The sequence below is a fragment of the Caulobacter sp. ALps2 genome, assembly GCF_058681635.1.
This window is the reverse complement of record NZ_CM178743.1, coordinates 3917608-3975278: the sequence shown is the minus strand read 5'-3', so window position 1 is coordinate 3975278 and position 57671 is coordinate 3917608. Positions and strand designations below refer to the sequence as shown.

47 protein-coding genes (2 of these 47 only partly in view) are annotated in these 57671 nt (G+C 66.3%); 18 read left to right on the top strand and 29 right to left on the bottom strand.

What is annotated here, in order from left to right:
- A protein-coding gene (locus tag ACW173_RS18815; protein ID WP_492081618.1) for a DUF305 domain-containing protein crosses the window boundary here: on the bottom strand, positions 1 to 435 show its 5' portion. It extends 6 nt beyond the left edge of the window; only the first 435 of its 441 coding nucleotides appear in the window; its start codon is at positions 433 to 435; its stop codon lies beyond the left edge, outside the window.
- Between the two features lie 188 nt (positions 436 to 623).
- On the opposite strand from ACW173_RS18815, the gene ACW173_RS18810 reads away from it, so the two are divergent.
- From ACW173_RS18810 to ACW173_RS18790, 5 genes are all read left to right on the top strand, one after another.
- Positions 624 to 1022 (top strand): COG4315 family predicted lipoprotein, encoded by a 399-nt coding sequence (locus tag ACW173_RS18810; RefSeq protein WP_492081617.1) that lies wholly within the window; start codon positions 624 to 626, stop codon positions 1020 to 1022.
- Positions 1023 to 1302: 280 nt separating this feature from the next.
- Positions 1303 to 2826: an autotransporter domain-containing protein gene (locus ACW173_RS18805; RefSeq protein WP_492081616.1), complete on the top strand. Its 1524-nt coding sequence runs from the start codon at positions 1303 to 1305 to the stop codon at positions 2824 to 2826.
- A gap of 249 nt (positions 2827 to 3075) precedes the next feature.
- Complete coding sequence (locus ACW173_RS18800) at positions 3076 to 3861, top strand: MlaA family lipoprotein (protein ID WP_492081615.1); 786 nt, start codon at positions 3076 to 3078, stop codon at positions 3859 to 3861.
- Positions 3861 to 4373: an ABC transporter substrate-binding protein gene (locus ACW173_RS18795; protein WP_492081614.1), complete on the top strand. Its 513-nt coding sequence runs from the start codon at positions 3861 to 3863 to the stop codon at positions 4371 to 4373. The genes ACW173_RS18800 and ACW173_RS18795 overlap by 1 nt, the downstream gene beginning before the upstream one ends.
- Positions 4374 to 4471: 98 nt before the next feature.
- Entirely contained in the window at positions 4472 to 5521 is a 1050-nt protein-coding gene (locus ACW173_RS18790) for a sensor histidine kinase (RefSeq protein ID WP_492081613.1), read from the top strand.
- Here ACW173_RS18790 and ACW173_RS18785 read toward each other — a convergent pair.
- The 4 genes from ACW173_RS18785 to ACW173_RS18770 all read right to left on the bottom strand — a co-directional run bounded on the left by ACW173_RS18785 (position 5473) and on the right by ACW173_RS18770 (position 8582).
- Positions 5473 to 6168 carry a response regulator transcription factor gene (locus tag ACW173_RS18785; protein ID WP_492081612.1) on the bottom strand — a complete coding sequence of 232 codons (696 nt, stop codon included), beginning with the start codon at positions 6166 to 6168 and terminating at the stop codon, positions 5473 to 5475. The two genes, ACW173_RS18790 and ACW173_RS18785, sit on opposite strands and share 49 nt — an antisense overlap.
- A gap of 5 nt (positions 6169 to 6173) precedes the next feature.
- The gene (locus ACW173_RS18780; RefSeq protein WP_492081611.1) at positions 6174 to 6980 is read right to left on the bottom strand and encodes a MipA/OmpV family protein; all 807 of its coding nucleotides are present in this window, start codon (positions 6978 to 6980) and stop codon (positions 6174 to 6176) included.
- Positions 6981 to 7358: 378 nt separating this feature from the next.
- Positions 7359 to 7829 (bottom strand): cytochrome b/b6 domain-containing protein, encoded by a 471-nt coding sequence (locus tag ACW173_RS18775; RefSeq protein WP_492081610.1) that lies wholly within the window; start codon positions 7827 to 7829, stop codon positions 7359 to 7361.
- A 285-nt stretch (positions 7830 to 8114) separates the two neighbouring features.
- Positions 8115 to 8582 (bottom strand): ferritin family protein, encoded by a 468-nt coding sequence (locus tag ACW173_RS18770; protein ID WP_492081609.1) that lies wholly within the window; start codon positions 8580 to 8582, stop codon positions 8115 to 8117.
- Positions 8583 to 8755: 173 nt separating this feature from the next.
- On the opposite strand from ACW173_RS18770, the gene ACW173_RS18765 reads away from it, so the two are divergent.
- The 5 genes from ACW173_RS18765 to ACW173_RS18745 are packed head-to-tail and all read left to right on the top strand — an operon-like array spanning position 8756 to position 12439.
- Positions 8756 to 9034, top strand: a complete 279-nt coding sequence (locus ACW173_RS18765; protein ID WP_492081608.1) for a PepSY domain-containing protein — start codon at positions 8756 to 8758, stop codon at positions 9032 to 9034.
- A gap of 6 nt (positions 9035 to 9040) precedes the next feature.
- Positions 9041 to 9655 carry a cytochrome b/b6 domain-containing protein gene (locus ACW173_RS18760; protein ID WP_492081607.1) on the top strand — a complete coding sequence of 205 codons (615 nt, stop codon included), beginning with the start codon at positions 9041 to 9043 and terminating at the stop codon, positions 9653 to 9655.
- Entirely contained in the window at positions 9636 to 10331 is a 696-nt protein-coding gene (locus ACW173_RS18755; RefSeq protein ID WP_492081606.1) for a response regulator, read from the top strand. The genes ACW173_RS18760 and ACW173_RS18755 overlap by 20 nt, the downstream gene beginning before the upstream one ends.
- On the top strand, positions 10324 to 11820 hold the full coding sequence (locus tag ACW173_RS18750; RefSeq protein ID WP_492081605.1) for a sensor histidine kinase: 1497 nt from the start codon (positions 10324 to 10326) through the stop codon (positions 11818 to 11820). The genes ACW173_RS18755 and ACW173_RS18750 overlap by 8 nt, the downstream gene beginning before the upstream one ends.
- Positions 11744 to 12439, top strand: a complete 696-nt coding sequence (locus tag ACW173_RS18745) for a VIT1/CCC1 transporter family protein (RefSeq protein ID WP_492081604.1) — start codon at positions 11744 to 11746, stop codon at positions 12437 to 12439. Before ACW173_RS18750 ends, ACW173_RS18745 begins: the two co-directional genes overlap by 77 nt.
- Positions 12440 to 12464: 25 nt before the next feature.
- Here the strand turns inward: ACW173_RS18745 and ACW173_RS18740 are convergent, their stop codons facing one another.
- The 7 genes from ACW173_RS18740 to ACW173_RS18710 form a co-directional block, all read right to left on the bottom strand.
- On the bottom strand, positions 12465 to 12599 hold the full coding sequence (locus tag ACW173_RS18740) for a hypothetical protein (protein WP_492081603.1): 135 nt from the start codon (positions 12597 to 12599) through the stop codon (positions 12465 to 12467).
- A gap of 263 nt (positions 12600 to 12862) precedes the next feature.
- Entirely contained in the window at positions 12863 to 13405 is a 543-nt protein-coding gene (locus tag ACW173_RS18735; protein ID WP_492081602.1) for a DUF302 domain-containing protein, read from the bottom strand.
- A 1532-nt stretch (positions 13406 to 14937) separates the two neighbouring features.
- Positions 14938 to 16221 carry an MFS transporter gene (locus ACW173_RS18730; RefSeq protein WP_492081601.1) on the bottom strand — a complete coding sequence of 428 codons (1284 nt, stop codon included), beginning with the start codon at positions 16219 to 16221 and terminating at the stop codon, positions 14938 to 14940.
- Positions 16218 to 17075, bottom strand: coding sequence for a class III extradiol dioxygenase family protein (locus tag ACW173_RS18725; protein ID WP_492081600.1), 858 nt, complete (start codon positions 17073 to 17075; stop codon positions 16218 to 16220). Before ACW173_RS18725 ends, ACW173_RS18730 begins: the two co-directional genes overlap by 4 nt.
- Positions 17075 to 17341, bottom strand: a complete 267-nt coding sequence (locus tag ACW173_RS18720; RefSeq protein ID WP_492081599.1) for a hypothetical protein — start codon at positions 17339 to 17341, stop codon at positions 17075 to 17077. Before ACW173_RS18720 ends, ACW173_RS18725 begins: the two co-directional genes overlap by 1 nt.
- 42 nt (positions 17342 to 17383) lie before the next feature.
- Positions 17384 to 18760, bottom strand: coding sequence for a hypothetical protein (locus tag ACW173_RS18715; RefSeq protein WP_492081598.1), 1377 nt, complete (start codon positions 18758 to 18760; stop codon positions 17384 to 17386).
- A gap of 39 nt (positions 18761 to 18799) precedes the next feature.
- Positions 18800 to 21652 carry a TonB-dependent receptor domain-containing protein gene (locus ACW173_RS18710; protein ID WP_492081597.1) on the bottom strand — a complete coding sequence of 951 codons (2853 nt, stop codon included), beginning with the start codon at positions 21650 to 21652 and terminating at the stop codon, positions 18800 to 18802.
- 257 nt (positions 21653 to 21909) lie between these two features.
- Between ACW173_RS18710 and ACW173_RS18705 the strand changes: the two genes are divergently transcribed.
- Positions 21910 to 23142: a LysR family transcriptional regulator gene (locus ACW173_RS18705; RefSeq protein WP_492081596.1), complete on the top strand. Its 1233-nt coding sequence runs from the start codon at positions 21910 to 21912 to the stop codon at positions 23140 to 23142.
- Between the two features lie 34 nt (positions 23143 to 23176).
- Here the strand turns inward: ACW173_RS18705 and ACW173_RS18700 are convergent, their stop codons facing one another.
- The 10 genes from ACW173_RS18700 to ACW173_RS18655 all read right to left on the bottom strand — a co-directional run bounded on the left by ACW173_RS18700 (position 23177) and on the right by ACW173_RS18655 (position 36276).
- The gene (locus ACW173_RS18700) at positions 23177 to 24211 is read right to left on the bottom strand and encodes an outer membrane protein assembly factor BamB family protein (protein WP_492081595.1); all 1035 of its coding nucleotides are present in this window, start codon (positions 24209 to 24211) and stop codon (positions 23177 to 23179) included.
- A gap of 87 nt (positions 24212 to 24298) precedes the next feature.
- Positions 24299 to 27133 carry a TonB-dependent receptor domain-containing protein gene (locus tag ACW173_RS18695; protein ID WP_492081594.1) on the bottom strand — a complete coding sequence of 945 codons (2835 nt, stop codon included), beginning with the start codon at positions 27131 to 27133 and terminating at the stop codon, positions 24299 to 24301.
- 188 nt (positions 27134 to 27321) lie between these two features.
- Entirely contained in the window at positions 27322 to 28218 is an 897-nt protein-coding gene (locus tag ACW173_RS18690; protein ID WP_492081593.1) for a substrate-binding domain-containing protein, read from the bottom strand.
- Between the two features lie 18 nt (positions 28219 to 28236).
- On the bottom strand, positions 28237 to 29781 hold the full coding sequence (locus ACW173_RS18685; RefSeq protein ID WP_492081592.1) for an acetolactate synthase large subunit: 1545 nt from the start codon (positions 29779 to 29781) through the stop codon (positions 28237 to 28239).
- 140 nt (positions 29782 to 29921) lie between these two features.
- Complete coding sequence (locus ACW173_RS18680; protein ID WP_492081591.1) at positions 29922 to 30779, bottom strand: HpcH/HpaI aldolase family protein; 858 nt, start codon at positions 30777 to 30779, stop codon at positions 29922 to 29924.
- Between the two features lie 17 nt (positions 30780 to 30796).
- A complete protein-coding gene (locus ACW173_RS18675) occupies positions 30797 to 31810 on the bottom strand; it encodes a DODA-type extradiol aromatic ring-opening family dioxygenase (protein ID WP_492081590.1) in 1014 nt (337 codons plus the stop codon).
- 96 nt (positions 31811 to 31906) lie between these two features.
- Entirely contained in the window at positions 31907 to 33220 is a 1314-nt protein-coding gene (locus ACW173_RS18670; protein WP_492081589.1) for an MFS transporter, read from the bottom strand.
- Between the two features lie 23 nt (positions 33221 to 33243).
- Positions 33244 to 34095, bottom strand: coding sequence for an amidohydrolase family protein (locus ACW173_RS18665; RefSeq protein ID WP_492081588.1), 852 nt, complete (start codon positions 34093 to 34095; stop codon positions 33244 to 33246).
- A 187-nt stretch (positions 34096 to 34282) separates the two neighbouring features.
- Positions 34283 to 35308, bottom strand: coding sequence for an amidohydrolase family protein (locus tag ACW173_RS18660; protein ID WP_492081587.1), 1026 nt, complete (start codon positions 35306 to 35308; stop codon positions 34283 to 34285).
- A gap of 17 nt (positions 35309 to 35325) precedes the next feature.
- Positions 35326 to 36276: an ABC transporter substrate-binding protein gene (locus ACW173_RS18655; RefSeq protein ID WP_492081586.1), complete on the bottom strand. Its 951-nt coding sequence runs from the start codon at positions 36274 to 36276 to the stop codon at positions 35326 to 35328.
- Between the two features lie 531 nt (positions 36277 to 36807).
- Here ACW173_RS18655 and ACW173_RS18650 point away from each other — a divergent pair.
- From ACW173_RS18650 to ACW173_RS18635, 4 genes are all read left to right on the top strand, one after another.
- Entirely contained in the window at positions 36808 to 38046 is a 1239-nt protein-coding gene (locus ACW173_RS18650; RefSeq protein ID WP_492081585.1) for a LysR substrate-binding domain-containing protein, read from the top strand.
- A 145-nt stretch (positions 38047 to 38191) separates the two neighbouring features.
- Positions 38192 to 39349, top strand: coding sequence for a lactonase family protein (locus ACW173_RS18645; protein ID WP_492081584.1), 1158 nt, complete (start codon positions 38192 to 38194; stop codon positions 39347 to 39349).
- Between the two features lie 12 nt (positions 39350 to 39361).
- A complete protein-coding gene (locus ACW173_RS18640; RefSeq protein WP_492081583.1) occupies positions 39362 to 39484 on the top strand; it encodes a hypothetical protein in 123 nt (40 codons plus the stop codon).
- 45 nt (positions 39485 to 39529) lie between these two features.
- On the top strand, positions 39530 to 39928 hold the full coding sequence (locus ACW173_RS18635) for an aldo/keto reductase (protein WP_492081582.1): 399 nt from the start codon (positions 39530 to 39532) through the stop codon (positions 39926 to 39928).
- Positions 39929 to 40026: 98 nt separating this feature from the next.
- On the opposite strand, the gene ACW173_RS18630 is transcribed toward ACW173_RS18635, so the two are convergent.
- The 3 genes from ACW173_RS18630 to ACW173_RS18620 form a co-directional block, all read right to left on the bottom strand.
- The gene (locus tag ACW173_RS18630) at positions 40027 to 42147 is read right to left on the bottom strand and encodes a TonB-dependent receptor (protein WP_492081581.1); all 2121 of its coding nucleotides are present in this window, start codon (positions 42145 to 42147) and stop codon (positions 40027 to 40029) included.
- A gap of 263 nt (positions 42148 to 42410) precedes the next feature.
- Positions 42411 to 44291, bottom strand: a complete 1881-nt coding sequence (locus tag ACW173_RS18625; protein ID WP_492081580.1) for a hypothetical protein — start codon at positions 44289 to 44291, stop codon at positions 42411 to 42413.
- Positions 44292 to 44389: 98 nt separating this feature from the next.
- Positions 44390 to 45634 (bottom strand): MFS transporter, encoded by a 1245-nt coding sequence (locus ACW173_RS18620; RefSeq protein WP_492081579.1) that lies wholly within the window; start codon positions 45632 to 45634, stop codon positions 44390 to 44392.
- A 179-nt stretch (positions 45635 to 45813) separates the two neighbouring features.
- Here ACW173_RS18620 and ACW173_RS18615 point away from each other — a divergent pair, with 179 nt between their 5' ends.
- Positions 45814 to 47496, top strand: coding sequence for a thiamine pyrophosphate-binding protein (locus ACW173_RS18615; protein WP_492081578.1), 1683 nt, complete (start codon positions 45814 to 45816; stop codon positions 47494 to 47496).
- 50 nt (positions 47497 to 47546) lie between these two features.
- Here ACW173_RS18615 and ACW173_RS18610 read toward each other — a convergent pair whose 3' ends face one another.
- From ACW173_RS18610 to ACW173_RS18595, 4 genes are all read right to left on the bottom strand, one after another.
- Complete coding sequence (locus tag ACW173_RS18610) at positions 47547 to 48926, bottom strand: alpha/beta hydrolase (protein ID WP_492081577.1); 1380 nt, start codon at positions 48924 to 48926, stop codon at positions 47547 to 47549.
- 17 nt (positions 48927 to 48943) lie between these two features.
- Positions 48944 to 50617, bottom strand: a complete 1674-nt coding sequence (locus ACW173_RS18605) for a carboxylesterase/lipase family protein (RefSeq protein WP_492081576.1) — start codon at positions 50615 to 50617, stop codon at positions 48944 to 48946.
- Between the two features lie 195 nt (positions 50618 to 50812).
- The gene (locus tag ACW173_RS18600) at positions 50813 to 51388 is read right to left on the bottom strand and encodes a cytochrome b (protein WP_492081575.1); all 576 of its coding nucleotides are present in this window, start codon (positions 51386 to 51388) and stop codon (positions 50813 to 50815) included.
- A gap of 15 nt (positions 51389 to 51403) precedes the next feature.
- Entirely contained in the window at positions 51404 to 52702 is a 1299-nt protein-coding gene (locus tag ACW173_RS18595) for an MFS transporter (RefSeq protein WP_492081574.1), read from the bottom strand.
- Positions 52703 to 53147: 445 nt separating this feature from the next.
- On the opposite strand from ACW173_RS18595, the gene ACW173_RS18590 reads away from it, so the two are divergent.
- Together ACW173_RS18590 and ACW173_RS18585 are read left to right on the top strand one after the other, a co-directional pair.
- Positions 53148 to 55979: a TonB-dependent receptor domain-containing protein gene (locus ACW173_RS18590; protein ID WP_492081573.1), complete on the top strand. Its 2832-nt coding sequence runs from the start codon at positions 53148 to 53150 to the stop codon at positions 55977 to 55979.
- 67 nt (positions 55980 to 56046) lie between these two features.
- Positions 56047 to 57671 carry the 5' portion of a carboxylesterase/lipase family protein gene (locus ACW173_RS18585; RefSeq protein ID WP_492081572.1) on the top strand. It continues 43 nt past the right edge of the window, so the window shows 1625 of its 1668 coding nt (coding positions 1-1625); the start codon lies at positions 56047 to 56049; its stop codon lies off the right edge, out of view.

The following is a 57671-nucleotide window of genomic DNA, read 5'->3' as shown; positions in this document are numbered from 1 at the left end:
ATCCTGGGCCGGAGCGGCGTGGTGATGGGGCGTGGACGGCGAAGAAGGTGGGGCGGTCGGCGCGGTCGGCGCGGCGTAGGCCGGCGGCAACGGATCGCCCAGCGCCAGGCGCATGGCGGCGATCTCCTGCTGCTGCTCGACGATGATCTCCTGGGCCACCCGGCGCAGCTGTTCGTTCTTGCCGTAGCGCAGCTCGGCGATCGCCATGTCGATGCCCCCCTGGTGGTGGGGGATCATCATCTCGACGAAGTCGCGGTCGACGTCGCCGGTCGGCTTGATGGCCATGGCGGCCATCATCTTGTCCATGGCCACGTCGTTCTCGGCCTTGAAGCCGTCGGCCGGCGTGCTCGCCGCGAGCGGCGCGGCGCAGCCCAGGCTGGCCGCGACGAGGATGGGGGTCCAGATTCGCTTCGTAGGGCTTGGGACGGGAGGCAAGGGCGTTCTCCAGTTCGGCGTGCGATGGCGCGACGGTTGAACATGAGACGCCGGCCCAGCGCGTTTATTCCATCCGGCCTGAAATCATTTTCGGGCCCTCCGCCCCGAGATCATGGCGCCGCCGGACGGGAATAAAGCGGTCGCGGCGGCGTCTGCTCAAGGGTCGTCGTGACCTTTGGAGACATCCCATGCAAAGATTCCAACCATCCATCGCTTTCGCCGCCCTGTCGCTGCTGGTCGCCAGCCCCGCCCTGGCCCACGATCTAGCCCCGATCCAGGTTGTCGAGACCGCCAAGGGCGCCGCCCTGGCCGACCCGGCCGGCATGAGCCTCTATGTGTTCGACAAGGACGCTGCTGGCCGCTCCAACTGCGCCGGGGCCTGCGCCCAGAACTGGCCGCCGCTGCTGGCCAAGGCCGACGCCATGGCCGACGGCGACTACGGTTTGGTGACGCGCGAGGACGGGTCCCTGCAATGGGCGTTCAAGGGACGCCCCCTCTATCGCTGGATCAAGGACCAGAAGCCCGGCGACATCAGCGGCGACGGCTTCCTGGCCAACAGCTGGCATCTCGCCGTCGCCAGGCCCTAAAAAATTCGCGGCGGTCCGGGAATAAAGCCCGCGCATCGGCGTCCATCCAGGAGGTCCACGGGGCAAGGCGCATGACATCCATGATTTCGACACCCCGGCCGCCGCCGTCCAGGACGGCGGCGCGTCTCTGGACCTCAGGCCGCGGAGCGATCGCCGCTCCGTCCTGAGCGCCTGAGGCTCGCCTCGGTGAGCCGCTCCCTTCCCTCCGACCGACGGACGCCCGCGACGCCTCGCGGGCGGACGCCGGTCCATGTCCACAGTTCAGAAAAGGGTCTTCCCCATGCCTCACCTCTCGAAGCCGGCCCAGGCTCGCCGCCTGGCCCTGATCGCCGGCCTGTTCGGCGCCGGTCTGGCGCTCGCCTCCGCCGCCCAAGCCCAGGCGGTGGCCGACGCGGTCGGCGACTTCATTCCCAGCTATACCGGCCCCAAGGGGGCCGATCTCGACGTCGTCGCCATGCAGGCGACCTATAACGGAACGACTTTCCGTCTCGACGCCACGACCAACGGCGCGATCGGCCAGACGGCTGGCGGCGTCTATGTCTGGGGCTTCAATCGCGGCAAGGGCACGGCGCGCTTCGGGGCCATCGCCTCGAACGTCCTCTTCGACTCGGTGATCATCGTCGACCCCAAGGGCGTGACCACCGTTCGCGATCTCGTCACCGGCGCGGCCACGGTGCTGCCGGCCGGCGCGGTGACCGTCTCGGGCAACAAGCTTAGCGTCGTGATGCCGGCCTCGCTGCTCACGCCCCAGGGCCTGAAGACCGCCCAGTTCCTGGCCAACCTCTGGCCGCGCAGCGGTCTGGTCGGCAACGAAACCATCTCCGATTTCGCGCCCGACAACGCCGACGCGCGCCTAGTGCTCGATTTCCCGACCCCGGAGGAAGCCTCGGTTCAGACCGAGGTGGTCATCGACGGCGCTTCGGTTCGTTTCGACCAGATCCAGTCGCGGCTGGCGGGGCGGCGTGAGGACGAGGCGCGGTTCAGTGGCTTCCTGACGGCCGGGGCCCGGTTCGGCGATCACGGCCTGGGCGACTCTTTGGCGGGCGATCAGACGACGACGATCGCCAGCGGCGGCGTCGACTACGCCCTGACCCCCGACCTGGTCGTCGGGGCGGCCTTCTCGGCCGACAGGACCAACACCGACCTGTCGCTGGGCGGCAAGTTGAAGACCAAGAGCTATTCGCCCGCGCTCTATGCCGGCTGGCGTTCGGGCCCGTTCCATCTGGACGGCTACGCCGCCTACACCAGCATCGACTACGACTCGCGCCGCATCCTGCCGATCGGCGACAGCGCCTTGGCGGCCACCGCCACTCCCGACGGCAAGGCCTATACCTTCGCCGCCGCGGCCGGCTATCGCCTGGGCTCTGGAGCCTTCACCTTCGGGCCTATCGCCGATCTGGTGGCCACCCGCGTCAAGGTCGACGGTTACACCGAGACCAATCCCGAGGAGTTCGGCTCGACCCTGCAAGGCCGCACGCGCAACAGCACCCGCCTGGGCCTGGGCGTCGAGGCGCGCTACGGGGTCGATCGTCCTTGGGGCGCGCTGGTCCTGGATGGCAAGGCCCGCGCGGTGCGGGAGCTTGGCGACAAGCGCGACATCTTCAACGCGGCGTTCACCGCCCAGCCCGACGTGGTGTTCGCCGTTCGCGGCCCCAAGACCGGCGTCACCTACGGCGCCTTCGATCTTGGCCTCACGGCGGTGACCAAGACCGGGTTCCAGTTTGGCGCGACCTATGCGCCGCGCTTCGATGGTGATGGCCTGGTCGATCAGGCCGCCCTGCTGTCGATCAGCAAGACCTTCTGATGTTAGGGCGGGGCGCTTGGTCCGAGCGCCCCCGACGGCGGCCGGCTACAATCGAACCGTTAGATCATCGCCGCGAGCAATTGTCGGCCTCGGGCGACACTCGCCCTTGTGGCGCCCCCCTGGTCCAACTGACACGTGAAGCGCCAGCGGACCGCCCGGCAGTTGCACGATGCTTTGCGGCATCCGCCGAAAGCTTCGTGCAAGCCGCACCGCGCATAGGGCTGAGCATTCCTCCCGGAGCCCGATCTCATGCCCCTCCTACCATCACCGCGCCTGAACCGACCTATCGGCTGGATCTGCCTGGCCCTTCTCTGCGCCATGCCGCGCTCCGCTATGGCTCAGTCTGTTCCTGAGTCGGCATCCGAGACTGACCCGGCCGGGAATGATCCCTGGGAGAAATTCAACCGGGGAGCGTTCAGATTCAATCGCGGCTTCGACCGCTTTCTGATCGGGCCGATGGGGCGCGGCTACATGAAGGTCACGCCTCGGGCGGCGCGCGCTCGCGTGTCCTCGTTCGTGGCCAATCTCGGTGAGCCGCGCACAGCCATCAACGACTTGGCCCAGGGACGCCCGCGTGCGGCCGGCGTGACGGCGTCGCGCTTTTTGATCAACACGACAGCCGGTGGGCTCGGTCTTTTCGACGTCGGAGCGAAGCTGGGCCTGCAAGGCCATGAGGGAGATTTCGGCCAGACTCTGGGACGCTATGGCGCGAACTCGGGCCGCTACCTCGTCTTGCCGCTGATGGGGCCAACCACCCTCCGTGACGGGGCCGGTCGATTGGTCGACATGATGACCGACCCCGTCGCCATGGCAACGGCCGGCGGGCCTAAGATGTTCGGGCCGATCCGGTCCACCACCACGATGCTGGACGGACGCGCCAATGCTGACGGTTTTCTCCGCGCGCTCGACGACGCAGCCGATCCCTACGCCATGATGAGGTCGGCCTATCTGCAGAACCGCGCCGAAATGGTCCGTCAGGCCAAGGGGGGCGTCCAGGTCCTGCCCGATTTCGACGCGGCTAGGATCGAGCCCTGATGGCATACCTCCACAGTCCGTGGCGCGTCCTGATGGAGTGCGCGACCCCCACGCCCTGGGTGGTCGTGACCGGCCAACCCGACGCCGAGGCGTTCGTGATCACCGCGGCGCGGGACCTGCTCGGCATCCTCGGCGATGCCCGTCTGACGCCATCCGGGCGCGTCACGGTCTTCGCCTCGGCCGTCGCTCGCCTGACGGATAGCGGCTTTGGCTCGGGCCCGATCCGGGAGGCGTGCGACGCGACGCCCCGACGCGGGCGACAGCGGCTGGCGGCGGCGCTCAGTTCGTGGATCGATCGCGCTTATGATGGCCGGCTGCAGCCCAGGGCCGCCGACGACGTGATGCTGCTGACATCGAGCAGCCCAAGGCCGGACGAAGTGGTCGTCGCCTTCACCATAGCCGACGAAGGGGCGTTCAGGCCGATCCAGATGTCGTGGCGGGTCTTGCGGTCGACGGGCGGATGGCGGCTGATCGACGTGGAGTATCGCGGCGTCGGGTTGACCGGCGCGTAGTACTCGACACTGGCGAGCCGACGCCGCGGACAAAGGACAGGCCGATGATGGGCGCGCTCAGGAGGCCGTTGAGATGGGGGCGGGGCAGGCCGTCGCTCATGCGGATGCTGTTCCCGCTGGTGCTGTTCGCCGTGAGCACGACGATCGTGTTCGCGGCCGTGCACGGGCGTGATCCTGAGGATCAAAACGTTCCGGTTCTTGAGCGCCTGCGCCCCGCCTGGATCGTGTCGCAGTTCAGCGATGCGGTTCCCGAGATCGTGCTGCTCTTGGTCCTGATGATGGGCGGGGTCTATGCGACCTTGCACATTGGCCTTCGACCGCTACGCCATCTTTCTCTCCTGGCGGGAGACATCGCCCCGGCCACCATCGAGGCCCGGCTTCCCGTCGAGGCCGCGCCGCGCGAGGTGGCGCCGCTGGTCGGAGCCTTCAATGCGGCGCTCGACCGCCTCGAAGTCGGACTGCGCGCGCAGCGGGACTTCTCCGCCAACGCCGCCCATGAACTGCGCACGCCGCTGGCGACATTGCGGGCGCAGGTCGAGAGTCTGCTGGAGCCCGACGAGCGCCGGGCGGCCAGCGAGGAGTTCGAGCGTCTGGGCCGGCTGATCGCTCAGCTTCTGGCGCTGGCGGAGGCGGAGGGCAGGGCCTCAGGCGCCAACGCGCGCTTCGATCTTGTCGCCCTGTCGCGTGACGTGGCCAGCGACATGGCTGGCTTTATCCTTTCGAGCGGTCGCATTATCGGCTTCGATAGCGCGATCGCGGCGATGACGGTCGACGGTCATTCGGGACTCGTGGAGACGGCGCTGCGCAACCTCATCGAGAACGCCGTGCGCCATACGCCGGCGGGCGCGGAGATCCTGGTGGCGATCGATACGGCGGGCGTGGTCCGCATCAGCGACGACGGCCCCGGGGTATCGGCGGCGATCAGAGACCGCGTGTTCGAACGATTCAGTCGCGGCGACCCGCGCGGTCCAGGCGCGGGCCTGGGCCTCTCGATCGTACGCCAGATCATGGAACGGCACGATGGTCAGGTGAGACTGGCCGCCTCAGCGCGCGGCGCGTGTTTCGAACTGGATTTTCGGCCACAGGGCCGACGCGACGATCAATCGCTCGCGCCGGCTCGCCCCCCGTCCAGCCGGATCGCCATATAGCCCAGTCCGCGGAGCGCGCGGATCGTCACGTCGGCGCCGAGTTCGGCCATCTTCCGGCGCACCCGGTGGACATGCACCTGGATCGAGTTGTCGGTATAGTCCTGGTCCAGGCTGTGCAGGCTGTCGCCCAACTGCGCCTTGGTCACGACCCGGTCGGGATGGCGCAGGAAACGCTCCAGGACGATGCTCTCACCACGCGATAATGGCAGGCGCGCCTCGCCGACGCTGATCTCGTGAGCGCCCTGGTCGTATTCCAGGTCACCATAGCGCAGGACGTCGGCGGTGAGAGCCGGCCGACGTCCCAGCGCCCGCAGGCGCGCCACCAGTTCCTCGACGGCGAACGGCTTGACGAGATAGTCGTCCGCGCCGCGCTCGAGACCCACCACGCGCTGGTCGACGCTGCCAAGAGCGGTCAGCATCAGAACTGGCGTGCGCAGGCCAGTCGCCCGCGCCCTGGCCAGCAGGTCCAGCCCGCTCTCGTCGCCCAGCATGATGTCGAGAACAGCCACCTCATAAGTCACGCTGCGCCAGGCGTGCCAGCCATCGTCGACGGTTTCGAAAAGATCGACCGTGAATCCGGCCTTGACCAGTGACCTGGCGGTCGCCTCGCCCAGCCGAACATTGTCCTCGATCAGCAGGGCGCGCATGGCCGTCAGAAGCTATAAAGCAGGGCGAAGACGAGCTGACCCTGGTCGGCTGAGCCTTCGCGGCTGACTATGGAACTGTCGGCCGCGCTGTCAACGAGCCGGCTGTAGCTGGCATGCGTCAGGGCGCTCCAGCGATCGCTGAGCCGGTAGCGCAGGCTGGCGCCGACCTCGACGTTCTCGATCCCCGCCTTGGCGGTGTAAGGCGATAGGCCGCTGGCCACCGCCCCCGCCGCCGAAACGCCATAATAGGCCTGCGAATACTTCTCGTTGGCCCAGGTGGTCGACAGGTTGGCGCCCACGCTCCAGCGGTCGGTGAGATCGCGATCGTAGTCGAGGCCGACCGTGGCGAACACCCCCTTGTGGACCTTGCCGGTATCGGTCAAGACCTCGGCGCTGATTCCCAGGGCGCCGCCCGCGACGTCGAAGCGCTTACGCGCGAAGACGCCAGCGTTGACGGCCGCGTCGATCTCGCCCAGGCGCCGCACGACGCGGTTTTCGATATCGTCGTTCCGGCCGCGCTCATAGGAGGCCATTGGGCCGAACTCCATGAAGCCTCCAGGCAGCACATTGGCCCGGAGCGCGCCGCCCTCCAGGGCGACGTAATAGTCGCCCTGGCCATAGCGCAGGCCGACATAGGGCAGAGGGCTGAGCTCGAAGTCCTTGGAGCCCTTGAACTCGGGTCGGTAGACCGCCGCCGCGCCGAGCGACAGACGCAGGCCGTCGCGGTCGCCGTCTTCAACTTGGGCCTGGGCGACGCCGCCGCCAGCCACGACCGAGGCGAGTAGACAGAGAAGGGGGAGGTACGCTTGCATTTTCGTCAGGTCCGGGAAAACCGCGTTGGCGCGGTGGGCGGCCTATGCAAGCCCAAGCTTGCGCGGACCTTTCGGATGCGGCGTGTAGGGGCGGACCGCCGCGTCCTAACGCAACAGTCAGGACGACTTCAAAGGTCCGCTTCCTGGACACCAACCAAGGTCAGGTCATGGCGCCAGTCGGCCCCACGTCGTGAACGGAAAAGCGCATCCACCGTTCTCTACTTGGAGTAACGCTTTTGCGACCGGGGGCGCGGCTGGCGATCTGCCGAGCCTTCTAGATTCATTTGGGCGGAGACTTGGACACGCCCAGGATCATGAAGCGGGCCAGGGGACGCTTGAAGAGCAGCAGGTAGGTGACGTGACCGGCGACCAGAAGCATCAGGCCGTTGCCGAACAGTTCGTGGATTTCACCGAGCGGACTTTCCTCGCTCCCCTCATCCTCTTCGCCACCCTCGTGCTCGCCGCGCGTTTCCACTTGCGCCGCGACCGGTCCGGATGCGGGACTTGAGGCGGACTTGAGGCGGACTTGAGGGCTCGCCCCCGATCCATCGCGATGCCCGTCCCGGTCACCCCGATCAGGCAGACCGCGATGCCGAGCAGCAGGACCCGACTGATCACCGGATGGGTGAACGCGTTGTCGAGCTTTAAGCCATGGATCTGCGGGTAGAACCGCATGAGGCCCAACTGGGGCGCGCCCGTCAGCGCCATGATCACGCGCACCAGGATCACAACCGCGACGCCATAGCCAAGCCAGGCGTGAACAGCCCCCCATTCGGTGCTGAAATAGGCCGCCAGCACCAGGATGGCGAGCACGGCGTGGTAGGCCCGAAGGCGCGTCATGACCGGCATGGCCAGCCCTTTCTCGGTGTTGAGGTCGCGGTACGATCGCGCCAATGACCACAGGCGGCGCGCGATCGTTGAGGCTGTCGGGAAAGCGATGCGTCGGCGGCCGGATCCTGTCCGGGCGCCGCCAACGGTCTGCCAGTGATCAGACCCCTTTCGGGTCCGACCGCTTGGCGATCTCGCGTGAGATCGCCGTCTGGAATGGCCGCCTAGATAACGTCAATTCGCCGGGGCGCGGGACGTTCCGCGCCAAGCGGCCGCCTCGGCCGAATCTGGCCGAGGCGCTTGGCGTTACTTGCCGGCCAACTGCTCGTGAGCGGCCTTGTAGCGGGCATAGTGGTCGCCCTCGTCGGCGGCGATCTGGCGAAAGAGGGCGGCGATCTTCAGGTCGCCGGCCTTCTGCGCCTGGTCGGCGAAGCCGATGTACATGGTCTTGTTTTCGTATTTCTCGCCGGCCATGGCGTCGAGCAGGTTGGCGGCGTTGGTTCCGTCCAGTTTCAGGGCGTCGGCCTCACGCGCGAAATGCTCGTTGGCTTCGACATTGGCCGAGTCCTCGAACAGCTTGGCCAGGACTTCATTGCCGCCTTCGCGGGCGACCTCAGCGTAGCGACGGTACTTGAGGTTGGCGAACGCCTCGCCGTGCATGGCGGCCTGCAGGTTCTCGCGGGTCTGGGGCGACAGAGTGTCGGCGGCGAAGGCCGGACCGGTCGAGACGGCGGCCGCAAGGGCAGCGGCGGCCAGAAGCTTGGTCAGGGTCATGGGAAGTCTCCGAGGGCGCGCGGATCGCGCTCCGCCAACCTCCGCCCGCGGCCTGACGAAAACCTGACAGGACAGGTGATCGCAAAAATTGGCGTCCGTCAGGTTTTCGTCAGCCGCCGCGGTCAGCCTGGCGATCAAGGAGCGCCCGCTCCGGATCTCAACGGAGAAAGCCTATGCGCAAATTCTTGATCTCGGCGACCGTCGCCGCCGCCACCCTGTCCATCGCCGCCGCCGCCGTCGCTGGCCCCAAGTGCACGACTGAGCCCAAGGCCAAATGGCTGACCGAGGCCCAGATGAAGGCCAAGATCGCAGCCCTGGGCTACACCAAGATCAAGACCTTCCAGGTCAGCGGCAGCTGCTACGAGATCTATGGGACGAACAAGGCCGGCAAGAAGGCCGAGGTCTATTTCAACCCGGTCTCCGGCGCGATCGTCGAGGACAACGAGGACTAGACGCCGATGTCGCCTCAAACCTCGGGCGACGCCGTTCCGATCTCCAACGCCTCGGCGCCGCCGCCCCCGGCGCGCGTCAAGGTGTGGGATCCGCTCGTGCGCCTCTTCCATTGGACACTGGCTCTCGGCTGCATCGCCAACCTGACCGTCCTGCGGGAGGTCAAGACGGTCCACCGTTATGTCGGCTATGTCGTGCTGGCCGCCGTCGTGATCCGCCTGGTCTGGGGTTTCATCGGCACGCGCCATGCTCGCTTCGCCGATTTCGCGCCCGGTCCGCGGCGCCTATTGGCCTATCTGGTCGCCCTGTCGCGAGGCCGGGAGCCACGCTATGTCGGGCACAACCCGGCGGGCGCGGTGATGATGCTGGCCTTGATGGGCCTTGTCATGACGTGCGGCGTCACGGGCTGGATGATGGGGCTGGACGCGTTCTGGGGCGAGCGGTGGCTTGAAACCCTGCACGAAGGCGCGGCCAATGTGATCTTGATCATGGCGATCGTCCACGTTCTGGCGGCGCTTGTCGAAAGCTGGCGTCACCGCGAGAACCTGGTCCTGGCGATGATCACCGGTTTCAAGCGCGCGCCGAAGGGAAGCGACGTCTGCCATGCGCCTGCTGCTGATTGAGGACAATGCGCGCCTGGGCGAGTTGATCGTCGAAGGGCTCGAGCGCGAGGGCTTCGTCATCGACTGGCGCGAGACGCTGGAAGAGGGCCTGGAGGCGCGGGGACTGGCGACCTATGACCTGATCCTGCTGGACCTGGGCCTGCCGGACGGTGATGGCCTGGATCTCGTCAGGCGCCTGCGCCGTGATCGTGATGTCGTTCCGATCCTGATCCTGACCGCGCGTGGCGGCCTGGGCGAGAAGATCGCCGGGCTCGATGTCGGGGCCGACGACTATCTGGTCAAGCCGTTCGACATCGCCGAGCTGGCGGCGCGTTGCCGAGCCCTCCTGCGACGGCCCGGCGCCTGCCTGGGCGTCGTCCTGAGCGCGGGCAATGTCGCATTGGACACCGCCAGCCGGAGCCTTCAGGTCGCGGGCGTCAGCGTCGCCATCACCCCTCGAGAGCTGGCTTTGCTGGAGCACCTGTTGCGGCGTGCGGGTCAGGTCGTCCCCAAGGCCAGCCTGGAAGACCAGCTCTACGCCATGGATGCGGAAGTGACGCCCAACGCCCTCGAGGTGGCCGTCTCGCGCCTGCGCAAGCGCCTCGCCAGCGCCGGGGCCGACGTCATTCTGCGAACCGCCCACGGTGTCGGCTACGTCCTGCTGGCGTCAACGCACGCGGCTTCCGCGCATGGCTGAGGCCACACCCGGCGCGCCGCGCCGACAAAGTCTGTTCACACAGATCGCCTTGCGGCTGGCCCTGCTGGCCCTGGTCTTCGCCCTGCTCGATGTGGCGATCGTCGTGCCGATGTACGCCAATGACCAGCAGGCGCTGGCCCAGGACTTCATCGCTCAGCAGGCGGAGCGCGCAAATCACCTGCTGGCCAGCGCGCCCAATTCGCAGGAGGCTTCGACCGCCTTGGCCGAGTTGGCTAAGCCCGCCGGGGTGAGCGCCTGGCGGGTCGAGGTGTTTGACGCCAGGCAACGCCTGGTGGGCAAGGTCGGGGATCTGGCCGACTCCTCCAAGGCGCCGCCGGCGGGCATGCTGGACTGGACCCAGCGCGAGACCAACTCCCAGGGCACGCGAATTTTTGGGGTTCAGCGGTTTGAGAACAAGATCGGTCCCCGCTGGATCGCGATCACCGCGCAGGCTCGTGGAAATCGGCTCTACTGGCCGGTGATTGGCCAGGAACTTGTCGAGCATGTCGCCCTGCCGCTCATTCCGCTGACGCTGCTCCTGCTGCTTTTCAATGTTCAGGTCGTCGGCCGTCTGCTCAAGCCGCTGTCGTTGGCGGCTCGCCAGGTGGACGCCCTGGTTCCCGACCGCATGGACGCCCGCCTGTCCGAACCAGACGCCTCGCGCGAGGTCGCCGCCCTGGTCGGCGCGGTCAATCGGGCGCTGGATCGATTGCAACAGGCCATGGGGCTGCTCAAGGGCTTCACCGCCGACGCGGCCCACGAACTGCGCACCCCGCTCTCGGTTCTGCGACTGAGGATCGAAGGGCTGCCCGATAGCGCGGGCAAGGCCCGCCTGGCCCAGGAGGTGGAATCGATGACTCGCCTGGTCAACCAGATGCTCGACTTGGCCCAGGCCGACGCCCTGGAACTGACCGACGCGCAGGACATCGACCTGGCCGCCCTGGCGGCGCGGGTCGTTGGACAGATCGCGCCCCACGCGTTCGCGGCCGGCCACGATGTTCGCCTGATCGATCTTGGGAGCGCTCGGCTGCGTGGCCATCCCGACGCCTTGGCCAGAGCCCTGCGGAACCTGATCGAGAACGCGATCCGTCATGCCAATCCTGAAGGGCCTATCGAGGTCGCTGTCGGTCCCGGGGCGCGTCTGTCGGTGCGCGATCATGGCCCCGGCCTTGCGAATGAGGATATCGACAGGATCTTCGACCGCTTCTGGCGCAAGTCCCGCGCCGCCGAGGGCGGGGCGGGGCTGGGCCTTGGCATCGTTCGCAGTCTTGTCGAGGCCCACGGCGGCGTCGTGACCGCCCGAAACGCCGACGGTGGCGGCGCGCTCTTCACCTGTATTTTTACCGCCGCTGACCCAGGCGCGACCCTGGCCCGGTGGCCTCGCGATCGTACCCCTTTGAAGGACCTTCCCCATGAGCCGCCTGCACAGCGAACGACATCTGGTGGCCCGGATCGGCTGGCTGCGCGCCGCGGTTCTGGGCGCCAATGACGGCATCGTCTCGACCGCCAGCCTGATTGTCGGCGTCGCCGCCGCCAATCCCGACAAGGGCGCTATTCTGCTGGCCGGCGCGGCAGGCTTGGTGGCGGGCGCGATGTCGATGGCGGCCGGCGAATATGTCTCGGTCTCGTCCCAGTCCGATACCGAAAAGGCCGACCTGGCCCGGGAGCGCGCGGAACTGGCCGCCGACCCGGCCGCCGAGATGGACGAACTGGCTGGGCTCTATGTGGCCCGAGGCGTCACGCCGGACGTCGCGCGGCAGGTCGCCGAGCAGTTGATGGCCAAGGACGCGATCGGCGCCCATGCCCGCGACGAGCTGGGCATTTCCGCCCACACGACGGCCCGCCCGATCCAGGCCGCCCTGACCTCGGCGGCGACCTTCACGGTGGGAGCGGCCTTGCCCCTGGCGATCGTGCTCCTGGTTCCTGCCGCCTGGCTGACCATAGGCGTCGCGCTGGCCGCGTTGTCGTGCCTGGCCGTGCTCGGAGCCGTTGGTGCGGGGGCTGGCGGCGCTGGCGTCTGGCGATCGGTGGTGCGAGTGACGTTCTGGGGCGCCGCGGCGATGGCGCTCACGGCGGGGATCGGCCGGCTGTTCGGCGCGGTCGTCTAGCGCCGGGGGGGATGGCAGGTCGCGCCTAAACCAGGTGTCGCCAGCCGATCACCGCGCCGCCGACGATGAGGGCGAGGACCAGACCGCAGGCGATCGTCAGCAGCCAGCCCGCCAGCAGGGCCAGGCCGTCGCGCTGAATGACGGCGGGCGCCTCAAGCAACTGATAGCTTGCCGCTCCATTGGCCATCCCGGTTCAAGCAGAACTGGCTTGATGTGGTCCGAGCTTTTCGTGAAACGAATGTCGTGTTTCTGGACCTAAGCGAGTGTCTCTTTCTGGCGCGTTGGCGGTGCTCCCCATAGAGCGGCACACGGTCAGGCTTTGGGACCTGCCAAAAGGACTGGAAGCGCCACTACGCCGTTGCGCGCTGGTCACGCTTAAAACCACTGGCAACATCCTTGTCGTCATAGCTCTGGCGGTTTCGCCTACAGGCTGGAAATCGCCGCGCGGAGTTTGTCGGCTACCGTCCGAGCCGCGTCCTTCAGACCTGCATTGTCGATCGCCTGCATGGAGGCCACGGGATCAATGGCGGAGACATGTGTGCGGCCTTCATCGCCCTCTTGCACCACGACATTGCAGGGCAGCATGGCGCCCACATTGGCCTCCAGCTTCAGCGCTTCATACGCCAGCCCCGGGTTGCATGCGCCCAGGATCAGGTAGCGACGGAAGTCCACGCCGATCTTGGCCTTTAAGGTCTTCTGGATATCGATCTCCGTGATGACGCCAAAGCCTTCCTTCGCAAGGGCCTCGCGAGTTCGTGTGACTCCACGAAGCTTGAAGTTAAGGAGCGGGGTGACCCGCTCGATACCCTTGATCATGCAGGCTGCGATCGAGGCCAGGAACAGTTCCGCGGGATTGAACGCATCCCGGCGGCCAGCGACATCCGTGTCCAGGACAAGGCTTGCATCCTTGGCTAGCGCCAGGCTCCCGTGGCCGTCGATGCGCTCTGCGGTGACGCTGTAGTTCATTTGAGCCTTGGCAGCACGGTTGGCGCTTCGATAGGGCATCAGCGACTTAGGCTTCGTACTGCTGATGTGAGTAGAGGCCTCAGACGGGAGAGCATTGATCTGCCTCAAGCCGGCCCCAAGCCATTCGCCTGGCGAGCAGGAGCGTTTAGGCGTAGCCCATCGGCGCCTTCGGCTGAATGTCCGAATTCTGGAGCCAAGCCAACAGCCGCTTATGGCGCAGCACTGCCGTGGAAGCTGCCGTCAGTCAGTCCAGAGATGGGGGAGGGAGCTGGAGCGAGCGCTTGGCGGCGCAGCTTCGGTTGCCGCCTAGGGGAGGGAATGCTCAGTCCTTCGTCTGAGACTTGGCTTCACGCGGATGATAAATTGCTTTTACCAACCCGACCCGAACCAAACCTCCGGGCGCAAGCGATTGTTGCTCCAAGTGGAGGCCCGCCTATCCAAGCGTGAAATCGCACGCAATTCGCGACCCTTTGTTTCTCGTGGCGACCGAACTGCCTAGAACGATGGTGCTGGAGCTTGGCGAACGATCGCGTGCCTGGCCGGCGGATCTCCGGCGGCGCTGGACTTACGCCGCTGCGGTCGGCGCGCATCAGCGGATGCGTCTTCTGAGTTTCGGGACACTTGGATCAAGGCTGTAGGCGGTCGCTCAAGCGCTATCTGCCAGTCGCAGGGTTGGAGTCAGAAAATCGCGAAACACGGAACGACGTGGCAACAGATCCAAGGAGGGCTGCGACTCGCAGCTATTTGAGTCAGGGACAAAAGCGCCATGGATCGACCGATATTTACCGTCTAAGATATATTATCAGAAGACGTCGCATGTTCACTGGTGTTGCACACCGCCGTTGTCACGGATCATAGATGCAGAGCTGCGCTTACGCCTAGCTGACCTTCTAGATGACCAACTAGGGTCGATAGCAAATCTAGACGCCGCCCCTCCACCTGTCCAACTGCGTGGCGCAGGCCACGATAGTGGCTGCATCAAGCCACCCATGACGCTGCCGCTCGATCCAAGTCCTAAGCCAATCGACTATTGGCGCACGGTAACGGAGCACGGCGTCGAGGTCCGACCGATCTGCGTCAACGCCCCGCGCTGGGACTACACATTGGAGAAAACGCCGGACGGCGCCCTGGCCGTGCGCCCGGGCCTGCGGATGGTTGGGCAAGCTGGCCGAGCTAGACGCCGCGCGCCTGGTTTTCTCTGGCCCGCGCCGAAGCGCCCCTTCGCGCCGTCGACGATCTGTGGCGCCGGGCCCAGGTCAGCGTCGGCGCGCTATCGCGGCCGGCCGAGGCGACGCGTTATCGTCGAGGACTACGGCCATGTCGGCCTTCCGATTGGCGCCAGAAGCAGGCATTGGAACGACTCCAGGTTCCGGACCTTCGTTCGTCGACTCTGTAGCCACGACCAACTCATCGTTGGTCGATCGCTTTGCCAGCTTCAAAATGCTCGGTCTGCACTGGCTTGCCCAAGCGCACAGGCGAGCATGATTGGCTAGCGCCGTCGGAAGAAACTCATTCCCACACAAAGTTGCTGCTCAGCCCTCCCCCCCCGAAACCTTCGGCGACCATTTCGGGCGCAGCAGAACCACGGACGACGCGGCCCCGATCACCAGAAACACCACGATCACAGACATTGGCAATTGATAGCCACCGCTGACGTGGAGCAGCCAGCCGGAGATGCTGGCGGCCGCTCCGCCGGAGAGTCCCGCCGCGACATGCTGAACCCCCACGATCATCCCGATGGCCGGTCGTGGGATCAGCGTGACCTTGGTGAGCGCCAGGTTGTTGGCGCTGGCCAGGCCCAGGCACGACAGGGAGAAGATGTTCCAAAACAGCGCCGCGCCGAGGCTATGGGCGTAGGCCCCAAACAGCACCGTGGTCGCTCCGATGAAGCCCGCGACGATGAACGCCTTGCGCGTCACCACCGGGTCCCCGCCCCTGTCGATGATCCGGTCCGCCGCCCAGCCCGCCGCGACGGCGACGATGGCGATGCCGGCGAAGCTGAAGAAGGTGTAGAGGCCGGAATTGGTGAGCGAGAGCCCACGCTGCTCGACCAGATAGGACGGCATCCAGGTCATGCAGAAGAAGACGAAGTAGCTATAGCAGAAGTTGACGATGATCCCGCCCCAGACCACCGGCGAGCTGATGATGCGTCCAAACGGCACCGACTGAGCCCGTCGGCGCGCGTCCGCGCGTTGGTCCTTGCGCGGGAAATCGTTCTGGACTCGCGCCATCCAGGGAACCAGCCACAGCAGGCCGCACACCCCGGTGATGATAAACATCAGACGCCAGTCGGAGACGGTGATCAGCCATGCGCCCAGGGGCGCGCCAATGGCCGTGCCGACCTTGTTTCCGAAGGAGAATATTCCCAGCGCGGCGCCGGTGTGGCGCTCGGGAACATTGTGACGGATCCAGCGATAGCTCGCCGGCATCACGATCCCCTCAGCCGCCCCCACCAGCGAGCGCATGATCACGATGCCCGCCAGGGCCGGCATCGCGCCGGTCGCCGCGGTGGCCAGGCACCACAGACCGAAACAGATGGCATAGGGTATTTTCGCGCCGTATCGATCGACCACCCAACCCAGGGGCATCAGAGCGGCCGCGTAGGCCCAGAAGAACGCCGCGCCGACCTGGCCGCGACCAACGGCGTCCATCCCGAAATGGTGGACGAAATCCTTGTTGGCCAGGGCCGCGGCGATGCTCGACCGATCGGCGTAGGCAATGAGCACGCCGACCGAGAGGAGCAGCATGATGCCCCAATGCTTGGAGCCGTCCGGCGATTTGCCGGTTGTCGTTTTCAACCCAACGGCATCTGTCATGACCGTTCGCCTTCGCGTGTGTCGATCAGCATCATCGCCCCGCCCGTGTGCGAGATCGGCGCGTGGTAGATGCTAGTCACGATTTCCCCGCCGGAGGCCGCGCCGCGCATGGCCAGCCAAGTCATGAGCTCCAGCCCCTGAGCGCCGGCGAGATCGACGATCTCGTCATTGGTGAAGCGGGTCAGGGCTTCAGGATCGTGTTCGATCTTCTCGAGGGTGAGCCGGTCGAAATCCTGGTTGATCTTGCCGCTGATGCCGAGCTCGTGGCTCAAGCCCCCGCTGCCGACCAGCAGGACCCTACGGTCGCCCGGGAAGGACCGGATGGCGCGACCGATCGCCTGGCCCAGCTTGTAACAGCGCGCGGGTGTCGGCAGCGGCGGCAGGACGCCGTTGATCATGATCGGGATCGTGGCGACCGGAAGGTCGCCATGCCCCCCACCGTCGGACGGGAACAGCAGGTCCAGCGCGGTGATCCCGGCGTGGTCGAAGATCATTTCCTGGCACGTCGAGACGTCGAACTCGTCCGCGACGAGCGACCCGACGATGTGCCAGGCCAGTTCGGCGTCCCCCCGGAAGGTCCTGGGTTCGGGCGGCCCCCAGCCCTCGTCGGCATTGCGGTACGCGTGCGCCGCCCCGATCGCGAAGGTTGGCATGTTGTCGAGGAAGAAGTTGAGGCCGTGGTCGTTGTAGAAGACGATCACGACATCGGGCTTGGCCTTGCCCAGCCATTCATGAACCTTGTCGAAGCTGGCGAAGAACGGCGCGAACGGCACCTCGGCCTGCTTGTTGGCCGCGATGGTCCGGCCGATCATCGGCACGTGGCTGGTGCCCAGCCCTCCCACGATCGTCGCCATCAGCGCGCTCCCTGCGGCTTGGGAACGCGATCTAGCTTGGCCAGGAAGTACATGTTGCCGCCAGCGGCGAACAACAGCTTCTTGTCCCGCGCCCGGACGGCTGCCAGCTCCTCGTCGTTGAGCCCAAACCGCGCGCAATAGGCGTCCGGATCGGCGGTGAAGGCGGCGCGGTTTTCCGCCGCGTTGAGCGTGAAGCACATGCGATTGAGCGCATAGCCCTTCAACGCGGCGTCTGGATGGAACTTGCCCGGTTGGACATCTGCCACGGTTGACCTCGATTTCTGTTGATTGGGGTCCAGTCGCTGCCGCTATTGGGCGGGCGCCCTGGACGCATTGACCATCTTCAGCGCGCCGCCGACGAAACCGCTCGCCGCGCAGCCGGGCTTCACCATGCTGGCCGTCACGGGATAGCTGTTGGTGGGGTAGTCCTCGTCGGGAACGACGTAGTGGACGGGCCCGTAGCCCAACGAGACCAGCATCGTGTTGGCCGGATTGGGCGCGCCCTGCTTCACCTTCCCCCAGAGCGAAGGCATGACGTTGGCGTCGCTATGGACAAGAGTGAAATCGCCCAACTGGACGGTTCCGAAGCGCAGAGGAACCGGCGCGATGTCGGTGTCGGTGAAGACGCATCGGGGTAGCTTCGAATCCGGCGCATCCGAACAGGAGCCTGGATTGTTGAGCGGGAAGGTCGACTTGCCCGGACACATCAGAACCTGAAGCGAGGCGGAGATGTTCAGCCGCTCGGACGTCTTGATCCGCAGCGCGGTCGCGACGACCTCCTCGCCCAGGACCGTGGCGACCGCGGCCTTGACGGCGTTCGGCTCGGCCGGCACGAGACCTGGCCCCTTGCGCCCTGGGTTCAGCGCGATGCCCATCGGCGCGCCGACCGTGTACATCGCCACCACCTTGTCGCCATAGCGCTGCTCGACATAGCGCTCGACCATGCCGACCATGTCGGCGCTGACCTTCGATCGCTTGCCGCCCCCGCCCAGGCCCGGGACGCCTGGTCCAGGCCCGTTGGAGACCATCAGGGCGATCGGTTCGCCAGCCAAGGTCTCGACCTTGAAGACGCCGATCGAGGCGTCGGCGCTCTGGGTGCGGCCGCTTACCGCCGCGCCTTCGGCCCCCGCGCCGCCGTCGCCGCGTCCTGCGAGCCTGAAGACGCCGTTGGCATAGCCCGCCTTCGCCGGCTGTCGGTTGGCGATCGCCTGCCTTACCGAGTCCACGATGGCCGCGGAGGTGATGCGGGTGATCTTTTCCGATCCCGGCAGGATGATGCCCACGGGGTTGTTGTCCATGCGCACGGTGTCGTGGGTATGGGTCACCGCTAGGACGATGTTCTCTGGCGGAGCCCCGGAAACCTTGGCGATGCGCGCCATCACGTCGTCGAAGATGTCGGGTGCGAACATCGGCAGATCGCCGACGACCAGCACCGCGCGCTTGCCCCCCGAGTCCAGCACCACCGTCCGGACGAAGAGCCGGCTTTCTATGGATTCGAACGGCTTGGGCAGGTCTTCGACGGCGGGGGTGATGTCGACCCGCGCGGCCCCGGCCATCAGGGCGCCGCTCGCGGGGGCCACGGCCGGCGCCGGCGCGGACCCGGGCGCCATGACCGCCGCCGCCACGGCCAGCGGGGCGATCAGGGTCGTCGATAGCAACGCCAGGCGTAGAATATTACGTTTCATGGTCTCGTTTTCTCCAAGACTTCGTGGCTATCGCAATGATCAGAACTTGAGACGGACGCCGGCCGTATAGTATCGACCGACCATGTCGTCGGACTGGAGGTAGGCGCCGAACCGGCCCGCATCGGCCGAGGAGTTGATCGCGATGGGCGGCTTCTTGTCGAAGACGTTCTGAATATTGAAGAATAGCTCCGGCTGAAGGGTCTCCAGCTTGGGCGAGAAGCTGAAATTCAGGTTGGCCGTCCAGAAGCTCGGGATCTTCGGCTCAGCGTAGACCAGCGTGGTGTCGGTGTTCCATCGCATCGCGCTGCGCCAGCGGGTCGAGGCCATGACCTTGAGCTGGTCGGTCAGTTCGTAGCTGGCGAAGCTGGTCACCCGCCACTTGGGCGTCGAGCCGAGGCCACCGGCCGTCGCATAGGCATAGCCGGCGACATCGACGACGCCGACGCTGGGCGTGTCCTGGCGCAGCACGGGCTGGTAGGTCGTCAGGACGCGAAGCGACAGCGGCCGACCAAAGACCTGGGTCGCGTAGCTGGACTCGACGTCCACGCCCTTGGTGTAGATCTCGGCCGCGTTGACCGAGCGGGTGTAGAAATAGGTCGCGTTGTTCGCCGCGCTCGTGTCGCTGTAGCCATTGGGCCGGACGATCAGCTCACAGAGCGAGGAGGCGCCGCCGCTGGCGATGCAGAGTTTCTGCACCGAGACTGTTGCGCCGTTGAGGGCGGTGATCGCGTCCTTGATCTTGATGGCGTAGAGGTCAACCGAGAGGCTCGCGCCTGACAGCCATTGCGGCCGATAGACGACGCCCGCCGTGATCGTATTGCCGATCTCGGGCTTGAGGTCGGGATTGCCGCCGCCCTGGTTGGGCGCATTGACTAGCGTCGCGCCCGTCAGCTGGTCGATCACCGTGGCGCGGCTGACGGTACCGGGACCATACAGGTTGTTGAGGTTTGGCGCGCGGAAGTCACGCGAGCGGGTCGCGCGGACGGTCAGCTGGTCATTGATCCGCCACGTCCCCCCGACCTTCCAGGTCCACGCACCGCCGAAGGTGTCGTAGTCGGCGTAGCGGCCGGCGAGATTGATGCTCAGGTCCTGAGCGAACGCTGCGTCCTTGAGCAGCGGAACCTCGACCTCGATCGCCGCTTCCTTGACCGTCTGATGCACCAACGGCGTGATGCCAAAGGTCACCTGATGGAGGTTCGTCGTGCCCTGGACGCAGTTGTAGAGGATGCCGCTGCAGTTGGCCTTGTCCTCGGGCGGGATTTCGCTCGTCGCCGACAGGCCGACCCGGCGCCATTCGCCCGACAGCGCGACGGTCACCGGCCCCGCCCAGGTTTCGAACAGGGGTCCCGCCACCGAACCAGTGATGTCGGCGATGCTGCCCTTGGCCTCGCCGACCGTGGTGTCGGTCAGATAGTCGAGCGACTGGGCCGAGGCTGCGTTCGGTCCGAAGGGATTGAAGGGCGCGCAGGCGGCGTCGTCATTGGTGGTGATCGCGTCGGCATTGATGCGGCAGACGACGTTCCCGCCGACCGCCACCGCGTCGAGCGCGGCGGCCAGGTGCTGCAGATTGATGTTGCGGACCGTGGTCCATTTCTGGGTCGACACCCCGTGCGCCCCGCCCAGTTCCCAGACGAAGTCGCCGACCTTGCCCCGCAGACCGCCGTTCACGTAGTAGCTGCCCAGGTCGAAGACCTTGGTATGCGGCCCCAGCTGCGGGCCAAGCTGCTTGCTCAAGGTGAAGGTCGTCGTGGCCGTTCCGTACTGATAGGCGGCGGGCAGGAACGGGTTTTGCGAGCGCAGCACGACGTTATTCATGCTGAGCGTGGTGTCATTGTACGAATTGCGGTTCTTCGCCCCGAACCCTTCGACATAGAAATGGACGTCGTCGGTCAGGTCGAAATCGAACCGCGCGAACGCCCGCTTGGCCCGCAAGGCGCCTTTCAGCGAGCTGTCGTTGTTGTAGGCGCCGTCGCCGCCGACCTGGAACCCGGAGGTGCCGGTGGCGGTCCCACTCTGGAAGGGCGACAGGACGCCGTTGGCCGTGAAGGTCTGTCCCGCCAGGGGGCCGGATCGGATCAGGCCTCCGGCGGTCAGGGACGCGTTGTGCACATTCGAATAGAGCTTGAACGGGTTGGCCGCCGAGCCCGGCGTGGCCGTCGAGCCGGCGACGCTGCCCTCGATCTGCCAAAGCTGGCCGAGGTCGCGGCTGAACATGTCGAGAATGCCGGGGTCGTTGTTGTATTCGAGGCTTGCCTCGATATGGCCGCGACCGCCGAACAGGTCCGTCCCGACGGCGACGCCGAGATCGGTGGTTCGATCGTCGCCGCGATCCGAAACGCCGCGTTGGGCCTTGATCGACAGGCCGTTGAACTTGGAATCGGTGACGAAGTTGACGACGCCCGAGATGGCGTCAGAGCCATAGACGGCCGAGACGCCCCCCGTGACCACATCGACCCGCTGCAACAGCATCTGCGGGAACATGTCGATCGTCACCAGGCCGGTGTCGGTGCTCGGCTGGAGCCGCTTGCCGTCGAACAGGGTGAGCGTGCGATAGAGGCCAAGGCTGCGGATATTCGGCGCATTGGCCGCGCCGTTCGGCCCGCCGTTACCACCGCCGGTGCCGCTGTTCTGGCCCATCGAGTTCTGGAAGACCGGCAGCTGCTGCAGGGCCGCAGCCACCGAGGTCGGCGTCGAGGCCAGCAACTGCTGCGTACTGACGACCGTCAGCGGCGTCGGGCTGTTGTTGCCGTTGGAGGGGATACGCGAACCAGTGACGACCACCTCGGCCACGGTGGCGCTGGTGTTCGCCTCCTGAGCGTGCGCCGGCAGCGCCAACGCGAACGCGCTGGTGCTCAGCAAAAGGGCCTTCGAAAGCGGATGGTTGATGCGCACGTTTACTCCCCTTGATTTGTTTTCTTGTGCGCACCCTCCCGCAACCGCTCGCGCGGACACATATTTGTTTTTATCGATGATATATAACTTTCACGCCCATGGGGTCGCGGTGACCGGAGGCGGCGCGAAAACGGTCGCGTCGGGCGAGCAGCCGATCTTGTCTAGCGAGACCGCCTTGTTGGAGACTGCGCGTCGATGATATTCAGGACGGTAATCCCGGCCCAATACACGGGCGGCCGTAGGATCGATGACTGGCGATGAACACGAGGGACATGCACGAACGCTGCGCCTCGATCAGCTTTAGGCAGCTGAAGCTATTCGCGGCCGTGGGGCGCTACGGCGGCGTTCAGCGCGCCGCGCACGCGTGCGCCATGTCCCAGCCCGCCGCGACCCAGGCTCTTTCGGTGCTTCAAGACAAGATTGCGGTGGCGTTGCTGGAGCGCGGCCCCAGCGGCATGACGCTGACGCCGCTTGGTAAACTGTTCCACACTCGCGTCGAAGGTATCTGCGAGCAACTCGACGAGACGATCTCGGACTTGGGCCCGGTTGAACGCGAGGCCGTCGCCGATTGCCTGACCCCCGCCCAGGTGAGGACTCTGTCGGGCGTCCTCGAAACAGGGTCGCTCGAGCTGGCGGCGCTCACGAGGGGGGTGACACGCGAGGGGCTTCGGCGTTCGGCCCGCGTGCTGGAAAAACTGACCGGGCCGCTCTTGGTCCGCACGCCGGACGGAACGGGTTTGACCGTAGAAGCGCGGCGCTTCGCCGAACGCATCCGCGCTCTGCGGGACGAGGTGGCGTTCGGCGTCCGCGAACTGCACGCGCATCAGGCGAGCGCCGAGAATTCCATCGTTGTCGGCGCCGCTCAGGCGTTCGGCAATCGCTTCCTGGCCCGGGTTCTCGCCGACCTGGCGATGCGGCATTCCGGCGCCCGCATCACCGTGCTCCGCGAAGGCCCCGTTGAATTGGTGGACCGGCTGCGCGCCGGCGAAGTCGACCTGGTGGTCGGCGACGTCGAGGAGACTGGCCGCGACCTCATCAAGGAGCGGCTGGTCAGAACCCCCTATTTCATCTTTGGGCGCCCTGGACATCCGCTGAGCGGCTCAGAACCCGCCACGCTCGATCAGCTGATCTCCTATGACTGGGTCGGCGGAACGCCCGACTCCGCGCGCGAAGCGGCGCGCGAGGCGCTCTTTGCCGGCATGAGCCCTCCTCAAGTCGCCTTCGCGGCGTCCGAGGGGGCTATCGTCGGCCATTTCGTCGCGGGCAGCGACCGGCTGGCGCTGATGACCGAGCATGAAAGTCGCTGCGGCGGCCTGGCGCTCGCCAAGATGCCATTCGCGCCGATCGAAGCGGGACTGGGAATCGATGTCGTTCATCGCGGCGATCGCCAGCCCTCGCAGCTCCATGTGGAACTGATCGAGCTACTCCGGGCCCATTTGATGGTTTCGGCGCCGGAAGCCATCGGGAGCACGCCGCGACGTGTCGCATAGCGCGCTCGCCCCAGGAAGGCTTGGACGCTAGACCTCAGCGCCCCGAAGCCGGCGCGCACGCCAGGCCGTCCGGCGACTTGCCGGTGGCGATGTAGGTTTCGACCTTCAGGTCCGGCAAGCCGACGACCGCCACCCGGTTCTCGGCCGGCAGCGCCACGAAGGCGCGATGGCCATCTGGCGCGATCAGAATCCCCTCGGCCCGCGTCCTGCCCAACGCCAATGTGCGGAACGTACGGGTCCGGGTGTCGATCGCCGCCAGCTGCTCGCTGGCCACCAGGGCCAGGCTCCCGTCGGGCGTGAGCTTCAGCCGATTGCCGGACTTCCAGGGCAGCTCGACTTGGCCGACGACCGTCTTGGTCGCGATGTCGATCACCGACACCACGCCGCGCTTGGCGGCCATGACCCAGACGGTGCGGCCATCGGAGGAGATGTCTATCCCCTGGGCGCCCTCCCCCACCGTGACCGGAGTGACCTTCCAATCTTTGCGCGGCGGGCCGGCGCCGAACGCCACCTCGGCGGGCTCGATGATGCTGACCGTGCCCGAACTGGCGTTGGCGCTGACGATCGACCCGCCCCGGCCCAGCGCGATCATGTGCGTGCGGTCCTGGCCAAGACCCAGGGTCCACGCGACGCGACCGGAGGCCAGATCGTAGCGGCCGATGGCCTTGCTCGACTCGGCGGTGAACCAGACGGAACCGTCGCGCACGGCCAGGCCATGCGGGCCGCGCATCGGCCACAGATCGACCGGCGGCAGCGGCGCGCCCTTTGGCAGGCTGATCACCGAGAGTCCGTGCGATTCGCCGCCCGGCCCGCCGTAGTTGCTGACGAAGGCCCGCGATCCATCGTCGGAGACGACGATCTCGTGCGGATCGACGCCGGCTGGCGCGCGCCACAGCGCGGCTCCGCTGGCGACGTCGATCGCGGCGACGTCGCCGTCGCCCTTCTCGACCACCAACAGCGTGCGGCACGCGGCGGCCGTTTCGGCCTGGGCCGCGCCCGCCAGCGCCAGACTTGCGATCATGGCCAACAACGCGGCCTTGCGAGCGGTTCGACCCGGTAAAGCGATCATCGAAATCCTCTTCTTCGGAAGCCGGAAACAAAGCGGGCGGCCCCAGGATCTCCCCCGAAGCCGCCCGCTGCGTTCACTAGGCCCGCATCAGAACTTCATGCGCAGGCCTGCGGTGTAGAAGCGTCCGCGCGGATCGTCGCCGATGGCGAAGCCGTCCCTCAGGCCGCTGCGCGTGCCGTTGCCCGAATAGGCGCCGGGAGGCGGGCTGGCGTCGAACAGGTTCTGGACGTTCGCATAGACCTGCAGGTTGGCGAACGTGACGTCGGGCTCCCACGACACGTTGAGGCCGGTAGTGGCGAAGGCGCCGACACGGTTCTTGACCCAGACCTGCGAGGCGTCGCCGCCCAGCTTCATGGCGTTGCGCCAGCGCTCGGTGATGTCCACGGTTATGCGATCGGTCGGCTTGAAGCGCAGGAAGGCGGTGACGCGCACCGACGGCGTGGCGCCCAGGCCGCCGGGACCGAAGCCGACGCCGCCCTGATCGAGGTCGGGCACGTTCGGCTGGATGTAGAGCAGTTCGGGCTGGTAGGCCGTCAGCAGGCGGGCGGTCATCGGACGACCGAACAGCGAGCCCGAATAGTTGGCCTCGAAGTCGAGGCCCTTGGTCTTGATCTGCGAGAGGTTGATGCGCTGAGTCAGCCAGGCCGTCACCGCGTTGGCGGCCGACTTGTCGGTATAGTTCAGCGGGCGCACCTGCAGCTGGCAGTACGGCGAGGCGCCGCCACTGTCATAGCAGGCCTGTTGGATCGCCTGAGTCTGACCCTGGATCTGAGTGATCGCGTCCTTGATGGTGATCTTGTAGGCGTCGAGCGTGAAGCTGAGGTTCGAGGTCACCTTCCACACTAGACCGCCGGTCAGGGTGTCGGCGATCTCGGCCTTCAGGCTTGAATTGCCCTGGTCGATCGACGCGACGGTCGGGGCAAGGCCGGTCAGGAAGTCGGTCGGACGGACCGTGACCGAGGTGATCGGCGAGAACAGGTCGAACAGCGTGGGTGCGCGAATGTCGCGTGAACGGGTCAGGCGCACGCGCAGGGGATCGGCGATCTCCCAGGCCATGCCGACCTTCCAGGTCCAGTACTGACCGCTGGTGTTGTACTTGGTGTAGCGGACCGCGCCGTTGACGTTCAGGCTCTGGGCGAAGGCCTTGTCGCGCAGCAGCGGAGCGTCGAACTCACTGGCCACTTCCCAAACCGTCTGGCTGACGCCGTTTGGAGTCTGGCCGAACACGAACTCGTTGCGCGTCGTGCCCGCGGTGCAGTTGAAGCGGACACCCGTGCAGTTCACCAGGTCGGCCGGCGTCGAATCGCTGGTCGACTTGAACGAGACCTTGCGCCACTCGGCCGAGATCGCGGCGTTCACCGGACCGGCCCCGAGATCGAACAGGCTGTGCGACAGCTGGCCGGAGATGTCGTCCATCTTGGTCAGCGAGTCGTAGTGGATCGTCTCGGTGACATAGGCCAGGGCCGCCGCGGACGAGGCCGTCGGTCCGAAGACGTTGATCGGCACGCAGCCGTCGGCCAGGCCCGGATTGGTCAGGGTGATGTTGCAGACCACCCTGCCCGAGGCGTCGCTGACGGCGTCGAGCGCCGCGCCAAGCTTCTGGCGGTTGATGGTGTTCTTCAGCGCCGTGGTCAGCTTGGCGCTGCCATGGACATAGTCGACGCCCCAGGCGAAGCCGTTCGTCTCGCCCGAAACGCCGGTGTTGAAGACCCACTGCTTGCTGTCCGCGTCGGCCGAGACGCGCGGCGCCTCGCCCATCAGCTTGCTGAACCGGAAGGTGGTTTCGGTTGTCGGGATCAGGGCGCGGTACTGGGCCGGCAGGAAGGCGTTGGCCCGGCTCAGGGTGACGGCGTTGAGCTGGTTGGTCTCGGCGAAGTTGGTGTTCTGCTTCAGGTTGCCCGAGACCTGAGCGTAGAACTGGACATTGTCGGAGACGTCATAGTCCATCCGGCCGAAGACCTGGTGGCCCTTGAGACGCGCGACCAGACCGGAGTCCCAGTAGCCGCCGTCGCCGCCGACCTGGACGCCGGCCGTGCCGGTCGCCGCCCCGTTCTGGAAGGTGCTGAGCACACCGTCAGCCCTGAACACCTGGTTGGCCAGCGCGCCCGTCGTGATCAGGCCGCCGAACGGAAAGGCGCTTTGGCGCAGATTGCCTTGCAGGACATAGGGGTTGGCCGTGGTGCCGCCGCCCGTGACGCCCCACTGGTTCAGCCAGTCGCGATCCGAACGACGGTCGATGCCGTCTTCCTTGCGGAACTCGTAGCTGCCCTCGACGTGGAGGCGGTCGTTCAGGGCCGTACCCGCCGCGAAGGCCGCGTCGAACTTGGCGCCGTCGCCTTGCTCGGACACGCCATAGCTGGTCTCGGCGCGGACGCCGTTGAACTTCTTGTTGATGACGTAGTTGACCACGCCGGCGACAGCGTCGGAGCCGTAGACCGCCGAGACGCCGCCGGTCACCACGTCGACGCGTTCGACTAGCATCTGCGGGATGATGTCGACGTCGACAACGCCGTTGAACAGGGTCGGTGGGACCCGCTTGCCGTCCATCAGGATCAGGGTGCGGACCGCGTCGAGATTGCGCAGGTTCAGCTGGTTGGCCGCGCCGTTGCCGCCGGCGGCGGTGCCGGTCGTGGTAGGGTTGCTGGTCGCGCCGCGCGAGCCGGCGAACGTCGGGAGCGTGTTGAGCGCGTCGGCGAGCGTCGAGCCGGGATTGGCCTTGGTCAGATCCTCGGCCGGCATGACCGTCACCGGCGACGGGCTGGCGTCGCCGTTCTTGATGACGCGCGACCCCGTGACCAGAATTTCGGTGACCGTCGCGGTGTCAGTCTCTTTCGGCGGCGTGCTTTGAGCAACAGCGGCCGTGGCGAGCGCGGCGGCGCTCACTCCCGCAAGCAAAGCAAGGCTCGTGGTGCGCTTCTTCATTTATCCCTCCCTTATGCCGAGAGAAGGCGCGGTCGCTCGCGCCCGACCTCGACTGTTTTTCTTTTTTTTGTCGCGACGCGTTCAGGGCCGCGATTTTAGGATGCGTCGCCTTTCCGACATCGCGCTTATTGGTTTCGAGCGCGCGTCCATTCATTCTCCAAAGGATCGCGCGCCCGCCTGGATCGAGGCTAGCCTAGGGCCGCCGTGGTCTCGTCGAACAGCTCGTCGATCGACAGCTTGCGCGGAATGATCTTCTGGTCGAACGACCAGTCGATCGCCAGCTGCAGGCCCTTGCGGTTGGCCTCGACACCGAACGGCGGATAGACGGCCGGCGGGCCGCCTTCGGTGAGCGCCCGGCTCTCGACGATCATGCGATAGATCTCGCGCACCACGTCGGGGCGCTTCTTCGAGATGTCCTCGTGGACGACGAACACGTGGTTGATCGGCACGACCTCCTCGCGCTCGAACCAGGCCTTGGCGGCGTTGAACGGATCGGGAACCAGGTACTGGACGCGCGGATCCTTGGGCAGGTCGACGCCTTGCAGGGTGGCGGCCAGCTCGCCGTCCAGCATCATCTGGCCGATGTCCGAACCCTTTGGCAGGCGGATGCAGTTGGCCGGATCGCTGTATTCCTCGAGGTGGCCGTCGCCCGTGGTCCGCCAGGTGACCTTGTCTAGATCGACGCCGTACTCGTGCTGGAGGACGCCGCGGATCCACAGGCCGGTGGTCTGGGCGTAGGTGCGCACGCCCACTTCCTTGCCTTCGATATCCTTCGGGTCGAGGTGGCCGAGCTCCTTGTTGAACCCGGCGCAGTGATGCTGGAAGCGGCCGGAGATCGGAGCCGGCAGCATGACGTACGGCTTCCCGTAGCACTTGGCCTGCAAGTAGGTGACGATCGCCAGCTCGCCGACGTCGTACATGTTGCGGCGAACCATGTCCTTGAAGCCGTTATGGGCCTGCTCCGGGCCGCAGTAGTCCAACTTGACGATGTCCGAGGTCACCCGGCCGTCCTTCATGGCCTTCGTCACAGGATAGTCGGCCAGGTTGGTCTTCAGCATCAGGACGTCGGTCGTGGTGTTGGTCATATCTCTATCCCTTCGCCCCTAAAGGGCGACCTCGATCAGCACCGGACCCGCCTCGCGGACCGAGTTGACCATGCTCTTGTGGAAGTCCTCGGCCGTGGTGACGCGCTGCGAGGGGACGCCCATGCTGGTCCCCATCGCCACCCAGTCGATACGCGGCCTGTCGATGTCGATCATCGCCAGGGCCTGCGGGCCTGGCGCGCCGAAGCCCATGTTGGCGAACTCGGTCTTGAGGATCTGGTAGCTGTGGTTGGCGAAGATGATCGTCGTGACGTTCAGGCCTTCGCGCGCCTGGGTCCACAGCGACTGGATCGTGTACATGGCGCTGCCGTCGCCCACCATGCAGAAGACCCGGCGGTCGGGGCAGGCCAGGGCCGCGCCGGTAGCCACGGGCGTGCCGTAGCCGATCGAGCCGCCCATGTTCTGGATGGTGTCGTGCGGGAGGGCGCCGGCGGTCAGGCCCATGCTCTCCCGGCCCGTGGTCAGCGACTCGTCGACCAGAATGCAGTGCTCGGGCATCGCGCTGGCCAAAGCGTGGGCGATGCTGATGGGCTCCAGCTTGCCGGTCGGCACGCCGTTGTCGGCGCGCTCCTGCAGGCGCGGCGCGATCTTGGGACCGCCCAGCGCGTCCAGCAGCATCTCCAGGCCCAGGACGCTATCCTCGCCGGTCGTGACTAGACTGTGCACCGTGCTCTCGGGCGACTTCAGCAGGCTGGGCTTGTCGGGATAGCTGAAGAAGGCGATCGGCTCGCCGGTCTCGACCGTGACGATGCTCTTGAAACCCTTTAGGAACGCTACCGCCTGGGGTACGGCGTAGGGGATGCGCTCCAACGGCACGCGGCCGGCCCCGCGCTCGATGCGTGTGCTGAAGAACTGAGTGGCCAGGCGCGCGCCGGTCTTGGCGGCGACCTGGCCGGCCAGCTCCAGCGCCTGGCCGCGCATGGCTTTGTTGCCGAGGATGATCAGGGTGTCGCCATCAGCGCGCAGCACTTGGGCGACGTGGTCCACGCGAGCCTGGTCGGGCGCCTTGCGCTGGATGACGGCGCGGGTGGTCTTCGGCGGCGTGCCGGCGTCGCCCCACGAGGTGTCGCCGGGCAGGATCAGGGTCGCGATCTGACCGGGATGCTCACTGGCCTTGGCGACGGCCGAGGCGGTGTCCAGGGCGATCGAGGCGGAGCTGTCGGCGCGGCGCACCCAGTGGCTCAGCGGCCGCGCCAAGCCCTCGATGTCCGAGGTCAGGGGCGCGTCGTACTTCAGATGCGCGGTCGCGTGCTCGCCGATGATGTTGACCATCCCGGAGCTGGCGCGCTTGGCGTTGTGGATGTTGGCCAGGCCATTGGCCAGGCCGGGACCCAGGTGAAGCAAGGTGCTGGCCGGCTTGTCGCGCATGCGGTACCAGCCGTCGGCCGCCCCGGTCGCCACGCCCTCGAACAGGCACAGCACGCTCTTCATCCGGGGATTTTCCAGCGCCTGCAGGAAATGCATTTCCGAGGTGCCGGGATTGGCGAAGCAGACCTCGACGCCCTGGTCGGCCAGCGTGTTCACAAGGCTTTCGGCGCCGTTCATCTCAACTCCTCCACTCGGTCAGGAGCGCTTCTCGGCGCGTCCGTCTCAGGAGGAAGAAAGATCATTTCCAGCGGGCGGCGACCCAATCCAAACGGGCCGGAAAGCGATAGATTTCCGGCCCTTCCCTGGGTGTCCTTAGATCAGTAGCCGGCCAATTCCTTGCCCTTGCCGACCACGCCATAGGAGCGCTGCGGGGCGGCCATCAGGAAGCGGTAGCCTTCGGCCAGCAAGCGATCGATGTTGCCGGCGCTGGTGTGTGGATTGCCGACCGGCACGCCGTGGCGCACGCAGGTCTCGGCGACCTTCTTCATGGCGTCGCGGACATCCGGATGATCGTACTGGCGCGGGAAGCCCATTTCCTGGGAGAGGTCGCCCTCCCCGATCAGCACTAAGCCGACACCCGGCACTTCCTTGAGGATCTCGTCCAGGTTCTCGACACCCTTGACGCTCTCGATCATCAGGCCGACCAGCAGCTCGCCCTGGGGGGCCAGCGGCCAGACGTCGGCCTTGGCGTAGTACTCGGCCATCGAGAGGCCCCAGTAACGTGAAGCCGTCGCGGGACCATCGCCCCGCACGCCGCGCGGTTCGTACAGCGGCGCGTTCTTCGGACGGCCATAGCGGCAAGAGGCGACGGCGTTATAGGCCTGGGCCACATCGTTGATGTGCGGCCAGATCACGCCGTAGACGCCACGATCCAGGGCCTGCTTGGCGTAGGCTTGGTTCATCTCGACGCCATTGGCCGGCACCCGCACGATCGGGGTGACCTGCGGCGCCAGGGTCGCGGCCGAATGGATCTGCTTGCGGTTCAGCAGGTACTGAAGTGCATCGCCCAGAGCGGCCATGTCCCAGGGATTATGTTCCATCTCGAACACCAGGCCGTCATAGGGCGAGTCCGAGAGGTCGATAGCCGACTGCTTGTCGGCCTTGGCGAAGCAGGTGAAGGCGGGCTTGCCGGCTTCCCACGCGCGAATGATGCCGTTCAGGCGGGTGTCGCTCATGTCGATGTCGTTCTCTCTCAGACCGCTTCGGCGGTTTCTTCAGGGTTCCAGTACATGAAGCCCATGCCCTCGCCAGTGCCGGCGGCGGTGCGCCAGCACGGCACGTAGTCGACCAGCGTCATCTTCGCCCCCGTCTGCTGTAGGGCCATCATGACGATGCTGTAGATCTTCACCTCGGAGGTGCCCGACTGGTAGTAGCCGTCCGGGATCGCGGCGAGACCGTCGTAGTCGTAGGCCGCCAGCTTACCCATCACGTCGCGGTCGAAGTCCTCGTCATTGACGAAGTGTGACAGGCCGCCCGAGGCGATGACGGCGACTCGCACGTCGTCCGGCCAGGCCTCGATCGCGTCGCGCAGCACGCGGCCAAACTGGATGCAGCGGCTCATCGACGGCTGGGTGGGCGGATAGAACAGGTTGAACAGCACCGGCACATGCGGCGGCGGGTCGTCGCCCATGATCTGGTGATAGACGAAGCTGTAGGCGTGCGGCACGACCGGATAGTCCGGCTTCACGCCCTGACGCTGCTCCATCCAGACGTTTTCGGGCCAGGCCTGCAGGTCGTTGAGATCGAAGCCCTCCTTCTGGAAGGTCTTGATCAGATAGGTCGCCAGCTCCGGATAAGCCTTGTGCACCACGTGGTGGTCGGGCGCGTAAACGGGGCGCTGGGGCGGGCCGTTATGGACCTCCTCGCCGGTATAGATGGTGATCGAGGGCGACTGATCGGGCCAGATCTCCTTCTGGTCCTTGCCCAGCACGATGCAGACGTCGACCTTGGCCCGGGCATAGGCCTCCGCCATCCGGTCCAGCGCCGCGCGGCAGCGACCGGCGCGCTCGGTGCGTTCCTCGATCGTCAGAAACGGCTCGAACGCCGCGCCCCGATGGGCTTCCAGCTCCGGATAGGTCCAGGTGCGGTTTTGGAACCAGAGCTCCGGGTTCTTGCGATCCCGCTCACCGTTGGTCAGCCAGTCCTCGGGCGCTTGCCCCAGCATGCCGCTGTGCGGCACCGCCATGCCAAACACGATCTTGGCCATTTACGCGTCTCCTTGATCAGCGAGACCTAGGGGCCCTGCCCCTGACTCGCCAATTCGTTTCGGGCTCGGCGTGATCGCTTCACGCCGGCCTGGGGGTCAGAGCTCGACGCCTTCGGGCACCTTCGGGGCCCAGTCGCGGCGCAGGACGAACAGGGTCGTCAGGGCGCCCAAGAGCAGGAAGGCGAAGATTACGTACATCGGAACCGTGTAGCCGCCGCTGACGTCCAGCAGCCAACCGGACAGGATCGGCGCGACCATGCCGGCCAGGCTGACGGCCACCTGCTGGATGCCCGTCACCACGCCAACGGCAGGCTTTGGGATCAAGGTCAGGCGGCAGAGGGCCAGGTTGTTGGCCGTCGCCAGGCCCAAGCCTGACAGCGAGAACACGTTCCAGAACAGGGCCGTGGCCGTGCTGTCGGTCTTGGCGCCCAGGATCACCGTCGAGGCGACCAGGAAACCGGCGACCACGAAGCTCTTGCGGACGACGACCGCATCACCGCCTCGGGCGATCAGCTTGTCCGCCGTCCAGCCCGCGACCAGCGCCACGATGGCGATGCCGGCGAAGCTGAAGAAGGAATAGAGGCCCATCTTCGCCAAGCTCAGGCCGCGGTGCTCGACCAGATAGGCCGGCATCCAAGTCATGCAGTAGAAGGTGAAGTAGTTGTAGCAGAAGTTGACCACCAGCGTGCCCCAGACCAGGGGGCTAGCCAGGATGTTCTTGAGCGGCACCGCCGACGCCTTGGCCCGCACCGCCACCATCTCGCTCTTCTGGGGCAAGTCGTTCTTGACCATGAACAGCCAGGGCAGCAGCCAGATGAGGCCGACGGCGCCGGTGATCACGAACATGGCTCGCCAGTCGTAGGCGACGATCAGCCAGGCCGCTACGGGCGCGCCGATGGCGGGGCCGAACTTGTTGCCCAGCATGTAGAGGCCGACGGCCGTGCCGCTTTCGCCCTCGTGGAAGTTGTTGCGGATCCAGCGATAGCTCGCCGGCACCACCACCGCCTCGGCCGCGCCGACGATCAGGCGCATGACGATGAGCCCCGCCAGGGTCGTGGCCAACCCCGTCAGGGCCGATGCCGCGCACCACACAACGAAGCAGATCGTATAGGCCCTCTTCACCCCATAACGGTCGACGACCCAGCCCATCGGGATCTGCAGGGCCGCGTAGGACCAGAAGAACGCCGAATTGATCCAACCCCGATCCAGGTTGGACAGGTGGAAATGCTCCTTGAACGACGGCGTCGCGAGGGCCGACGAAATGCTGGTGCGATCCACGAACGCGATCAGGGCGCCGACGGCCAGGAGGGCCAGGATCGACCATCGCTTCCAGACGGGCGGAACGGTGACGGTGGCGACCGTCATCCCCTCGTTGGCGGTAATGGCGGCGGCCTCACTGGTGCTGGCCATGCATTATTCCCCTGACCTTCTCACTATGCGCCGAGCTTGGGATAGAGCGACAGGGCGGTCTTGCCGAAGACCCAGGCCTGGTCTTCGTCCGAAAGCGAGGCCAAGCGCTGCTTGGCGGTCGCAAGAATTTCCGCGAGCGTCCCCGGCGAGGTCGGGAAATTCGAGCCCCAGGCCAGGCGGTTCGCCCCGAACATCTCCACGACCTTCGGGAAGAAGGTCTCGGCCGTGGCCGCGCCCTTGACGCTGTCGCCCATGATCCGGGGCGTCAGCTTCAGATAGATCGATGGGATTTCGGCTAGCGCGAACAGACTCTGGGCCGCCTCGTAGGGAGGTCCGTCGGCGACCTCGGGCCGAGCCAGGTGGTCGAGGATGATCGGCACGCTCGGGAAGCGCTTGGCCAGGTTGGTCACCTGCGGCAGACCGACCGGTCCGGTCTGGATGCACATGGTCAGCCCCAAGTCGCCCAGCAGCTCCCAGGTGGGATAGGCGGCTTCGTCCTCCAGTTCGCTGGGATCGAAGTCCTTGGTGCTGCCGCCGGTGAAGATGCGCAGGCCCGCTAGCCCCTTATCGGTCCAGGCCTTGATCGTCTCGATCGCGTCCGGGGCCCGCACGTCTACCGAGCCGACTGCGACCAGGCGGTCGCCGTACTGGTTGCAGGCGTCGACGACATAACTGTTGTCGAAGCCGTAGGTGGTCGACGAGTGGACCACAGCCGCCTTGGCCACGCCCGCCTCGTCCATGGCCGCGATCAGGGTCTCGACCACGCAGGGCCGTTCCTGCGACCAGTCCGAGCGTTTGCCGAACAGCGGCGCCGGCGGATAGCGGGCCTCGTCATCCGAGATCACGTGCGGATGGATGTCGATGACCGAGGACATAAGCGCTCCCTAGATTGGCCTCTGGCGGGCTCGTCGCCGCCGTTAGTTCGAAGCCATCGTCCCCGAGATCGCCGCCCTGGAGCAGTCGAAGCTATGCGGCGAGGTATAAGTTTAGGGCCGCCAAAACGTAAAAGGCGCGACGTGGAGATACCGCATCGCGCCTTCGTAGAGATTTGAAACTGTTAGACTATTTTCCGCGCGCCTTCAGTTGCGCGTCGAGGCGTGGATACACCCGGCGGGCATTGCCTTCGTAGATATTGAAGCGGTCCTCGTCGGTCAGGCTGACGCACGCATCGACATAGCGCTTGGTGTCGTCGAAGTAGTAGCCGGTGTCCGGATCCTTGCCGCGCACGGCGCCGATCATCTCCGAGCCGAACAGCACGTTCTTGGATGGTATGACCTTGGTCAGCAGGTCGACGCCCGGATGGTGATAGACGCAGCTGTCGAAGTAGATGTTGTCCAGCAGGCCTTCCAGTGGCCGATTGGCCATCTCCAGCGACATGCCGCGATAGCGCCCCCAGTGATAGGGCACCGCCCCGCCGCCATGCGGGATGACGAGGCGCAGGGTCGGGAAATCCTTGAAGAGATCGCTCTGCAGGATCTGCATGAACACCGAGGTGTCGGCGTTCAGATAGTGCGCGCCCGTGCCGTGGAAGTTCGGATTGCACGAGGCCGCCACGTGGACCATGGCCGGCACGTCGAGTTCGCAGAGCGCCTCGAACAGCGGATACCATTCGCGGTCGGTCAGCGGCTTGCCGGTCCAGTAGCCGCCAGTCGGGTCCGGGTTCACATTGGCCCCGACAAAGCCCATCTCCTCGACGCAGCGACGCAGCTCGGGGATCGAGTTCTTCGGCGGCGCGCCGGGCGACTGGGGCAGCTGGCACACCGGCACGAAGTTGTCCGGATAGATCTCGGTCACCCGCTTGACCAGGTTGTTGGAGACCTCGGCCCACTGCAGGCTGGTGCGCTCATTGCCCAAGTGGTGGCTCATCAGGCCGGCGATCGGCGAGAACAGGGTGATGTCGCTGCCCCGCTCCTGCTGCAGTTTCAGCTGGCCGTTGCCGACGCCTTCGCGGATCTCGTCGTCACTGACGTGAGCTTCCGAGACGGGCGGCGCGGTCGACGGGCTATCTGCGGCATCCACCTGACGCTGGCGCCAGTCGCGGAACGACTTGGGGACGGTGGTGAAGTGGCCGTGGCAATCAATGATCATGGTCTTTGGTCCTCGGCTCACAGCTTGTCCGGATCGACGAACAGCTCATCCATGCTCATCCGCTTGGGGGTCAGGCCCTGGGCGAAGGCGGTGCGTTCCAGCGCCTCGATGGTCGGGCGGTTGGCTTCGATGCCGTAGGGCAGCGGATCGGTACCGACGATGTCCATCAGCTTGACGTACTTCTTCTCGGTGGCGTCCTGCGGGCCATCACGGCGCACCTTCTCCAGCCACTCTTCCTTGGCTTGCTTGAAGGCGTTGTAGAGCGAGGTGGCGACCCAGGGATGTTCGGCGAGCACCGAGTCCTTGACCACGATCGTGCCGTGCATCGGATAGACGCCTGTGCGGCGGAAATAGTCGGCCTCCAGCTCGGCGGCGTTGGGCAAGAGGTCGGGATAGTTGGCCTCGACCTCCTGCCAGCCGCCGGTCGGCGCGCCGGTGCGGCCGATGCCCGCCGCGCCCTCGACGCCGGCCGAAAGCTCGCCATCGGCCATCATGTCGGCCAGCGGGCGAGTGGCGTGGATCACGTTGCCGGGCAGCTTCAGTTCGCGGACGTGCTCCTCGTCATCGACCACCCAGGTCACCTTGGAGGCGTCCAGGCCGCAGTCGTCCATGAGCGCCTGGCGCAGCCACACGCCGGTGGTCACCGAATAGGCGCGCACCCCGACCTTCTTGCCTTCCAGGTCCTTGGCCGTGACGATGCCCGCGTCCGGACGCACCAGCATGCCTGAGTGGTGGAAGCGCCGAACCACAAAGATCGGCAAGGCCACGAACGGCGCGCCGTAGGCCCGGGCGATGATGTAGGTGGTGGGCGCGATCTCGCAGACGTCGAACTCGACGTCGCGCACCATCCGGCGGAACGCGCCGATCTGCGGCTTGACGGTGATGATCTCGGCCTCGACGCCCTCGATGGGGATCGAGCCGTTGCGGATGGCCGACGTGTGCGGGTGCTCCGCCACGGCTATCTTCAAGTGAACCTTCCCGGCCAATTTCCTCTCCTCAGGACTCATCAGTATCCGGGGATTGGGTCGCGGTCATCGGACCGGCGAGCGCCCCCGTTCGTCCTGAGAAAGGCGTTCGCGCCCGGACGATCGCAACCGGCGCGCCGCGAAACCTTGAGGGCATGCGCCATTTCCTATCGGCGCGGCCGGCAACGAGCGATAGGTTTGCCGCAACGAGCGATAAGTTTTGCGTCACCTCCCGTAATAGATCGCGCGCAGGAAGACGCGTTTCTTATCGCTCGGTGAAGGCCTCGGCGGGCGCCCACACTGGTTTCATTCGTAACGAAATCCGACACTGATAAGTCGTCCAAAGCCAAGGAATAGAAAGGAAATTCCAGATGCTTTCCGGTCACTTCCACGAATAGACGAGCGGCGTTCGCACGTTCGTGGAAGCGAGCGCCCAGCGGGTTCGCGGTCCTGATCTCGCCCACTTTCGCCCGGGTCCAGCCAATTCACACCCCGATTGATTCCTGTTAGCGCTTGGTGATCGGAGGAACGAAAATGATCGACATGGATCCTGAAAGCAGGGCCGCGTCGCTGAGCTTCCGGCAGCTGAAGCTGTTCGAAAGCGTCGGTCGCCTGAACAGCGTCCGCAGGGCGTCGGAGGAGTGCAATCTCTCCCAGCCAGCAGTCACCCAGGCGTTGGCCAAGCTGGAACAGCAGATCGGCGCCATTCTGCTCGAGCGCCGCGCCAGCGGCAGCTACCTCAACGAACTGGGCGAGATCTTCCATCGCCGCACCACCCGGCTGTTCGAACAGTTCGAGCAAGCCCTGGTCACCCTGGGCGTGCCCGGCGGTTCCGAGTCCGCGCCAGTCATCGCCAAGCGCATTTCACGCTCCCAGGCCCGCAGCCTGATCGCCATCGTCGAGAGCGGCTCATTCGCCGAAGCCGCCCAGGTGCTGGAGCTGTCGCAGGCCTCACTGCAGCGGGCCGCCCGCGACCTCGAGGGCAATCTCAAGAAGTCGATCTACTACCGCACCGCCGCCGGCGTGATGGTCACGCCGGCCGGGGTCGAGTTCGGGCGTCGCATCAAGCTGGCCACCCAGGAAATCGAGTGGGGAATCCACGAGATCGAGGCCGCCCAGGGCAGCGCCGCCAGCCAGATCGCCATCGGCGCCATGCCGTTCGGCGGCAGCGTGCTCCTGGCCTCGGTGCTGGACGAGTTCGTCCGCGCCAACCCCAAGGTCGACGTCAAGATCGTCAACGAGAGCGCCTCGGAGATGCTCAAGCGTCTGCGTGATGGCGAGGTCGATTTCGTGATCGGCCTGGTCCAGGAAACCAAGGGCGAGGACCTGACCAACGAAGCCCTGGCCCGCACGCCCTATACCGTCGTCGCGCGTCGAGGCCATCCGCTGGCCCGCAAGGGCAGCGTCGGCGTCGAGGACCTGCTGCGCTACGACTGGGTCGTCGGCACGCCGGGCGCCAGCCGCCGCGCCTGCTTCGAGCGCCTATTCGAAGGCAAGGTCGCGCCGCAGACCTCGATCGCCACCAGCGCCCTGCCGATCGTCCGCCACCTGCTCTCGCGCAGCGACCGCCTGGCTTTAATGACCTCGTACGAGCTGATGCACGAGAGCGAACTGGTCTCCCTGCCCTTTGGTCCGATCGATCCCGCCCCCGCCATTGGCGTGACCATGCGGTCGGGCTGGCTCCCGACCAAGCTGCACCAAGGCTTCATCGAACTGCTGCGCCGTCACACGGCCGACGCCACCTCGCCGACCATGCTGCGCAAGGCCGGCTAACAGCATTTCAATCGCTCCGCCCGCCAAACTTGGCGGCGGAGCGAGAGGCGACAGCTACGATCTTCTGACCGAGCCTCTGGAACAACCCGTTCCCTGGCTCGACAGCGTGCTGAAGACCTGGGAAGCCCGCGCGACAGGAGACCCGATGATCGATTTCAAGCTGCCTGCGCCGACCCGCCGCGCCGTCGCCGCGGGCGCATTGAGCCTTCTGGCCGCGCCCGCCGTCCAGGCCGCGCCGAAGAGCGAGCAACTGGTCTACGTCGGAACCCAGGGCAACGAAGCAGGCCAGGGCGTATTCGCCGCCCGGCTCGATCCCAGCACGGGCAAGCTGACGCCCATCGGCGTCGGCGCCGAGCTGGCCCGCCCCACCTGGATCGTGGCCCATCCCAGCCGCCAGTCGCTCTACGCCGTCAGCGAGACCGGCAACGACGGCAAGTCGCAAGGCAAGGTCCACGCCCTGAAGGCCGATCCGAAGACCGGTGCTCTTACCCTGGTCTCGACCGTCGACTCCGGCGGTGGCGGACCCACCCATCTGGCGCTGGATGCGCCGGGGAGCGGACTGCTGGTCGCGCACTATGGATCGGGGCACGTAGCCGCCCTGCCCCTGCGCGCCGATGGCGGCCTCGAGCCTCCGGCCTCGGTGCAACAGGAACAAGGCTCTGGTCCCTCGCCTCGCCAGAAGAGCGCCCATGCCCACGGCGTGGCGCTGGACCCATCCGGCAAGTTCGCGCTGGTCGCCGACCTCGGCTCGGACAAGGTGTTCGTCCATCCCTATGATCGCCGCACGCGGCGGCTGGCGCCGGCCGCGGCGACCTCCGTGAGCGTCCCACCCGGGACCGGCCCGCGCCACCTGGCCTTCCATCCGAACGGCCGCCTAGTTTTCCTGATCAGCGAGTTGGCGCCGGCGATCCGGACGTTCGGCTGGGAGGCACGCAAAGGCGCACTCAAGGAACTTGACGCCGTGCGCGCCGGCGGCGATCCGCCGATCAACGGCGCCGAGATCGCGATCAGCCGCGACGGCCGCTTCGTCTATGCCTCGATCCGCGTCGAGCACGTCATTGTCGTCTATGCCGTCGATCAGAAAACCGGCGCCCTGACCGAGATCCAGCGCACCCCCTCCGGCGGTCAGACACCTTGGAGCTTTGGGATCGATCCGACCGGCCGCTGGCTGCTGGCGGCAAACCAGGGTTCGGGTACTGTCACCGTCCTAGCGCGCGATCCGGCCTCCGGCAAGCTGACCGCCACGGACCAGTCGGTCGCGGTCGCCAAGCCGACCAGCATCGCCTTCCTGAGCAGCCACTAGAGAGACAGCGCCGTGACACCCCTGCCCCAGCGCCAGATCGGCCCCTCCCAGGTTTCGTCGATCGGCCTGGGCTGCATGAACCTCAGCCATGCCTATGCCCCCCGCCACTGGCCGAGAACGGCGAGCGGCTGCTGAACCGGGCGCTGGACCTCGGCGTCACCTGCCGGAGCCTTCTCGCCAGTGACGCGCGGCCTGCTGGCCGGCGCGGTCTCCGACGCGAACTACGCCCGAGGCAACATCCGCGCCTGGATGCCGCGCTTCGTCGAGCCGAACCTGTCGCGCAATCTGCGGTCCGCCCGCCGCTTCGACGTCCTGGCCGCCGATCTTGGCCTGACACCGGCCCAACTCTCACTAGCCTGGACCCTGGAGCGCGGCGAGCACGTCGTGCCCATCCCCGGCGCCACCAGCCTCGCGCATCTCGAGGAGAACGTCGGCGCGACCGCCGTCTCCCTTGCGCCAGAGGTCATTGCCCAGGTCGCCGCCCTGTTCGACGGCGACGCCATCCACGCCCCCCGATACCCCGCCAAAGCCCAGGCCCAGGTCGCCACCGAACTGCTGGCGAACGAGATTCTGGCCTGAAGCCAAAAAGAAAGGCGAAGCCGAAGCTTCGCCCAGATAGTCGAGGTTCACGGGGAAGAGGCGATCGGAGGCGATGGGGACCGCCTCCGACCGGTACGCTAAAACTTGGCGCCGACGCGCAGACCGTAGGTGCGGGGCGGCAAATAGGCGCCGAAGTAGACGCCGGCCGTCGACGTCGCGAAGGCGTAGGATTTCACCAGTTCGTCGGTGATGTTGTTGGCGTAGCCGGTCACCGTGAACCCGCCGCCCGGCGACTCGTAGGTCAGGTTCAGGTCGCCGGTGCTATAGGCGTCCTGCTTGATGATCGGGCTGCGAATGTCGAACAGCAGGTACTGCTTGGCGACGAAGCGCGCGCGGGCGGCGGCCGTGAGCGTAGCGCCGTTGGCCAGGTCGAAGCGGTGCGAGTAGTCCACCGTCATGGTGGACTTCGGCGACTTGGGCAGCGGATTGCCCGAGAAGTTGCCGCCCGACGAGAACGGCGTCACCGGCAGCACGAAGTCATTGAACTCCGAGTGCGTCAGGGCGCCGACGACGCCCAGGCGATCCTTGGAGGTGATAGCCCACTGCGACTCCAGCTCCAGGCCGTACACTGTGGCCTTGTCGGCGTTGTAGGTCAGGCGGCCCGAGGCCGTGCAGGTCGGCAGGCCCGCCGGCAGGTTCAGGCAGCCCAGCTGGCTGGCCTGATAGTCCTTGTATTTGTAGTGGAAGGCCGTGACGTTCAGCTGCAGAGCGTTGTCGAACAGACGGTTCTTCGAACCGGCCTCGAGCGAAGTCACGTGCTCAGGCTGGTAAGAGTTTGGCGCCAGACCGTCATAGTTGCCGCCGCCCTTGTAGCCGGTCGCGGCCGTCGCATAGACGAGCGAGCGCTCCGCCAACTGGTACTCGACCGAAGCCTTCCAATTGGTGGCTTCCCACTCGCTGTTGGCGGCGCTGATGACGCGCGACAGCAGGATCCCCGCCGGGTTGCGGACTTCGGTCGTACCGTTCTGTTTTTTCTGGTCGGCGGTGTAGCGTAGGCCGCCCGTCAAGCGCAGCTTGTCGGTGACGTGCCAGGTCGCCTGGCCGAACAGGGCGCGCGAATAGGCGTCGATCATCGGATAGCCGAACTGCACCTGGGTCGGCGGCGCCAGTAGGGTCTGGAACGAGCTCTGCAGCTCATCCCAATAGTAGGCGCCGAGGATCCAGGTCACGGCCTGGTCGGCCTTCGAGGACAGTCGGACTTCCAGCGAGTGCTGCTTGGCTTCCTGGTTCAGCTGGATGCGCCGATCGCTGGCATAGAGGTTGTCCAGGATCATCTCGTGATACGCTGGCAGCACCGTCAAGGTCGCCGGACCGAAGTCCCAATTGAGCTCGGCGTGATAGCCGGTGTTCTTATTGCGGATGTGAGCGCCGGCGTTGACCGTGTTGGTTGAGCGTGGATCAACACCCGCCACATTCAGCTTGTAGGCGGCAGGTCCGACGCCCTTGCGCAGGTCATAGTCGGCGGCGAACAGGATCGACAGGTCGTCGGTCGGCTTGATCAGCAGTTGGCCCCGATAGGCCGCCGAATTCTGATCCTCGCTCTTGTCATCGGCCGCATAGCCGTCGCGCTTGAGGGTCCGCATGGCCACGCGCCCGGCGATCTTGTCGCCGAACGGGATGTTGATCATGCCGTTGACGCCGTACTGGTTGTACGAGCCGTACTCGGCGCCGATCGCCGCGGCGAAGTCCAGGACCGGCTTGGCCGAGATCACGTTGATCGCCCCAGCCGTGGCGTTGCGACCGTACAGCGTGCCTTGCGGGCCGCGCAGCACCTCGACCTGCTGGATGTCGTAGATCAGGCCGCCGGTCGACTGCGGTCGTCCCAGGTAGACGCCGTCGATGTGATAGGCCACCGCAGGATCGCCTTGCGGGCCGTCATTGGTCGAAAAGATGCCGCGAATGGCGACGCCGGTGGCTGCGTTGCTAGAGTTGATCTCGACGTTCGGGGCCGAGCCCTGCAGAGCCTGCAGGTTGGGCGAGCCTTGCTTGGTCAGGCTCTCGGCCGTGACGGCGGTAACGGCGACCGGAATATTCTGGACGTTTTCGCTGCGCTTCTGGGCGGTGACGACGACCTCTTCCAGCGCGGCGGGTTCGTTGCTCTGCGCTGGCGTGGTCTGAGCCCGCGCGCTAGCCGTCCATCCCAGGACGCAGGCGCCGGTCAGCAGCGCGGCGCGGAGCGACTTCGATTGAGCCCTCATGAATCCTCCCTCATTGGATCGCCCGGCCTCTTTGGGCCGCGGTCGTTGTTCTTCTCGTGAGCTGGAGCTGTTCGCGCGCTGGCGAGCGATAGCGCCCAGTCCTTGGCAAGGCGGAGGCGAACGAAGACCAGTAGCTGGTCTCCGCAACCACCTTGAAGCTCGCAAGGACGACATCGCCCCCTACTCGCTCCGCGCTCCCAATTTGATTTAGATCAAGAAATCGGCCCGCCGCAGGGATCAAAAACCCGCCGCAACCGATAGTTTTATCGAGCAGCGCCGTGCGATTTCGCGGGCAGATACAGAGGCATGGAGTCCTCCCACAGGCTGTCGGTCAGCAGGCGTTTTCCCGTGCCGTCGGCGTTCATAACCATGATCTGGCCGTAGGGCTGGAAGGTGTTGTCGTACAGCGCCGCCTCCTCGCGGAAGCCGTACATGCCGGTGCTGAACAGGATCCGCCCATCGGGGCTCCACACCGCATGGCCGTCATTGCCGCGGTTGGTCGTGAGACGCCGCAGGTCCGAACCATCGGGCCGGATCGTGAAGACGTCGAAGTTCACCGCATCGACCTTACGCGTGAAGACGATGAGCTTTCCGTCCGGCGAGTAGAACGGCAGATTATCATAGCCTGCGGTCAAAACTCGAATCTTGCGGGTGTCGAGGTTGATGATCCGCAGGCCCTTCTCGGTCTCGCTGAAGACGCGGAACACGATCTCCTTGCCGTCTCCAGAATAGCTGGGAAAGCCCGAGTGCACCGAGCCATCGGTCAGGGCCTCGTAGTCGGTTCCGTCGCGGCGGACCCGCATAATCACGGCCTTTCCGTGCGCGCGCTCCTGGAACCAGGCCCCCATGCCGAAGGCCAGCCACTGGCCGTCGGGCGACCAAGTCGGCTGGAAGGCGCCGGCCAGGCCCTTCTTGACCATTTCCGAGTCCAGGCCCTTGCCGTTGACGTCGAAGATCGTCCGGCGGTTCGAGCCGTCGGGGTTCATCGTCACCAGGGACGAGTTGCCCTGCTGCTTCTCGGTGATCGCCACCGTGCCGTCCCCGGCCAGCACTGGGAAGACGTCAGTGTGCCTGTAGTTGAACTTGGGGTCCCAGCTATAGAGCGACTTAAGCTGCCCCCGCGCCTTGAAGCCGACCTTCTCGTAGATGACGCTCTTGCCGTCCGGCGACCAGACCGGCGAGCGCAGCACACGCTGAACCGAGGCTTGGCCTCCGGTGTAGTAGAGGCCTTCGTCCGCCCCGCCCTTGCGGTGATAGGCGAGGACATCCCTACTCAAGAACTGCGGGAAGAGTTTCAGGCCCGGGCCCGAGGTGTGCTCGATCCGATCGCCGGTCCGGACATCCACCGAGACGATCTGCGAGGCGATCTTGGCCAGCAGTTCGGGACGACGCGCGCCCCAGGTGTCTTCGGTGGCGAGTTCATAGAAGACCACCCGCTTGCCGTTTGGCGACCATTTGGGCGAGCCCAGGCAGAAGCCTGGTTTCGATGCGATGCGACGGAAGCCTTTGCCGTCCGCGCCGATCACATAGATCGAGAGCTCCTGGGTATGCTCCCAACCCTTGCCGTCGTGATGCCCGCGCCAGTCGGTGTTGCGGTCCGACGAGAAGGCCAGATGCTTGCCGTCCGGCGACCACGCCGGGCGGAAGAAGCCGTCAGGCAGCGACGGGTCGCCCTGAACCTCCGGTGCGCCGGTTAGGTTGGTCAGGCGGCCGGACTTGAGGTCCTTGATCCAGATATTGGTGCGATAACCGTCACGCGTCGAGACGAAGGCCAGACGCGTCCCATCCGGTGACAGCTCGCCGGCGTCGTCGACGGGCGCGCCAACGACCAGGGGCTGGATGCCCGTCCCGTCCAGATTGGCCCGGAACAGGTCCGACTGGCCATCGCCGTTGCGCTCGGAGGTGAAGACCACCGACTTGCCGTCGGCGCTGAAGCTGGCGTGATAGTCGAACACCGGGCTGGACAGCAGCTTGCGCTCGTTCGAGCCGTCGGCGTTGGCGATGTAGAGTTCGGACGAGGACGGGCCGATGCGGTTCATCAGCATCACGCCCTTGGCCTGCTGGGCTTTCTTGGGCGCGGCGGCCAGCGCCTCGCTGACCAGGAACGCGGCCGGCAGGGCGGCAAGGAAATGTCGGCGATCCATAGGGGTTCCTCCAGTGACGCCGCGTCTGCGCGCGGCTTTCTCGCCCCCAGGCTAAGCCCAGAGCGACCAGACAGGATCGATCAGATTTGCGTGCGGCCCTATCCATTCGCCGCGCTCTCGAAGGTCCGCGCCCGGCGAAGGGCGGGAAACTTCCAGGCCCAGAGGCCCGTGATCAGGATCGCGCCGACGCCGCCGGCGACCACCGCCGCCACGGGTCCGATCACGGCGGCCAAGAAACCGGATTCTGCCTCGCCTAGTTCGTTGGAGGCCGAGATGAACAGCGTCGAGACGGCGCCGACCCGGCCGCGCATGGCGTCCGGCGTCGATAGCTGGATCAGCGACTGGCGGACATAGACAGACAGCATGTCCGCCCCGCCCAGAACGGTCAGGCAGACCAAGGACAGCGGCATCCAGCGCGAGATCCCGAAGATCACGGTGGCCAAGCCGAACACCGCGACGGAGACCAGCATCTTGACCCCGACATTGTGCTTGAGCGGCCGCCAGGCGAACAGCAGCGCCGTCGCCATCGCGCCCACGGCCGGGGCCGCGCGCAGGTGCCCCAATCCCGCCGCCCCCACATGCAGGATATCCCGCGCGAAGATCGGCAGCATGGCCGTCGCCCCGCCCAGCAGGACGGCGAAAAGGTCGAGCGAGATCGCGCCCATCACCAGCGTGTTGCCACGCACATAGACCAGCCCCTCGAGCATCAGTAGCCAAGGCTTGCGCGGCTCGCCAATGATCCTCGCGATCGGCCGGAGCAACAGCATGCAGGTCAGTGACAGGACGAAGAGCCCGACGCTCGCCGCGTAGGGCAATGGCGGGTTCCAGGCGTAGAGATAGCCGCCCATGGCCGGCCCCAAGATCGAGCCCACCCGACCGGCGATGGCGTTGGTGGCGATAGCGTGGGGCAGCACCTCGGGCGGCACGATGTTGGGTCCTAGGGCGTTCAAGGCCGGCATCGAGAAGGCCCGCGCCACGCCCAGGAACACCGCCACGCTCATCAAGGCCGGCAGCGAAATCGCGCCGGTCCAGGTCATTAGGCCCAGAGCGAGGGCGCAGGCCAGTTGCAGTGTCGTTGTGAGGCAGATGATCAGACGACGGTCGAAACGGTCGGCGGCCCACCCCGTCACCAGGGTCAGGACGAACAGCGGCGCGAACTGGGCCAGGCCCACGAAGCCCAGCTGCATCGCCGCGTCCTTGGTGTCCATCGTCGCGCGCGCCAGGTCGTAGACCTGCCAGCCGACGACGATCACCAGGGTGTTCTGGGCCAGGGTCGAGCAAAGCCGCGCGGTCCAGAAAAAGCGGAAATCCCGGAACGCGAACGGATGCCTCGGATCGGCCATGTCTTCTCCTCGCCCGACCGCGCAGCGCCGTCGGGAGCCTTCGCCGTTTCTAACGCCGCGAACGCCCGTAATGATATCGGTCCCGCAATATCGGTCGCAGTTCCGATAGCTCGCCCACCGTCTTGAATAGCCCCGTCGAAGGGCCCCTCGATACCAAGGTCCAAGGAGGATCCAGGATCATGATGACGGGCGCCGAGGCCGCTGCGCGGATGCTGCAGACTCACGGGGTCAGGCATGTTTTCGGTCTGTGCGGCGACACCAGCCTGCCCTTCTACGACGCGCTGGCGCGCCTCGATCACGGCATCAACCACATCCTGACCCGCGACGAACGCAGCGCCGCCTACATGGCCGATGCCTATGCGCGCCTGTCGGGCCGGGTCGGCGTCTGCGAAGGCCCCAGCGGCGGCGGCGCGACCTACATCCTGCCCGGCGTCATCGAGGCCAACGAGTCCTCGATCGCCATGGTCTCGATCACTTCCGACGTGCCGGTGACCGCGCGTGGCCGCTATCCGTTGACCGAGCTGGACCAGAAGGCTCTCTTCCGGCCGCTGACCAAGTGGAATACGGTCGTCGACCACGTCGGGCAGATCCCACACGTCTTCCGCACCGCCTTCCGCGCGGCGAGCACCGGTCGCCCAGGCGCGACCCACATCGGTCTGCCCTACGATGTTCAGAAGCAGAGCTTCGACGCCGACATCTGGGCCCAGGCCGAGCACGGCCAGTTTCCCGCCTTTCGCGCCGGTCCCTCGCCGGACCTGGTGGCGGCGGCGGCGGAGGTGATCCTTGCGGCCAAGCGGCCGGTCTTCGTCTGCGGCGGCGGCGCGATCATCTCGGGCGCGACGGCCGAGCTGGCGGCGCTCGCCCAGCTGCTGGACGCCCCGATCGCCTCGACCGTCAGCGGCCACGGCGTGATCCCGGACGACCATCCGCTGGCCGTCGGCGTGGTCGGCGCCAATGGCGGCGTCGATCAGACCCGCGAGGTCGTCGCCTCGGCCGACACGGTGATCTTTGTCGGCTGCCGCGCCGGCTCGACCACCACGGAGCACGGCGAGGTTCCAGGTCGCGACGTCCCGATCGTGCATATCGACGTCGATCCGATGGTGGTCGGCGCGAACTACAAGGTTGAGGCTGGCCTGATCGGCGACGCCAAGCTCTGCCTGTCGGCCCTGCTGGCCGAAATCGCTCGTCGCCTTGAGAACATGCCCCGCTCGACCGGCGCGGCCCAACGCCTGGCCGCCGTGCGTCAGACCAAGCGCGCCGGCTTCGAAAGGCTCGCCGGTTCGACCGAACGCCCGATCCGACCCGAGCGCGTGCTGGCCGCCCTGCAGGCCGCTCTGCCAAGCGATGCGGTGATCGTCGCCGACCCCGGCACGCCCTGCCCCTATTTCTCCGGTTATTACGACTTCAACACCGCCGGTCGCCGGTTCATCACCAACCGCGCCCACGGGGCCCTGGGATTCTCCCTCCCCGCCTCGATCGGCGCCAGCTATGGCGCGCCGAACGCCAAGGTGGTGGCGGTGATGGGCGACGGCAGCTTCGGCTTCGCGGTCGGCGAGTTGGAGACCATCGTCCGCAAGCAGCTGCCGATCACGCTCGTGGTATTCTCGAATTCCTCGTATGGCTGGATCAAGGCCAGCCAGAAGAGCGGCTATGGCGAGCGTTACTTCTCGGTCGACTTCAATCGCTCCGACCATGCCCGCATCGCCGAGGCGTTCGGCCTGAAGGCCTGGACCGTCGCCGATCCGAACGACCTAGACGCGGCCGTCCGTGCGGCCGTCGCGCATGACGGTCCGACCCTGATCGACGTGATCACCCAACCACTCGAGGAGTCCGCCGTCCCGGTCAGCCGCTGGATGGGTTGAGGGATCCATCCCCCTGAGATCCCTCGGCGCACTGTCGGCCAGGGCCGCCATCAGAAGCGCCCCCTCCCTTTCAGCCAGCCGTCAACGAAGTCGAAAGTGCGCGTGACGGTGTCTCCGTACTCAGGCCGACAGGGGGTGAAGAGGTGGGTCGCGCCCTCGACCGCCGCGAAGGTCTTATCCTTCGAGCCCAGGTGGTCGAAGATGATCTCGTCCGGCACGATCAGGTAATGGCAACTCATGGTCAATACGAGAGCCGGTACGCTCACGCCCTCGGCGTTGGCGGGGGTCGAGGTCATGGCCGAGCGCCAGTCGACCCCGACGATGTCGTCGGCGGTGATCGCGTAGTCGGCGCGCGTGCGGATGGCCGAGGCGGCCAGAAAGCGCCGCACCGTGGTGTTCTGGGTCATCAGACCCAGCGAACCAAGCGCCGCTGGCGTCTGCTGGCCGCTGGGAGGGCGCACCGACGCGATAACCTGACGCTCATCCTTTCCATTGGCGCGCAACAGGACTTGGGCCGCCTTGGTATGGGCCGCGAAGGCAACGTCGGGCTGATAGAGCCTGGCGCCGGCGGCCTGCTGGCCAAGGCCGGAGATCACCAGCGGTTCGTCGTCGGTGAAGCGCCCCTCGTCCTTTGCGATCAACCGCAGGCGCGCCTGAGCCTCGCCGACGATCTGGGCGTTGCGATCGGCCTGGGCGCGATAGAACCGCTGGGCGAACGCGGCGCCATAGGTCGCGCGCTTACCGACCGGGTCGTAGCCGTTAGCCGGTGCGAACATGTCCAGTTCGCCAATACGCTGGCCGTCGCCGACCGCCGGATCGACCGCGCTCATCTGATGGAAGGCGCCGAGGGTGGGGTCCAGCAGGACCAGGCCATCGGGCTTTACCAGGTCCGAAAGCCCTTCGACCTTGCAGGGATAGATCTTCTCGGGTCCGCTACAGGCAGCAGGGCCATGCTCGGCGACGTTCTGGTAGAGCGTGACCATGTGACCGCCGCCGCTGTGACCAACAAGGATCACGCGCGCGACGCCCGGCAGCGACCGCGCGAAGGCCAAGCCGCGCGAGATCGATGGCAGATAGGCTTCCGGCGCGGTGTCGCCCCGGTGGTTGACCATCACGACGCGATATCCGCGCGCGGCCATCTCCCGCCCGATCGGCTCGTTGAAGGTGTTGGCGTTGGGATGGGCATAGACCAGCGCGATCCGGCTGTTTGGCCCCGGCCGGGTCGGCTCGTAGAGCAGGCCCTCGGTCTCCTGTGGCGCCAGGCGCAGATACTGCGTCCGATATCCCTCCCCCAGCACAGGACCCAGTTGGACTCGCGGTGACGCCGGGGTTTGCCTGGCCTGGGCCGGCAGGGCGCAAGCGCCCAGGGCCAGGGCGAGCGCAGCCGCCCCCAGAACCTTCGGCGCGCGACGTTCGGATTGCGAGTTCATGGTCGTAGCGCTCCCGCTCACCAGGCCGTCTGGGTGGCGTAGAACCGCCGCCAGAAATCGAGTTTCTCGGGGCTTCCTGCGACGGAAGTCGGGGTCCACTGGTCGCCCAGCATCATCACCTTGGGCGCGGCCGGATCGAACGGTGTCCAAGTCGGTAATCCCTCGTCGTTCGGGTCACCGGTCTTGATGATGTTGGCCCAGTAGGACGACATCCGGTCGGCGATCACACGGTCCTCGTCCGTCCACGGTCGATCTGTCGCGTAGAGGTTCCCGAAAGCGTAGTTGATCTCCGAGCCGTGATAGGCGCCGCGCAGGTCATGGCCCGGGCCAGGCGGTGCGTGGGTCCACCAGTAGGTGAAGATCGGCCGGGCCGTCCGCTTGGCGCGCTCAACCGCCCAGAGATAGGTCGAGCTGCGATTGTTGTCGTAGGCGGCCGCGTTGCTGGCCAGGGCGGCCTCGTCGTCGTTCGTCGCCGGATAGAGCTTAAGGAACTCGTCGGCTAGAGCGCCGTACTTGGTGCGAGCGGCCCGGACGTAGTCCGCTAAGGTGACGCTGACCTGGGGGGCGCCGGCGCGTGGCGGACCCGTGCGGGCACGCAGGGTCGCGAAGGCCGAAGCCGGGACGGCGCCCGTTTCGTCGCGATTGTTGCCGGTCACCACGACCACGTCGTTGAAGGCGCCCTTGGCTAGAGCGGCGTCGTAGGTCGAGGGTATCACCCAGCCGTCCAGCACTGGCCGGAACAGGGGCGGCTTGGCGGGGGTGCCGGTTTCGACCGCGGCGTCTATCGCATCGCTGCCTTCGACCAGCTTCTGCCACGGCAGGGCCCGCAGGTCTTCCGGCGTCCGAGCGCCACGGGCCTCGGCATAGGCCGCGCCCGCGCTCTCGGCGGCCGCTCGGGTCCGGTAGGATACCGACAGGAAGCGCAGGTCAGGATCGCGAGGATAGCGTGAGTGGCTCTGGGCGATCGTGCGGTGGAAGAGGCCCTTGCCCAGCGGCGACATGGCCAGGAAGCCCACCGAGCCCGCACCAGCCGACTGTCCCGCGATCGTGACGCGTGACGGATCGCCGCCGAACGCGGCGATATTGCGCTGGACCCACTTCAGCACGGCGATGTCGTCGAGCAGGCCATAGTTGCCGGAGACGCCGCTTTTGGCCTCCCTGCTGAGCCCGGGCGTGGCCAGGAAACCCAGCGCGCCTAGGCGGTAGTTGAAAGTCACCACGACCACGCCCTTGCGGGCAAGGCCCTCGCCGTCGAACTCCGGATTGGCGCCCGTGCCGTTCATAAAGCCGCCGCCGTAGATCCAGACCAGGACGGGGCGCTTCTCCTTGGCCGAGGCGGCGCCGGTCCAGATGTTCAGAGTGAGACAGTCTTCGTCCATCACCCCCGTCTGCGGCGATCCTCCGCCCTGGGGTTGCGGACACAGCGCGCCGAAGCGATCCGCCGCACGCACGCCCTTCCAGGCAGTCGGCGCGGCCGGGGGTCGAAAGCGCAAGAGCCCAACAGGCGCCGCCGCATAGGGAACGCCCTTGTAGACCATGACGGCGGGATCGCGGCCGGCGATCCCGGTCAGCAGTCCAGTCTCGATCCGGACAGGTGCGCGCCCAGCCGCTGGCGCCGATTGCGCCCATGTGCTCGCCGGGGTCAGGGCCAGAAGAGCGGCGATCGCTGCGCCGGCGCGTCGTCCAAGCATAGGTACTGTCCCAACTAGGCCGAGCCGCGCTGACGCGCGCAGGGCGGAAAATGGTTTCATTCGACGCCACAGGACGGCGTCAAAAAGGGACCGAGGCGACAAAGCGACAAGTGCGGCACATTTCGTCGCAGCATGACTTGGCCCCGCCGCATCCGAGTCATTCAAACGGCGGGTAACCACCTCGATTGTCTGTGCCTAAGCAGCGTCCTGCTCGCCGATCGATTTGCGCGACCAAAGCGACATCCGCCCCAGCACGCCGTCCTTGTCGATGAACCTGTGCTTCAGCGCCGCACCGATGTGCAGGACCAACAAGGCCGCCATGGTGAAGCCCAGCAGCCTGTGCGCATCCATGAACGGGCCGGTAAATTGCTTGCCCGACATGATCGGCAGGAAGGGCGCATGCCAGCCCAGCACGTTGATGGCATGGCGGGTCTTGGCCCCCGAGCTGACCACCCAGCCCAGCAGCGGGATCAGCACCATCAGGAAGTAGAAAGCGACGTGGACGATCTCGGCCACCGCCCGCTCCCAGGCCTTGCCCTCCCGCATCGGCGGTGGCGGCCGACAAAGACGCCAGGCAAGCCGGACCAGGCTCAGCAGCAGGACGCTGAATCCAACGGACTTGTGGAGATTGAGAACCGTCCTGTGCAGCGGTCCCTCGAAATTGGCCGAGACGATCGCCAGGACGAGGTTGCCCAGGATCAGGATCGCGATAAGCCAGTGCAGCACCACCGCGATCCTGGTGTAGCGCTCGAGCGAGACAGGTTGGGTCATGAGAGTTCTCCTGGACTAGGTCGTCGCCCGCGCGGCTTCCGCGACCTTCGGCGCCCATTTGGGCTGCAGCAGGATCCAGGTCGCCAGCGCGCCGATCAGCAGGAAGACGAAGATCACGAACATGGGCAGGTCGTAGCTGCCGCTCACTTGCAACAGCCAGCCCGAGAGGCTGGCCGCGACACCGCCGGCCAAGCTTGTGGCCACCTGCTGGACGCCGGTCACCAGGCCCACGGCAGGCGCGGGGATCAAGGTCAACCGCGAGAGGGCGAGGTTGTTGGCCGTGGCTAGGCCCAAGAACGACAGCGAGAACACATTCCAGAACAGCGCCATCTCCAGCGACGGGGCCCGCGCGCCGAGCAGGACGGTGCAGGCGCCGATGAAGCCGGCGATCACGAAGGCCTTCCGCACGAACACGGCGTCGCCGCCCCGGGCAATGATCCTGTCGGCAGCCCATCCGGCGATCAGCGCGACGATGGCGATGCCGGCGAAGCTGAAGAAGGTGTAGAGCCCCGAGCTTTTGAGGGACAGCCCACGCTCCTCGACCAGGTAGGCCGGCATCCAGGTCATGCAGTAGAACGTGAAATAGCCGTAGCAGAAGTTGACGATCATCGCGCCCCAGACCAAAGGGCTGGAGAGGATGCTGGCCAGCGAAACGGAAGAGGCCTGAGCTTTCTGCGCCACGGCCGCCTCGCCTTGGAGACGGTCGTTCTTGACCAGCAGCACCCACGGCACAAGCCAGACCAATCCGGCTACGCCGGTGACGATAAACATCATTCGCCAGTCGTAGTTGACGATTAGCCAGGCCGCGACCGGCGCGCCGATGGCCGGGCCAAACTTGTTGCCCATCGCAAAGAAACCCACGGCCGTGCCGTTCTGGCCTTCCTTGAAGTTGTTGCGGATCCAGCGATAGCTGGCCGGCATCACCACCGCCTCGGCCGCCCCAACGATGACGCGCATCATGACCAGCGCCATCAAGGTGCTCGTGAAACCCGTCAGGGCCGTCGCCAGACACCAGAGCACGAAACAGATCGTGTAGGGCGTCTTGACCCCGTAGCGATCGACCACCCAGCCCATGGCCATCTGCATCAGGCCGTAGGACCAGAAGAAGGCCGAATTGACGCCGCCGCGGTCGAGGTGGGAAAGGTCGAAGTGCTTGACAAAGGCCTTCTCGGCCATGGCCGACGAGATGCTCGTCCGGTCCACGAAGGCGATCAGGACGCCGAGCGCCAGCAGGGTCAGCACCATCCAGCGCGTAAACGTCGAAGGGGCCTCCTTCGCCGGCTCGGTCGTGACCGGCGTTTGGATCGACGCCATGATGCTTCCCCCTATTCGCCCTCGCCGAGGTCGGCGAAGGATATTGGCCAGCGCGAGCGTTCAGCCCGAGTCTGGCGGTCGTTGTCTGGATGGAGGTGATGCGATCGCCAATCGGTCAATGCGCCGACCGATGAAACCGCGCACGGCCGGCGCAAATTGAATAGCGCCCCCACACCGCGTCAATTGCCGGTTTCGCCACGGCTTTAACCGCATTTCCGACAAGGGAAGATCCGCCCAGCTGGCGCCCGTCAGCCTTCGACGCCGCCAAAACCTATCTCCGGCTCCGTGGATTGAATAGCGCGGTCGCCTACTCGGCGCCCCTAGCTTCCCCTTAATTTCTCAGCCGCAACAACGCGGCGGAAAACAGAGCGTCTAAAACGCCACAAAACCATCCAGCGGTCAGCGCCGAGTGCGCGACGATGAGGCCGCATCGGGGAGGAAAACGATGATCCGCATGAACTTAGTTCCGGCCCTGCTTAGCGGTGCCAGCCTGCTGGTGATGAGCCACGCCGCCTTCGCAGAAACCGCGCAGGCGTCCTCCGATTCACAGGTGGTCGACGTCGTGGTCGTCACGGGTTCGCGCGTCAGCAACGGCAACAACAGCCCGACGCCGGTCACCGCCGTGGCTACCGAAACCCTGACCACCCTGCGCCCGACCAGCCTGACCGAGTCCGTACAGGTCATGCCCGTCTTCTCGGGTTCGCGCAGCCAGATCAGCAACGCCTCGGCGACCGGGGGCGTGGGCGGCGGCAATGGCGTGGCGGCTCAGCTGAACCTGCGCAACATCGGGGCCACCCGCAATCTCGTGCTGATGGACGGCCGTCGCGTACCGCCGACCTCGATCAGCAACATCGTCGACGCCGACGTCATTCCCCAACTGCTGGTCCAGCGCGTGGACGTCGTCACCGGTGGCGTGTCGGCGGTCTACGGCTCGGACGCCGTCACCGGCGTGATCAATTTCATCACCGACACCAAGTTCAACGGCGTGAAGGCCTATGGCCAGGTCGGCATCTCGAAATACGACGACGGCCTGCAGAAGGCCGCCGGCGCCGCTTTCGGCAAGAGCCTGCTGAACGACCGCGGGCACTTCGAGGCCAGCTACGAGTACCGCGGCGACGAGGGCGTTTCCCGCCGATCGGACCGCGACTTCTTCTCGCGCCCGGTGGTGGTCGGCAACGGCACGACCATCCCCTACCAGCTGATCGAGAACGCGACGCTCTCGGCGCAGCCGTTCGGCGGCCGCATCACCTGCACCGGCGCCTGCGCGATCAGCGGCCAGTACTTCTCGGCCGACGGTGTGCTGAGCCCGTTCGTCAACGGCACGACCTATGCCGGGACCACCACCCAGAGCGGCGGCGCCGGCGGCTATCTCGACCATTCGCTGAAGGCGTCCCAGCGGATGCACCAAGTCTATGGCCGGTTTGACTACGACCTCTCCGCCGACACCCACTTCTTCGCCAGCGCCGGCCTGACGGCCAAGCGCAACAAGTTCTACGGCGACGATGTCAACCTCTCGAACATCACCCTGAGCAAGACGAACCCGTTCCTGTCGGCCGCCTATCAGGCGCAGATCCCGGCGGCGACCTTCACGCTCAGCAAGATCTTCAACCAGCCGGAACGGTTCGGCGCCATTCCCGAGACGCGCCAGTTCATCTTCAACACCGGCCTGGACGGCAAGCTGGGTTCCTACGCCTGGAACCTGAGCTACACGCGCGGGCAGGCCAAGCTCTCGACGACGCTGCTCAACAACGTCAACAATCAGAAGCTCTCGGCGGCGCTGGACGCCGTCCCGGGGAACAACGGCTCGCCGGTCTGCTACGCCTCGACCCAGGCGGCGACCGCGGCGGCCTACGCCAACTGCGCGCCGCTGAACCTGTTCGGCCCGACCTCCGCCAGCGCGGCGGCGATAGATTACATCCTGGACGACACGCTCTATGTCGGCCGGACCACCCAGGACGATCTGGCCGGCGACATTTCGGGCTCGCCGTTCTCGACCTGGGCCGGCCCCGTCAAGGTCGCCCTGTCGGGCGAATGGCGGCGTCAGACTTTCAAGTCAAGCAGCGCCGCGCGCCCCGACCAGTTCGCCGACTGCACCAACCTTCGCTACAACTGCGTGGCCACGGGTGCGCGGACGTTCCTTTATCGCAACACCTTCCCGGCCAGCCCGAGCGTCGAACAGACGGTGTGGGAAGTCGCCGCCGAAGCCAACGTGCCGTTGATCGTCGACAAACCCCTCATCGAGGCCTTCGAGATCAACACGGCCGCCCGCTACACCAAGTACAATACCGTCGGTAGCTATTGGACCTGGAAGCTTGGCGGGGACTGGCACGTCAACGACCAACTGCGCATCCGCGGTACACTCTCGCGCGACATTCGCGCGCCGACGCTGAACGATCTGTTCGCGCCGACCTCGGTCGTCATCGTGACCAATGCCGACCTGAAGACCGGGGCGTCCAATCCCCTGCCCTCGGTCAACCTGGCCAATCCCGACCTGACCGCCGAGATCGGCAAGACCAAGACCGTCGGCCTTGTTTACAAGCCGAGCTTCGCGCCGGGCCTCAGCCTCGCGATCGACTACTACAAGATCGAGATCACCAACGCGATCACCACGGTCCAGGGCTTCCAGCCGGCCATCCAGAACGGCTGCAACCTCACCAACGTCGCCACCTATTGCGATCTGATCGTCCGCAACGCGGCCGGCGCGGTGACCGACTGGCTGGTAAAGCCGATCAATCTCGCCGTCGTCGACTCTCACGGCGTGGACGTCGAGGCCAACTACAGCGGAACGCTGTTTGGCCGCCGCCTGACCCTGCGCGGCCTCGCGGCCTACCAGCCGCACATCCGCTACCAGCAGCCGGCCGTGCCGACGATCGACCAGGGCGGCGTCGCCTTCGGTTCGACCGGCATCACGGCCGCGCCGTCCTGGCGCCTGACCGGCATGCTCAGCTATGCCGTGACCGACGCCCTGCGGGTCGACGTGATGCAGCGCTGGCGTAACGGCTTGAAGCTCTCGGGCGATCCGACCGTGGTCTGGCTCAATGGCGCCGACAGCATCGACTCCTACGCCCAGACGTCGCTGAACATCACCTACAAGCTGCCGGGCTCGACGTTTGGATCGAGCGAGCTTTTCCTCAACGTCCAGAACCTGTTCGACGCCACGCCCCCGGCCGCCAACGCGACGGGCAGCTCGACTGCTCCAGGCGGGTTCGCTGGCTTCGCGATCACCGACGATCCGATCGGTCGCTACTTCACCTTCGGCTTCCGAATGAAGATGTGATCATGGCGGGCCTGGGAACTTCCCAGGCCCGTCCTCTCTTCGCACCGCGCCTAGACGAGTCCATTCCATGCTTACCCTCCGCCTCCTTCTCGCCAGCGGCCTGGCCGCGGCGTCCGTCCTCGCGCTCCCCGCCTCGGCGGCGCAGGCAGAGATCAAGGGTCCCGTACGGATCGAGACCGGCCTGATCGAGGGGACCCCAGCCCGCGATCCGTCAATCACGGTCTTCAAGGGTGTGCCCTACGCCGCCGCCCCTGTGGGCGATCTTCGTTGGCGACCGCCGGCCCGCCCCGTGGCCTGGAGCGGTGTACGCAAGGCCGACAAGTTCGGCGACGTCTGTCCGCAGTCGAACAATCCGGGCAACGAACCGATGTCGGAAGACTGCCTGGTCGCCAACATCTGGACTGGCGCGACCAGCGCCTCCGAACGGCGGCCCGTACTGGTCTGGGTCCACGGTGGCGGCTTCGGCGCGGAGGCTGGATCGCTGCCCAAGCTGGACGGCGAGGCCCTGGCCAAGAAGGGCGTCGTCCTCGTCACTTTCAACTACCGCCTGGGTCCGCTCGGCTTCCTGGCGACGCCGGAGTTGAGCCGCGAGTCCGGCCACGACGCTTCGGGCAACTATGGTCTTATGGACGACATCGCGCTGCTCCAATGGGTCAAGCGCAACATCGCCGCGTTTGGCGGCGATCCCGAGAAGGTCACCCTGTTTGGCCATTCGGCCGGCGGCGGTACGGTCAACTTCCTGTCGATCTCGCCGCTGGCCAAAGGGCTCTACAGCCAGGCCCTGGCCGAGAGCCAGGTGCGCTGGCCCCGAGACCTGGAGCTGCGCTATCTGTCCTCGTCCTGGCGCGAGAAGTCCAAGGCCGAAAAGGACGGGGCCGCCTATACGGCCAGGCTGGGTGCGAAATCGCTGGCCGAGCTTCGCGCCCTGCCCTGGCAAGCGCTGATCCGCGAGACGCCCAGCACCGAGGACGAGGTCTATACGGGCGGAACAGGCCGGCCGCCGTTCTTCCGCCCTGTCATCGACGGATACGTCCTGCCACGCACCTTCAGCCAGGCCTTCGCGCTGAAGGCCCAAAACCCCGTCGTCTACATCGCCGGCAATAACCGCGACGAAGGCGGCGCCGCGCCGGAAGGCGTCTGGGCTAAGCTTCGCGCGCCCGGCGCGCCGAAGCCCGAGATCACGCGCGGCTCACCCCGTCAGATCGCCACCCTCGCCGATTTCCAGGCGGCGGCACGGCGGAAGTTCGGCCCGATGGCCGACGCGTTCCTGAAGCTCTATCCGGCCACGACGGACGACGAGGCCGCCCGCCAGAACAACGAGGCGATCCACGACAACAGCCAGATCTCGACCTACCTGTGGGCGCGTCAGTGGACGCGAGACACCGGCAAGCCGGTCTTCACCTATTGGTGGGCGCACGCCACGCCTGGTCCCGACCACGATACGCGCGGCGCCTATCACGGCTCGGAGATCTTCTACGTCTTCAACAGCCTCGACAAAGTCGACCTGCCCTGGACCGACAAGGACCGGCGTATCGCCGACATGATGTCATCCTACTGGGCCAATTACGCCAAGACGGGCAACCCGAACGGCGCGGACCTGCCGGCCTGGCCGCGCTTCGATCCAGACAAGCCCGCGGTCATGGTCCTCGGCGACCAGTTCGGTCCCACGCCGATCGCCGACGGCGCCAAATA

Bases quoted from the DNA above. Each gene is read 5' to 3' on its own strand.
- ACW173_RS18800 (WP_492081615.1), top strand. From the start codon at position 3,076: ATGCCCCTCCTACCATCACCGCGCCTGAACCGACCTATCGGCTGGATC.
- ACW173_RS18715 (WP_492081598.1), bottom strand. From the start codon at position 18,760: ATGAAACGTAATATTCTACGCCTGGCGTTGCTATCGACGACCCTGATC.
- ACW173_RS18770 (WP_492081609.1), bottom strand. From the start codon at position 8,582: ATGACCCTGACCAAGCTTCTGGCCGCCGCTGCCCTTGCGGCCGCCGTC.
- ACW173_RS18665 (WP_492081588.1), bottom strand. From the start codon at position 34,095: ATGTCCTCGGTCATCGACATCCATCCGCACGTGATCTCGGATGACGAG.
- ACW173_RS18595 (WP_492081574.1), bottom strand. From the start codon at position 52,702: ATGGCGTCGATCCAAACGCCGGTCACGACCGAGCCGGCGAAGGAGGCC.
- ACW173_RS18785 (WP_492081612.1), bottom strand. From the start codon at position 6,168: ATGCGCGCCCTGCTGATCGAGGACAATGTTCGGCTGGGCGAGGCGACC.
- ACW173_RS18670 (WP_492081589.1), bottom strand. From the start codon at position 33,220: ATGGCCAGCACCAGTGAGGCCGCCGCCATTACCGCCAACGAGGGGATG.
- ACW173_RS18700 (WP_492081595.1), bottom strand. From the start codon at position 24,211: ATGATCGCTTTACCGGGTCGAACCGCTCGCAAGGCCGCGTTGTTGGCC.
- ACW173_RS18605 (WP_492081576.1), bottom strand. From the start codon at position 50,617: ATGCTTGGACGACGCGCCGGCGCAGCGATCGCCGCTCTTCTGGCCCTG.
- ACW173_RS18810 (WP_492081617.1), top strand. From the start codon at position 624: ATGCAAAGATTCCAACCATCCATCGCTTTCGCCGCCCTGTCGCTGCTG.
- ACW173_RS18735 (WP_492081602.1), bottom strand. From the start codon at position 13,405: ATGAACTACAGCGTCACCGCAGAGCGCATCGACGGCCACGGGAGCCTG.
- ACW173_RS18805 (WP_492081616.1), top strand. From the start codon at position 1,303: ATGCCTCACCTCTCGAAGCCGGCCCAGGCTCGCCGCCTGGCCCTGATC.
- ACW173_RS18795 (WP_492081614.1), top strand. From the start codon at position 3,861: ATGGCATACCTCCACAGTCCGTGGCGCGTCCTGATGGAGTGCGCGACC.
- ACW173_RS18620 (WP_492081579.1), bottom strand. From the start codon at position 45,634: ATGGCCGATCCGAGGCATCCGTTCGCGTTCCGGGATTTCCGCTTTTTC.
- ACW173_RS18675 (WP_492081590.1), bottom strand. From the start codon at position 31,810: ATGGCCAAGATCGTGTTTGGCATGGCGGTGCCGCACAGCGGCATGCTG.
- ACW173_RS18685 (WP_492081592.1), bottom strand. From the start codon at position 29,781: ATGAACGGCGCCGAAAGCCTTGTGAACACGCTGGCCGACCAGGGCGTC.
- ACW173_RS18610 (WP_492081577.1), bottom strand. From the start codon at position 48,926: ATGAACTCGCAATCCGAACGTCGCGCGCCGAAGGTTCTGGGGGCGGCT.
- ACW173_RS18600 (WP_492081575.1), bottom strand. From the start codon at position 51,388: ATGACCCAACCTGTCTCGCTCGAGCGCTACACCAGGATCGCGGTGGTG.
- ACW173_RS18725 (WP_492081600.1), bottom strand. From the start codon at position 17,075: ATGGCGACGATCGTGGGAGGGCTGGGCACCAGCCACGTGCCGATGATC.
- ACW173_RS18745 (WP_492081604.1), top strand. From the start codon at position 11,744: ATGAGCCGCCTGCACAGCGAACGACATCTGGTGGCCCGGATCGGCTGG.
- ACW173_RS18645 (WP_492081584.1), top strand. From the start codon at position 38,192: ATGATCGATTTCAAGCTGCCTGCGCCGACCCGCCGCGCCGTCGCCGCG.
- ACW173_RS18750 (WP_492081605.1), top strand. From the start codon at position 10,324: ATGGCTGAGGCCACACCCGGCGCGCCGCGCCGACAAAGTCTGTTCACA.
- ACW173_RS18660 (WP_492081587.1), bottom strand. From the start codon at position 35,308: ATGATCATTGATTGCCACGGCCACTTCACCACCGTCCCCAAGTCGTTC.
- ACW173_RS18705 (WP_492081596.1), top strand. From the start codon at position 21,910: ATGAACACGAGGGACATGCACGAACGCTGCGCCTCGATCAGCTTTAGG.
- ACW173_RS18760 (WP_492081607.1), top strand. From the start codon at position 9,041: ATGTCGCCTCAAACCTCGGGCGACGCCGTTCCGATCTCCAACGCCTCG.
- ACW173_RS18630 (WP_492081581.1), bottom strand. From the start codon at position 42,147: ATGAGGGCTCAATCGAAGTCGCTCCGCGCCGCGCTGCTGACCGGCGCC.
- ACW173_RS18755 (WP_492081606.1), top strand. From the start codon at position 9,636: ATGCGCCTGCTGCTGATTGAGGACAATGCGCGCCTGGGCGAGTTGATC.
- ACW173_RS18790 (WP_492081613.1), top strand. From the start codon at position 4,472: ATGCGGATGCTGTTCCCGCTGGTGCTGTTCGCCGTGAGCACGACGATC.
- ACW173_RS18615 (WP_492081578.1), top strand. From the start codon at position 45,814: ATGATGACGGGCGCCGAGGCCGCTGCGCGGATGCTGCAGACTCACGGG.
- ACW173_RS18765 (WP_492081608.1), top strand. From the start codon at position 8,756: ATGCGCAAATTCTTGATCTCGGCGACCGTCGCCGCCGCCACCCTGTCC.
- ACW173_RS18650 (WP_492081585.1), top strand. From the start codon at position 36,808: ATGATCGACATGGATCCTGAAAGCAGGGCCGCGTCGCTGAGCTTCCGG.
- ACW173_RS18695 (WP_492081594.1), bottom strand. From the start codon at position 27,133: ATGAAGAAGCGCACCACGAGCCTTGCTTTGCTTGCGGGAGTGAGCGCC.
- ACW173_RS18590 (WP_492081573.1), top strand. From the start codon at position 53,148: ATGATCCGCATGAACTTAGTTCCGGCCCTGCTTAGCGGTGCCAGCCTG.
- ACW173_RS18680 (WP_492081591.1), bottom strand. From the start codon at position 30,779: ATGAGCGACACCCGCCTGAACGGCATCATTCGCGCGTGGGAAGCCGGC.
- ACW173_RS18730 (WP_492081601.1), bottom strand. From the start codon at position 16,221: ATGACAGATGCCGTTGGGTTGAAAACGACAACCGGCAAATCGCCGGAC.
- ACW173_RS18780 (WP_492081611.1), bottom strand. From the start codon at position 6,980: ATGCAAGCGTACCTCCCCCTTCTCTGTCTACTCGCCTCGGTCGTGGCT.
- ACW173_RS18625 (WP_492081580.1), bottom strand. From the start codon at position 44,291: ATGGATCGCCGACATTTCCTTGCCGCCCTGCCGGCCGCGTTCCTGGTC.
- ACW173_RS18690 (WP_492081593.1), bottom strand. From the start codon at position 28,218: ATGACCAACACCACGACCGACGTCCTGATGCTGAAGACCAACCTGGCC.
- ACW173_RS18775 (WP_492081610.1), bottom strand. From the start codon at position 7,829: ATGCCGGTCATGACGCGCCTTCGGGCCTACCACGCCGTGCTCGCCATC.